General features: G+C 46.7%; 43 protein-coding genes, 1 rRNA gene and 1 pseudogene (1 of these 45 only partly in view). 21 read left to right on the forward strand and 24 right to left on the reverse strand.

Annotated features, from left to right (window positions below; translation table 11 throughout):
- The 8 genes from ACE3T3_RS08380 to ACE3T3_RS08415 all read right to left on the reverse strand — a co-directional run.
- Position 1: a 1-nt sliver of a hypothetical protein gene (locus tag ACE3T3_RS08380; RefSeq protein WP_374665882.1), read on the reverse strand. The gene continues 410 nt to the left of window position 1, outside the view; a 1-nt sliver of its 411-nt coding sequence is all that appears in the window; the start codon is cut by the window's left edge — 1 of its three bases falls inside, at position 1; its stop codon lies off the left edge, out of view.
- Positions 2–11: 10 nt separating this feature from the next.
- The gene (locus ACE3T3_RS08385) at positions 12–2288 is read right to left on the reverse strand and encodes a fimbria/pilus outer membrane usher protein (protein WP_374665884.1); all 2277 of its coding nucleotides are present in this window, start codon (positions 2286–2288) and stop codon (positions 12–14) included.
- Positions 2289–2334: 46 nt separating this feature from the next.
- Positions 2335–3039: a molecular chaperone gene (locus tag ACE3T3_RS08390; RefSeq protein WP_374665886.1), complete on the reverse strand. Its 705-nt coding sequence runs from the start codon at positions 3037–3039 to the stop codon at positions 2335–2337.
- A 116-nt stretch (positions 3040–3155) separates the two neighbouring features.
- Complete coding sequence (locus ACE3T3_RS08395) at positions 3156–3683, reverse strand: hypothetical protein (protein WP_374665888.1); 528 nt, start codon at positions 3681–3683, stop codon at positions 3156–3158.
- Positions 3684–4654: 971 nt separating this feature from the next.
- Positions 4655–5482: a hypothetical protein gene (locus tag ACE3T3_RS08400; protein ID WP_374665890.1), complete on the reverse strand. Its 828-nt coding sequence runs from the start codon at positions 5480–5482 to the stop codon at positions 4655–4657.
- 559 nt (positions 5483–6041) lie between these two features.
- A complete protein-coding gene (gene ilvC / locus ACE3T3_RS08405) occupies positions 6042–7058 on the reverse strand; it encodes a ketol-acid reductoisomerase (protein WP_374665892.1) in 1017 nt (338 codons plus the stop codon).
- 111 nt (positions 7059–7169) lie between these two features.
- The gene (gene ilvN / locus ACE3T3_RS08410) at positions 7170–7661 is read right to left on the reverse strand and encodes an acetolactate synthase small subunit (RefSeq protein WP_005016393.1); all 492 of its coding nucleotides are present in this window, start codon (positions 7659–7661) and stop codon (positions 7170–7172) included.
- Complete coding sequence (locus ACE3T3_RS08415) at positions 7658–9385, reverse strand: acetolactate synthase 3 large subunit (protein WP_374665894.1); 1728 nt, start codon at positions 9383–9385, stop codon at positions 7658–7660. Before ACE3T3_RS08415 ends, ilvN begins: the two co-directional genes overlap by 4 nt.
- 700 nt (positions 9386–10085) lie before the next feature.
- Here ACE3T3_RS08415 and ACE3T3_RS08420 point away from each other — a divergent pair.
- From ACE3T3_RS08420 to holA, 4 genes are all read left to right on the forward strand, one after another.
- The gene (locus ACE3T3_RS08420) at positions 10086–10421 is read left to right on the forward strand and encodes a DUF4124 domain-containing protein (protein WP_374665896.1); all 336 of its coding nucleotides are present in this window, start codon (positions 10086–10088) and stop codon (positions 10419–10421) included.
- A gap of 155 nt (positions 10422–10576) precedes the next feature.
- Positions 10577–13198, forward strand: coding sequence for a leucine--tRNA ligase (leuS, locus tag ACE3T3_RS08425; RefSeq protein WP_374665898.1), 2622 nt, complete (start codon positions 10577–10579; stop codon positions 13196–13198).
- A gap of 223 nt (positions 13199–13421) precedes the next feature.
- Positions 13422–13982: a hypothetical protein gene (locus ACE3T3_RS08430; protein WP_374665900.1), complete on the forward strand. Its 561-nt coding sequence runs from the start codon at positions 13422–13424 to the stop codon at positions 13980–13982.
- A gap of 14 nt (positions 13983–13996) precedes the next feature.
- Positions 13997–14995 (forward strand): DNA polymerase III subunit delta, encoded by a 999-nt coding sequence (gene holA / locus ACE3T3_RS08435; protein WP_374665902.1) that lies wholly within the window; start codon positions 13997–13999, stop codon positions 14993–14995.
- Here holA and ACE3T3_RS08440 read toward each other — a convergent pair.
- On the reverse strand, positions 14992–15441 hold the full coding sequence (locus ACE3T3_RS08440; protein ID WP_374665904.1) for a bacteriohemerythrin: 450 nt from the start codon (positions 15439–15441) through the stop codon (positions 14992–14994). The genes holA and ACE3T3_RS08440 overlap by 4 nt on opposite strands.
- Before the next feature lie 443 nt (positions 15442–15884).
- On the opposite strand from ACE3T3_RS08440, the gene ACE3T3_RS08445 reads away from it, so the two are divergent.
- The 4 genes from ACE3T3_RS08445 to ACE3T3_RS08460 all read left to right on the forward strand — a co-directional run bounded on the left by ACE3T3_RS08445 (position 15885) and on the right by ACE3T3_RS08460 (position 21824).
- Entirely contained in the window at positions 15885–17219 is a 1335-nt protein-coding gene (locus ACE3T3_RS08445; RefSeq protein WP_374665906.1) for a MacA family efflux pump subunit, read from the forward strand.
- A 2-nt stretch (positions 17220–17221) separates the two neighbouring features.
- Entirely contained in the window at positions 17222–19201 is a 1980-nt protein-coding gene (locus ACE3T3_RS08450) for a MacB family efflux pump subunit (RefSeq protein ID WP_374665908.1), read from the forward strand.
- 10 nt (positions 19202–19211) lie between these two features.
- Positions 19212–20615 carry an efflux transporter outer membrane subunit gene (locus tag ACE3T3_RS08455; RefSeq protein ID WP_374665910.1) on the forward strand — a complete coding sequence of 468 codons (1404 nt, stop codon included), beginning with the start codon at positions 19212–19214 and terminating at the stop codon, positions 20613–20615.
- Between the two features lie 429 nt (positions 20616–21044).
- A complete protein-coding gene (locus ACE3T3_RS08460; protein ID WP_374665912.1) occupies positions 21045–21824 on the forward strand; it encodes a TorF family putative porin in 780 nt (259 codons plus the stop codon).
- Between the two features lie 344 nt (positions 21825–22168).
- Here ACE3T3_RS08460 and ACE3T3_RS08465 read toward each other — a convergent pair whose 3' ends face one another.
- The 7 genes and pseudogenes from ACE3T3_RS08465 to ACE3T3_RS08495 form a co-directional block, all read right to left on the reverse strand.
- The gene (locus ACE3T3_RS08465) at positions 22169–23584 is read right to left on the reverse strand and encodes a glutamine synthetase family protein (protein WP_374665914.1); all 1416 of its coding nucleotides are present in this window, start codon (positions 23582–23584) and stop codon (positions 22169–22171) included.
- Between the two features lie 194 nt (positions 23585–23778).
- Positions 23779–24492, reverse strand: coding sequence for a response regulator (locus ACE3T3_RS08470; protein ID WP_374665916.1), 714 nt, complete (start codon positions 24490–24492; stop codon positions 23779–23781).
- 27 nt (positions 24493–24519) lie between these two features.
- Entirely contained in the window at positions 24520–27168 is a 2649-nt protein-coding gene (locus ACE3T3_RS08475) for an ATP-binding protein (protein ID WP_374665918.1), read from the reverse strand.
- 167 nt (positions 27169–27335) lie between these two features.
- A complete protein-coding gene (gene kdpC / locus ACE3T3_RS08480; RefSeq protein ID WP_374665920.1) occupies positions 27336–27938 on the reverse strand; it encodes a potassium-transporting ATPase subunit KdpC in 603 nt (200 codons plus the stop codon).
- An 18-nt stretch (positions 27939–27956) separates the two neighbouring features.
- Positions 27957–29999: a potassium-transporting ATPase subunit KdpB gene (gene kdpB, locus ACE3T3_RS08485; protein WP_374665922.1), complete on the reverse strand. Its 2043-nt coding sequence runs from the start codon at positions 29997–29999 to the stop codon at positions 27957–27959.
- Positions 30000–30010: 11 nt separating this feature from the next.
- The gene (gene kdpA, locus ACE3T3_RS08490) at positions 30011–31735 is read right to left on the reverse strand and encodes a potassium-transporting ATPase subunit KdpA (protein ID WP_374665924.1); all 1725 of its coding nucleotides are present in this window, start codon (positions 31733–31735) and stop codon (positions 30011–30013) included.
- A gap of 386 nt (positions 31736–32121) precedes the next feature.
- Positions 32122–32490: pseudogene (locus ACE3T3_RS08495) on the reverse strand (integrase); the annotation flags it as partial.
- Positions 32491–32600: 110 nt separating this feature from the next.
- Between ACE3T3_RS08495 and dusA the strand changes: the two are divergent.
- On the forward strand, positions 32601–33623 hold the full coding sequence (dusA, locus tag ACE3T3_RS08500) for a tRNA dihydrouridine(20/20a) synthase DusA (protein ID WP_374665926.1): 1023 nt from the start codon (positions 32601–32603) through the stop codon (positions 33621–33623).
- A gap of 87 nt (positions 33624–33710) precedes the next feature.
- On the opposite strand, the gene ACE3T3_RS08505 is transcribed toward dusA, so the two are convergent.
- A complete protein-coding gene (locus tag ACE3T3_RS08505) occupies positions 33711–34088 on the reverse strand; it encodes a cytochrome b562 (RefSeq protein WP_374665928.1) in 378 nt (125 codons plus the stop codon).
- A gap of 194 nt (positions 34089–34282) precedes the next feature.
- The gene (gene coaBC / locus ACE3T3_RS08510; RefSeq protein WP_374665930.1) at positions 34283–35557 is read right to left on the reverse strand and encodes a bifunctional phosphopantothenoylcysteine decarboxylase/phosphopantothenate--cysteine ligase CoaBC; all 1275 of its coding nucleotides are present in this window, start codon (positions 35555–35557) and stop codon (positions 34283–34285) included.
- A 112-nt stretch (positions 35558–35669) separates the two neighbouring features.
- Between coaBC and radC the strand changes: the two genes are divergently transcribed.
- The 3 genes from radC to ACE3T3_RS08525 all read left to right on the forward strand — a co-directional run bounded on the left by radC (position 35670) and on the right by ACE3T3_RS08525 (position 38475).
- Entirely contained in the window at positions 35670–36371 is a 702-nt protein-coding gene (radC, locus tag ACE3T3_RS08515) for a DNA repair protein RadC (RefSeq protein WP_374665932.1), read from the forward strand.
- Positions 36372–36437: 66 nt separating this feature from the next.
- Positions 36438–37349: a bestrophin family protein gene (locus ACE3T3_RS08520; RefSeq protein ID WP_374665934.1), complete on the forward strand. Its 912-nt coding sequence runs from the start codon at positions 36438–36440 to the stop codon at positions 37347–37349.
- Positions 37350–37431: 82 nt separating this feature from the next.
- On the forward strand, positions 37432–38475 hold the full coding sequence (locus ACE3T3_RS08525; protein WP_374665936.1) for a hypothetical protein: 1044 nt from the start codon (positions 37432–37434) through the stop codon (positions 38473–38475).
- Between the two features lie 30 nt (positions 38476–38505).
- Here the strand turns inward: ACE3T3_RS08525 and ACE3T3_RS08530 are convergent, their stop codons facing one another.
- The gene (locus tag ACE3T3_RS08530; RefSeq protein WP_374665964.1) at positions 38506–39357 is read right to left on the reverse strand and encodes a PHP domain-containing protein; all 852 of its coding nucleotides are present in this window, start codon (positions 39355–39357) and stop codon (positions 38506–38508) included.
- A gap of 46 nt (positions 39358–39403) precedes the next feature.
- Here ACE3T3_RS08530 and ACE3T3_RS08535 point away from each other — a divergent pair, with 46 nt between their 5' ends.
- From ACE3T3_RS08535 to mnmC, 4 genes are read left to right on the forward strand one after another with little or no spacing between them, the layout of a single operon-like run.
- A complete protein-coding gene (locus ACE3T3_RS08535; RefSeq protein ID WP_374665938.1) occupies positions 39404–40015 on the forward strand; it encodes a septation protein IspZ in 612 nt (203 codons plus the stop codon).
- A gap of 28 nt (positions 40016–40043) precedes the next feature.
- Complete coding sequence (locus tag ACE3T3_RS08540) at positions 40044–40346, forward strand: YciI family protein (RefSeq protein WP_374665940.1); 303 nt, start codon at positions 40044–40046, stop codon at positions 40344–40346.
- Between the two features lie 5 nt (positions 40347–40351).
- On the forward strand, positions 40352–40855 hold the full coding sequence (locus tag ACE3T3_RS08545) for a hypothetical protein (protein WP_374665942.1): 504 nt from the start codon (positions 40352–40354) through the stop codon (positions 40853–40855).
- Between the two features lie 58 nt (positions 40856–40913).
- On the forward strand, positions 40914–42860 hold the full coding sequence (gene mnmC, locus ACE3T3_RS08550) for an FAD-dependent 5-carboxymethylaminomethyl-2-thiouridine(34) oxidoreductase MnmC (RefSeq protein WP_374665944.1): 1947 nt from the start codon (positions 40914–40916) through the stop codon (positions 42858–42860).
- 28 nt (positions 42861–42888) lie between these two features.
- On the opposite strand, the gene ACE3T3_RS08555 is transcribed toward mnmC, so the two are convergent.
- Complete coding sequence (locus ACE3T3_RS08555) at positions 42889–43203, reverse strand: rhodanese-like domain-containing protein (RefSeq protein WP_374665946.1); 315 nt, start codon at positions 43201–43203, stop codon at positions 42889–42891.
- Positions 43204–43294: 91 nt separating this feature from the next.
- On the opposite strand from ACE3T3_RS08555, the gene ACE3T3_RS08560 reads away from it, so the two are divergent.
- Both ACE3T3_RS08560 and ACE3T3_RS08565 read left to right on the forward strand, forming a co-directional pair.
- Positions 43295–43783, forward strand: coding sequence for a YajQ family cyclic di-GMP-binding protein (locus ACE3T3_RS08560; RefSeq protein ID WP_374665948.1), 489 nt, complete (start codon positions 43295–43297; stop codon positions 43781–43783).
- Between the two features lie 31 nt (positions 43784–43814).
- Positions 43815–44324, forward strand: a complete 510-nt coding sequence (locus tag ACE3T3_RS08565) for a DUF4442 domain-containing protein (protein ID WP_374665950.1) — start codon at positions 43815–43817, stop codon at positions 44322–44324.
- Positions 44325–44418: 94 nt separating this feature from the next.
- Here ACE3T3_RS08565 and ACE3T3_RS08570 read toward each other — a convergent pair whose 3' ends face one another.
- The 3 genes from ACE3T3_RS08570 to ACE3T3_RS08580 form a co-directional block, all read right to left on the reverse strand.
- Positions 44419–44784: an acyl-CoA thioesterase gene (locus ACE3T3_RS08570; protein ID WP_374665966.1), complete on the reverse strand. Its 366-nt coding sequence runs from the start codon at positions 44782–44784 to the stop codon at positions 44419–44421.
- A 72-nt stretch (positions 44785–44856) separates the two neighbouring features.
- Positions 44857–45288, reverse strand: coding sequence for a thioredoxin TrxC (gene trxC / locus ACE3T3_RS08575; RefSeq protein ID WP_374665952.1), 432 nt, complete (start codon positions 45286–45288; stop codon positions 44857–44859).
- Positions 45289–46191: an alpha/beta hydrolase gene (locus tag ACE3T3_RS08580; protein ID WP_374665954.1), complete on the reverse strand. Its 903-nt coding sequence runs from the start codon at positions 46189–46191 to the stop codon at positions 45289–45291.
- Between the two features lie 121 nt (positions 46192–46312).
- On the opposite strand from ACE3T3_RS08580, the gene ACE3T3_RS08585 reads away from it, so the two are divergent.
- The 3 genes from ACE3T3_RS08585 (at position 46313) to ACE3T3_RS08595 (ending at position 48740) form a co-directional block, all read left to right on the forward strand.
- Positions 46313–46648, forward strand: coding sequence for a TIGR01244 family sulfur transferase (locus tag ACE3T3_RS08585; protein ID WP_374665955.1), 336 nt, complete (start codon positions 46313–46315; stop codon positions 46646–46648).
- Positions 46641–47063: a beta-lactamase hydrolase domain-containing protein gene (locus ACE3T3_RS08590; protein WP_374665957.1), complete on the forward strand. Its 423-nt coding sequence runs from the start codon at positions 46641–46643 to the stop codon at positions 47061–47063. The genes ACE3T3_RS08585 and ACE3T3_RS08590 overlap by 8 nt, the downstream gene beginning before the upstream one ends.
- 306 nt (positions 47064–47369) lie before the next feature.
- The gene (locus ACE3T3_RS08595; protein ID WP_374665959.1) at positions 47370–48740 is read left to right on the forward strand and encodes a dihydrolipoyl dehydrogenase; all 1371 of its coding nucleotides are present in this window, start codon (positions 47370–47372) and stop codon (positions 48738–48740) included.
- A 253-nt stretch (positions 48741–48993) separates the two neighbouring features.
- Here the strand turns inward: ACE3T3_RS08595 and rrf are convergent.
- Positions 48994–49108: ribosomal RNA gene (gene rrf, locus ACE3T3_RS08600) — 5S ribosomal RNA — on the reverse strand.
- Positions 49109–49358: the final 250 nt, after the last annotated feature.

The raw sequence follows: 49358 nt of genomic DNA on the forward strand, positions 1-49358 counted from the left end.
TCACGTACTCCTTACTTGCAGACAATACGCATCGGCTGAGAACCCAGGGCAGCATCTTTTGCATCTTTCTCAGTAAGATTCACATTAAATGTGCATGAAGTATTCTCACCATAGAGCACTGTCATTTTATGAGCTCCCACAGTCATGCCATATACTGTAACCGAGCCATCCGAGGTAATTGGATACACATCACCATTCGCCAAATGAAGCTCCGAGCCTGGTTTAAAATTCGCGCCGCTGGCATCTTGCGGCTGCAATGTCAGCATGAAAGTATGCTGAATTGGAAAATCTACAACATATCCACGCTGATTCAGTGCTGTTAATGGCTTGGTGGAGCTGTCAAATTTTTCTTCGATAGGCAGCTGATTTTCATCAAAACCAATATCGTATTTAATATAAGGAACAATATCGTGCACAAAGGCATAGCCTTTTTTATCGGTTTTTTCGACATGATTCAGTGCGCTTAATACATCCACACCTGAATAATTGCCAACTTTGACCAGCGCGAAAGCATTATTAATGGATTTTGTAAAATTCATTTGACCATTCAAGAAGGCGATAGCGCCGCTATAACCGACAGTTGATTCACTTTCATGCTCATACTGATAATGCTGCAGGCTAAGGTCACCCGCACGCGTTTTAGCCGTCACATCTAAAGTGGCAATATTTTCATCCTGACGGCGGTTAGCGCCAATGGCGTAATCCAATCCGACCTGACTGCCGCTGTCATGCACATACTGCAAACTGCCATTTTTATCGTTTGAGCTATAATTCAAATAAACCTTATTGCGGGTATCAAAATTATAGGTCATGCTTAAAATTCCGCCGCTATCTTCAATATCGCCAAAGCGCTTGAAATAACTTAGGCCGAAAGAAAACTGATTCCCGAACATCCGGTTGAAACCCACATTGAAAATTTTGTCGTTAGTAAAGGGAGATCCACTGTTCTCATAATATTTTTGCTCGGCATAGCTCATATTGATATTTTGAAAAACAGGCACGTTACTGAAAGCGATATAGGCAAAATTTTCGAATTCAGGCACTGCATTGTTCTGCAGCGGGTCATCACCTACATAACGGAAACCCTCTTCTGAATATTTAGAACTGATTCCCAAAGATATGTTGAGAAAATCTTTGCTTAAAGACAGGCCATATAAAAATTTCGAGCCGTCATCAGAATTGGAATTCTGAACAAGGGTGTCTAAAAGCACAAAATACGGCAAGCCTTGCGTCCAGGTAATCCCAGTATTTTGAAGATCCTTGGTATAGGAGATATTGGTTCCTAAAGAGGTTGTATCACGCAGCCCTTTGCGGTAATAAATATTGGTTAAAAAATCACGATAATCATCACTGGAAGTATAATAATTATAGCGAAGCTTACCCAATGAAATGCTGTACTCGCTGAGCCCCTTGCGCAGCAGTTTATTATTCACAAGAATTGGCAAGGTTTTAATGCTTCGATTGCCCAGCACATCTTCAACGACCATTTGCGCATTACCGGTATAGTTGATTTGTGAACCAGTCTGCAGCACATAATCCCCCGGGCTGACTTTTTGATTATAAATCTTCACTCCATTCATATAGAGTTCTACAGTTGAGGGCAGCCGCGCTGTACCTTGTATTTGCGGCGTGTTCCAATAAACAAAACCCGGCCGTTCTAAATAATTTGTTCCCCAGTTCACTCCGGCAAAACGCAATGAATTGAAAAATGGATTGGAAACGGTTGTGGTATCACCAAAAGTGAATCGGGTTAATTTATCTGGGAAATCGATATCCAGGCTTGTGCCTAAGCGTACGGTTTTTTCATCCATTGCTTCGCTGTTGTACAGCATGGAATTTTTAAAGAACCAATAGTTTTTAAAAATCCCGACATCGACTAAACCATCGTATCCATCTGAAAAAAGAGTATGGTTGTAGTGCACTTCATAATTAATAAAGCCGCCTAAGCTGGCCTTTTCCGGGCGGTCAAACTCATAGTCGCCTATGCGGCTGACTAAAAAATACTGGCTGGGAATGCTCAGCTTAATAGACTGACTTTCATCATCAAATGCCGCTTTCATCTGATCGGTGGAAACCAAACAGAAATCACCGGCTCCATCAAGTTTGGTCAAACGGGCTCCATCAACTTTGCGTTCAGTCAATAAAGCGCACTCTATATAATAATTCGCATTGTGTTTAATCAGTGTTGCATCAACGTTTTGATTCAGCTCATTTATCCATAAGTTGGCGATAATTTTTTCATCTGGCGGCTCATTGGCGTATACATTGACAACCAGGAAAAAATTCATAATGACTATTATTTTTCTATTTATAGTCATAGCGTTTCTCCCGTTATTAGTTAGATAATTTCATTTCAACCGCTTTTTTTGACTTATTTGTTTCAAGCATCACACTGTATTTTTCTGCATGATTCAGATTGATATCTTTCAAATCATAGATTAATTTATTTTTTGGCAAGGCATATGCCATCGTGTCATTATTGTAAATTACTTTTTTCTGGTCATTCAAAACCTTTAAATTCGTCACTTGCACATGCGAATTTGCAAGATTGTTTAACACCAGTTTATTACTTTGCACATCAAATTTGACATTCAGATCATCTTGCTTGCCGACAAAAAGCGGCAAATTGAAATTGACAAGAAATTTAACCGCCAGCTGGTTGTTTACGGGCGTAATCTCATCCACAATGATCCGCCATGACTGTTCGCCCGCACCATTAAGCGCTGCTGTAGAAGCCTGGGGAAAACCTATACGTATTGCTTGCCGCTTATTCGGCTGCAAAATAAAATTTTTAGGGTTAACAATAAGGCTATTGTCTGGCTCCAGAACATTTGCACCCTGGCTATCCTGCGTCCATTTAAAGACCTTAACTTCAAAGACCCGTTTTTCAGTTTCATCCACGGATTCTAAAGTTAAAGTGGTAGATTTCAGTTTATTGGGGTTATCGATAAACAGCTGAACCGGTGAGACCGAGACTCCTGCCGATGCTTTGGCTGCCAGCATTAGAGTTGTCATAAAAACAAATAATTTTTTTTTCATGATTGTGCCCTTTTATTCGCCCTTTTATTATTTAGAAATCTGACTCATTGCTGGCAACAAGTCAGATTATTTATTTTTTTATTTAATTAAATAATGCTTTTTCTGCATTCAGCATCTTAGTAATAAACACGGATTTTATAAGTATCCGTATAATCACCCGAAGCTGCTGTTGCAGGTACAACTGCTTTGGTACGCGCTGTCACAGTGAAATTATCCACTGACATGCCTGCATAGTTGTTGTTGCCCCAACCTGGAGCAGCCGGACCTGCACTGCCTGATGTTCTCGCAGTTGTAATAACTGTATCAATTTTATCACTGCCATTCTTCACAAACGTATTGTTGCTGGTATTGGCATTTGCTGTACTTAAATTCAAAATATAATGCGTATTTGTAGTTACGCTATAGCTTGAAGTCACATTGGTTGCATCTGTTTTTAACACCAGATCTTTAGGATCAGAAATGGTGCAGGTTTTTTTCACCGTAAGTTTGATTGGAATATCTTTACTGCAGCCAACTTCAGTACAGCCTTTCCAGCGGTCATTGTCGTTATCACGGCCGCCTTTAGCCGCATCATCGGCGAAAACGCTAGCTGAGCATGCACCTAATACCAATGCTGCCAAGGCAGCTTGTGTCATTTTATTCATGATGGATTCTCCATTAATTTATTATCTAGCCACCACTTTTTCGAATTGGATTGTTTAGCAAATATTTTAATTAATCTAATCAATCTTCATTTCTCCCAAGGGCATACTCATTGTTCAATAAAATTTCCAAAAAACAATTTATGTGACATCTTTCACGCAAAACGTGACTTACATCACTTTTTTTAAAAATATTGATGTACAAAACCACGCTTTATTAAAATGTTATGCCCCAAGCGCTGTATTCCGGCCATTCCCAGCTGACGAAAAAAAATGAATTAAAATAGCGATTGACTATTTTTTAAACAAAAAAATAAGGGGAATTTTATTTATAATTTTTCACAAACCACTTACATTAAATTACACTAAACAATGAAATTTCTTCATTTTCGAAGACAAGCTTTCTCTTTTAATGTGATATTTCACTTATTTGTTAAAATAAAAACTATCAACTTTTTGGATTTAATAAGTTTAATAAATGCAGATACCCAAAAAAAGGGATTGCTTATTAATAAAAAAATGCTCTTAAATGATAAAAAAATACACAATATGTCACAATTTTACAGATATTATCGTGTTATTTCACAACTCATCAAAAACAAACAGCTGCAAAAAAACCGAAATCCTCTTTCATTCTTATTCGAATCATTAAATTTATTTTATGAGAAAATTATCTTATCAAAGCTTTTAGTTTGCTTTTAGCGCTTATTATTTTTAAACCTGTTATCAATTTTCAGAACAAAACCAGATTTATCCTGATAAATAAAAAACTGTCCGAGACAGTAATGCGGAGAATTCACTCTGCAGTTCCTTCAATCAATTCTTTAAAGACAGTATGTTCAGGTAAAACTTATAAAATACTGAACTAAAATGCTCTTTTCACTTGATTGCCATATAAAAAAGCAGGCCTATATCAAATACAGGCCTGCTTCTATAGAGATTAAACTGTAAAAATACGATAAATAGCGCCAGCACTATTCTGCAATTTTATTCAGCAGACCATTGGTCACTTGATATCGCTGACCATTGCCGAAATCAATTTGCTGACGATCTCCATGCAGCGCAGGAAATCCTGTAATGTTTTCTAATTGCGATGAGCGCTGAAACAGCTTGGTTTTAGGATTGTACATCCAATAAATAAAACGCTTATCTTCAACTTTTCGATTGGCGGACACATCTGCCAGCACGACATCATAATAGCCGTCAAAATTAATGTCTAAAAAGCCGATACTGCCGGCATAAGCTGTAAAGCCGCTCAAGCTTTGCATCACCATATTATTGCTTTTATTCACAATATCCACGCGTTTTAGCGCTTTGCCATAAGGCTGGCCCTCACCCTCGGCGCCATAGAATTTAAAGACAATCACCGGCTTGTCCACTGCTTTAAAAGCCGGCTCAAAATGGATTGCAGCCTTGTCATCAGAATCCGAAGAAAGTAATTCTGCTGTCATCAGACCGGTATTCGCATCCAGTTTTCCGCTTAATTCATATGTCGCAGCCGCCCCATCCATACTGTCTACACTGACTGATTTAAGCTTTAGCTGATCGCCCTTTTGGCTGCCTTTAAAAGCGATGCTCTTGTTCTCAGCCAAATCTTTCAGTACGCCATGCGGATTCCAAATGCCTGCATACAAATCCAAAAAATAGCGCCCGTCTGTAGAGCGCAGCATCCGCTGCATAGAAACGCGGACACTGCCAATAGACTTCAACTGGGTATTTTCTGCAGGCACAGGTGGGCTTTCAGCAAAGCTGATGGTCGAAAATGTGAATACCGCCAAACAAAGAAGAGTTTTTTTAATCATTGTGAAGCTACACTCATAAAATGATATGAATAACCAATAATGTATCACAACAAAATTACAGCAGATTCAAACTCTATTGATGATTTTTGCTGCTTAACATGACTGAAGCAAAATCCTCCTGATATTTCATCCTGATGACAGATATCCACCGCATATTCAACACTGCAGCATGCCTGCAGGCACCTATCTCAACACTCAAGAATTCCAGCATATCGGCTACTTTTAAAATTAAAGAAATTAATGCCCACGATGCGGTGCGTTATTCACGGCGTAAAAAGGCATTAAAACCACAAAGCCCTAAGTGATCCGCAAAACAAGAACTGGAAACCTAAAAGAACCGCTCAAATAAGCGGGTTTCCACAGCAAATCAATGGTTTTAAAAATGAGTTTTTCTCTTTATCCACGATTTTTTTTGCTTGAATTCAAAGTACAAAAAAAGAAAAGTACTGCTTTCCTTGCTTTGAGGCACAAAATTGAACTGAATAAGTAAACTTTGTTTTTACATGGCATAAAAAAGCCCCTGTTAAAAACAAGGGCTTTTTGACTCAGAAATTAGAACTTAGTTCTTTTCTTTGTCTACGATTTTGTTTGCTTGAATCCAAGGCATCATCGCGCGCAATTTACCGCCAGTCACTTCAATGCCGTGAGCAGCGTTTTGACGGCGGCGAGCTGTCATAGATGGATAGTTCAACGCACCTTCTTGGATGAACATTTTCGCATATTCACCAGATTGGATACGTTTAAGTGCATTGCGCATCGCTTCACGAGACTGTTCGTTGATTACTTCAACGCCAGTTACGTATTCGCCATATTCAGCATTGTTCGATACTGAGTAGTTCATGTCCGCGATACCGCCTTCGAACATCAAGTCAACGATCAATTTAAGTTCGTGCAAGCATTCAAAGTAAGCCATTTCTGGCGCATAACCAGCTTCAACCAGAGTTTCGAAGCCCATTTTAACCAATTCAACAGCACCGCCGCAAAGAACTGCTTGCTCACCGAATAAGTCAGTTTCAGTTTCTTCACGGAATGAAGTTTCGATGATGCCTGTACGGCCGCCGCCTACGCCAGAAGCATAAGAAAGCGCGACGTTGCGTGCATTGCCAGAAGCATCTTGGTGAATCGCGATTAAGTCAGGCACACCTGAACCGCGTTGGAATTCAGAACGTACAGTGTGGCCTGGCGCTTTAGGCGCAACCATGATCACGTCTAAGTCAGCACGCGGTACAACTTGGTTGTAAAGAACAGAGAAACCGTGAGCAAATGCTAAAGTCGCGCCTTCTTTGATGTTTGGCTCGATTACGTCGCGGTAAAGCTGAGATTGAAACTCATCTGGAGTCAAAATCATTACAAGGTCAGCTTGAGATACAGCAGCAGGCACTTCTGAAACTTTAAGACCAGAATTTTCAGCTTTTTTCCAAGAAGCAGAACCAGCGCGCAGGCCAACAGTTACGTCAACGCCTGAATCTTTAAGGTTAAGCGCATGCGCGTGGCCTTGTGAACCGTAGCCGATGATCGCTACTTTTTTGCCTTGGATGATCGATAAGTCTGTGTCTTTGTCATAAAAAATTTGCATTGCTGTCTCCGCTAAAATGCTTTGTTTCTTTTCTGCTTCATCCTGTGCGCAATAATCATGGCACTTCCTGAAGCCCTCTCCTTGCAGGAGAGGAGTATAGGGTTAAATTTATTAAATTGTTAAAACTTTTTCGCCGCGCGCGATACCGGATACACCAGAACGCACAACTTCAAGAATGGTATTTTCAGCCAAAGCATCAATAAAGCCATCAATCTTTTCCGTTGTACCGGCAATCTGAATGGTATAAGTAGTCGGTGTAACATCCACAACCTGCGCACGGAAAATATCCGCTGTGCGCTTGATTTCAGCACGCGCTGCGCCCAAAGCTTTCACTTTGATCAGCATCAGCTCACGCTCAATATGCGCGCCTTCAGATAAATCCACAACTTTCACAACTTCCACCAGCTTGTTCAGCTGCTTGGTAATTTGCTCAATTTTGTGGTCATCGCCATACGTTGTCAGTGTCAGACGCGACAAAGTCGGGTCTTCAGTCGGCGCCACGTTCAACGTTTCAATGTTGTAGCCGCGCTGAGAAAACAGGCCAACCAAACGGGAAAGCGCGCCAGCTTCGTTCTCTACGAGTACAGAGATAATGTGTCTCATTGTGTGCGCTCCCCTTTGCCTAACCACATATCCTTCATAGACTGGCCCGCAATCAGCATTGGATATACATGCTCTGAACGGTCAACCATGACGTTAATAAATACGCATTTGTCATTGATCGCCATCGCTTCAGCCAGCTTGGATTCAAGCTCATCCGCATGGTCAATTTGAATGCCGACGTGTCCGTAAGCTTCCATCAGTTTTGCAAAGTCAGGCAGTGACTCAACATACGAGCTGGAATGGCGGCCTTCGTAGTTCATATCCTGCCATTGTTTTACCATGCCCAGCGCGCGGTTGTTCAGGCACAGGATTTTGACATTCAAGCCATATTGCTTGCAGGTCGACAATTCTTGGATACACATCTGAATCGATGCTTCACCGGTAATGCATACCACTTGCTGATCCGGGAATGCAAGCTTGGCTGCCATTGCATACGGCAAGCCCACGCCCATCGTGCCCAAACCGCCTGAGTTGATCCATTGACGCGGACGGGTATATTTGTAGTACAGCGCGCCAAACATTTGGTGCTGACCTACGTCCGAAGTAATGATCGCTTGGCTGTTGGTAATTTTATCCAAAGCGGCAACCACTTGCTGCGGCTTCATTGTGCCGTCAGTTGGCGCAACAATTTTCAAGCCGTGCGCATCGCGCCATGCATTGATTTGCTTCCACCAATCCGCAATTGCTTCTGGATTTGGCTTAGACACATTCATTTGTTTCAGCTGTGCCAGCATTTCCTGCAATACAGGTTCTACTGCACCCACAATTGGAATGTGCGCCATAATGGTTTTTGAAATGGCTGCAGGGTCAATGTCAATATGAATAACTTTGGCATTTGGACAGAATTTCGCAGGATTGTTAGTTACGCGGTCATCAAAACGCGCGCCAATCGCTAAAATTACGTCGGCATTCGCCATGGTCATATTGGCTTCGTAAGTGCCGTGCATCCCCAGCATGCCCACAAATTGCGGATCATTGCCCGGGAAAGCACCTAAACCCATCAGCGTATTGGTTACTGGGTAACCCAGCAAATGCGCAAGCTCTGTCAATAATTCTGATGCATTGCCCTGAACCACGCCGCCGCCCGAATAGATGATTGGACGTTTTGCGTTGATCAGTTCATCAATCGCTTTACGGATTTGGCCTGAGTGACCGCGGTGAGGCGGCTGGTAAGAACGCATCTTCACTTTTTCAGGATATTCGTAAGCGAATTTTTCTGCAGGATTGGTCGCATCCTTTGGAATATCAACTACCACAGGGCCTGGACGGCCTGATGCTGCAATATAGAATGCTTTTTTGATGATTGCAGGAATTTCACTGGCGTGGCGCACTTGGAAGCTGTGTTTCACGATTGGACGTGAAATGCCGACCATGTCTGTTTCCTGGAATGCATCTTCGCCAATCAGATGCGACGCAACTTGGCCAGACAAAATCACCATTGGGATTGAGTCCATATAAGCTGTTGCGATAGGAGTAACAGTATTGGTTGCGCCTGGACCTGAAGTGACCAGCACTACACCCGTTTTACCTGTCGCACGCGAGTAGGCATCCGCCATATGGCCAGCCGCTTGTTCGTGACGCACAAGGTAATGGTTAATTTTGTCTTGTTGAAATAGCGCATCGTAAATATGCAGTACTGCGCCGCCTGGGTATCCAAAAACATGTTCAACGCCTTCGTCCGCCAATGCGCGAACAAGCATTTCACCACCAGATAAAAGTTCCAACGTGATTCACCCTAATCTTTTTTCACGCACAAATGGAGGGCACTTGGCGTGGTTAATTCATTAACTGCGTGCTCTGTTATAGCACACAAATTTCATAGTTTTCATAGCAATAAGAAAAAAATCTGACCTGCTTGCTGTTTGAGCAATATGGGGTCTAAAACATGTTGGGATAAACATATTTTGTTGGCTTTGTTCAACTTCTCGGCTAGAGAAGATGTCCATTGCTAAAATGCACTTAATTCGAAGGGTGATCGATCTAAGACATATAAAACTAAAGACAGCATTTTTGTGGTTTCGACCACTAAAGTCAAGTTTAAAAATTAGCTTTTTCCTGTTTATTTACAGACCGTCTAATTTTTAAGCTTTGGATATTCTGCCCTTGCCGCCTTGGGCTTTGAACTTGCTGGGAAAAAACCTTAAGACATAAAATTATTTTATATATTAGATAAGTAAATTTAATTAATAATTCCTCCCTGAACTACTTGCGGCGTATTTTCAGCACCGCCATTGACTGGATAGAGTAATTCAGCTGCTTCAAAATACATCAAATCCATTCTATTTTGCCCAGCAGATGGAGCCTGATTCCGCACATCGCCTCAGCACTAAAAATAAATAGCGTCCGCAAGAAAAAAAGCGCAAAATTTCAGCCTGAATGCAGTTGCAAAACTGCTTTTTAGAGACAATTCAGGAAAAACTGATCATGAAAATATCAGCCGCTAAATTGGGGAGCGCCTTTGCAGCGCTAGCGCTATTTTTCAGTGCGCAAAACAGCTTCGCGCAAAACTTTTATAAATGGGTCGATGCCAAAGGTTCAACCCACTACACCGCCACACCGCCGCCAAATACTGCCAAGAAAAAAGGCAAAGTAGCAACGTACGGCTGGAAAAATTCATCGGCTGCGCCTGCCGCCGCTGCGGAAAACAACGCCAGCCCTGCAGCTGAAAACACCGCTAAAGAGACGGAAAAAGCAGCTCCAGAACCTGCTGTGCAAGAAAACAAATCTGCCCATCCCTCCCAAACACCAGCAGCCAGATAGTTGCAGCATCTCATCAAAGAATGATCTCTTTTCATTCTTTTCAGCCTTCAACGCTGAATTAAATAAAAGCGCGGCGCAAAATTCACTATAGGTGTATTTTGCGCTATGCTGTACCACAAACTTTTTTCAACCGTTATTATTTTAAATTTACGTTTATGACTACTCACATTGACCCAGAATATCAAGCCAGTGCGATTGAACCGACAGTCCAGCAGGATTGGGAAACTCGCAAAGCCTTTAAAGTTGCCGACCAAATAGAGGGGCCGCGCCGCTATATCCTCTCAATGTTCCCTTATCCAAGCGGCAAACTGCATATGGGTCATGTGCGTAACTACACCATTGGCGATGTGATCAGCCGTTTCCACCGTTTAAAAGGCGAAACCGTATTGCAGCCGATGGGCTGGGATGCTTTCGGCCTGCCGGCTGAAAACGCGGCCATTGCGCATCAAGTCGCTCCGGCAAAATGGACGTTCGAAAATATCGCCTACATGCGTGACCAATTGAAAAAATTGGGCCTGTCTGTCGATTGGGACCGTGAATTTGCCACTTGCACCCCTGAATACTACCGCTGGGAACAATGGCTATTCGTTCAGCTGTATAAGAAAGGCCTGATCTACCGCAAGCTTTCTACCGTGAACTGGGATCCTGTCGATCAAACCGTTTTGGCGAATGAACAGGTTGAAAACGGCCGCGGCTGGCGTTCAGGCGCATTGGTTGAAAAACGTGATATTCCAATGTACTACTTCCGCATTACCGACTATGCGCAAGAGTTGCTGGACGATTTAGAAACATTAAAAGACGGCTGGCCGCAGCAAGTGCTGACCATGCAGCGCAACTGGATTGGCCGCTCACAAGGGATGGACATTACTTTCCCTTCAGCCAATCCTGACGTATATGCAGACGGCTTAACCGTATTTACGACACGCGCCGACACTTTAATGGGTGTGACTTATGTTGCGGTTGCAGCAGAACATCCGATGGCGTTAAAAGCGGCTGAATCAACCCCTGAGTTGAAAGCATTTATTGAAGAATGCCGCATGGGTTCTGTTGCCGAAGCGGATTTGGCCACTGCAGAGAAAAAAGGCATGGCGACTGGCCTGTCTGTGAAGCATCCGGTGACTGGCGAAGAAGTGCCTGTTTGGATTGCCAACTACGTGCTGATGTCTTACGGTTCAGGTGCGGTGATGGCAGTGCCTTCACACGATGAACGTGACTTCGAATTTGCCAATAAATACGGCTTGACCATTAAGCAAGTGATTGATGCTAAAGGCGCAGACGATAGCGATTTTGATGCAAGCCAATGGCAGGAATGGTACGGCTCAAAAGACGGCAAATTGGTCAACTCCGGCGAATTTGACGGCTTGGATTTGCAAGGCGCTTATGATGCGTTCCTTGCCAAATTGGAACCAACTGGTTTAGCCAGCTCTAAAGTTCAATTCCGTTTACGTGACTGGGGCGTATCCCGCCAGCGTTACTGGGGCTGTCCAATCCCAATGATCAACTGTGAAAAATGCGGCCAAGTGCCGGTTCCAGAAGATCAATTGCCAGTGGTATTGCCGACCGATGTGGTTCCAGACGGTTCAGGCAACCCGCTGAACAAGATGCCAGAGTTCTATCAAACCACGTGCCCATGCTGCGGCGGCGAAGCGCGCCGTGAAACCGATACGCTGGATACCTTCGTAGAATCATCTTGGTACTATGCACGCTATGCATCTCCAGACTTTACTGGCGGCATGGTGAAACCTGAAGCGGGTCAAACTTGGCTGCCTGTAAACCAATACATTGGCGGTGTAGAACACGCGATTCTGCATTTACTGTATGCGCGTTTCTTCCACAAATTGATGCGTGATGAAGGCGTCGTTCAAGGCAATGAACCATTCACCAACTTGCTGACCCAAGGCATGGTGCTGGCAGATACCTATTACCGTGAATCTGAGTCTGGCAAGAAAACTTGGTTCAACCCTGCTGACATCGATCTTGAGCGCGACGAAAAAGGCCGCATTACTTCTGCCAAATACCAAGGTGATGGACAGGAAGTGACTGTGGGCGGTCAAGAAAAAATGTCGAAGTCGAAAAACAACGGTATCGACCCGCAATCGATTATTGACCAATACGGCGCAGATACTGCACGTGTGTTCATGATGTTTGCTGCGCCGCCAGATCAATCACTTGAATGGTCAGATGCCGGTGTTGAAGGTTCGAACCGTTTCTTGAAACGCGTTTGGCGCTTGACTGCAGGCTTCCTTGAAAAAGGCAATGCTGCATCAGCGATTGACACAGCAAAACTGTCTGCTGAAGCGCAAGACTTGCGCCGCAAAACCCATGAAACCATCCAAAAAGTGGGTGATGACATTGAGCGCCGCCATGCATTCAATACCGCGATTGCCGCATTGATGGAGCTGCTGAATGCCAACAACAAGTTTGAAGCGAAAGATGACAATGACGTGGCGGTTGCGCGTGAATCAATCATCACCCTTCTGACACTGTTAGCTCCATTCGCGCCGCATTTAAGCCAGACTTTATTGGCTAAATTCGGGATTGAGCTGACTGATGCCCTCTTCCCGCAAGTGGATGAATCTGCTCTGACACGCAATACGCAAACCATTGTGGTGCAAGTCAACGGCAAGCTGCGCGGCAAATTGGAAGTGTCTGTCGATGCCTCTAAGGATGAGATTCTTGCACAAGCCAAAGCATTGCCTGAAGTGCAGCAATTCTTGACTGGCCCAACCAAGAAAGAAATTGTCGTGCCGAATAAATTAGTGAATTTGGTGGTTTAATGCCTTTAAGCCTCCCTTTTATAAAGGGAGGTTTGGAGGGATTTTATTAAAAATCTCCCCTAACCCCTCTTTACGAAAGAGGGGAATTAAAAGGAATAAACAATTCCCAAACAAAGCCCGTTGCCAGTCAGCGGGCTTTGACTTTACAATCCCATGCATTGAACACAACAATATTCATCTCAGGCCATCGAAAGCCTAGAGAACATTTATCAGAGGATACCGCATGCATTTGGTTCATCGCGCTGCTGCAATCGTATTAACCTTGGGCCTAGGTGCAGGATTGACAGGCTGCGGCTTCCATTTAAAAGGCACCAATCCGAATGTTGCGCCTGTGACTTATGCCAACATGAAACTGGCTTTGCCGAAAGATACCGAAGAACTTGAAGAAAAACTGAATATCTATTTAGGCGCAGCTGGCATCAAAGTCGGCAATGACGCTCAAGCCTATACCCTGCGCATTCTCGACTATACGCCGCGCCGCATGGAGCTGAACGGCAAGCTGGTGGAAACCCTGCTGCGCCTGAACGTGACGTTCCGCATTGAAGATGCGCAAGGCAACCCAGTGACTGAGCCGCGCACCGTTATGGCGACCCGCACTTATCAATATGATGTGGCGACAGTCAACACCGATGATCAGGAACAGGTCTTCTTGAATAAAGTGATTATTGATGATGTCGCGCAGCAGATTGCCCGTCAGATTTCATCCAACCGCCTGCCGCCTGCCATTCAGCGCACGGCTGCACCTCAAGCGGAAGCGCCTGCATCTGAAGCTGCTGCTGAATAAACTGAATCAATAGAATGAAGCTCGATTACCTGCAAGCACTGAAACGTGTAGATGAAGCCCGCGGCGTTTGGGTATTGCATGGCCAAGAACCGCTGCTGGAACAAAATCTGGTGGATGCTTTTCGCGCCAGCTGGCAAAAGCAGGACATCGAGCGGCAGCGCTATGACATCAGCAGCGTCAGTGAATGGAAAAATGTCTTCCATGCGCTGAACAGCCTATCACTGTTTTCCAGCCAGCTGGCGATTGAAGTGCACGGCAACATCAAGCCGGATGCCAATGGATTGAAAGAGCTGAAAAGCTACCTGCAGCACAATGAGCAGAACCTGCTGCTGATCGTGATGCCGAAGCAGGATGCCAGCAGCTTAAAAACCGCTTTTTTTCAGGTTATTGATGCCAATGGCGTCAATGTCGCCTTAACGGCCAATTACCCGAAAGACCGCCAGCAGATTTTAGCAGCCGAAGCGCAGAAACTGGGCATTAAACTGGCCAATGATGCGTGGCAATGGCTGGAGCAGCACCATGAACACAACCTGCTGGCGGCCAAGAACAGCCTGATGCGGGTCAGTGACACCTTTTCAGATGTAGACATCATCCAGATTGACCATCTGTATTCCTGCCTGCAGGATCAGTCGCGCTACACCACATATGATATGATTGACGCCTTGCTGCAAGGCAATTTGGCGCAGTCTGTGAAGATTTTCCAGTATTTAATTGCTTCCGGTGAACCGATGTCGCTGATGCTGTGGAGCATCAGCAAAGAAATGCGCCTGCTGATGCAGCTGTTTGAACAGCCGCAGAATGCACTGCAGCTGGGAATCTGGAAAAATAAAGTCGGCCTTTATCAGCAAGCTTTGCGCCGCTTGAATGCAAACAGCTTTTTGCTGTGGCCTGCCCTGCTGCTGCGGATTGATGCCGCAATTAAAGGCTTAGGCGATGAAAATCCAGAACATCTGGTGCTGCAGGCCATTGCGCAAATGTGCGGTAAAAGCTTATTTTCAGCGGCAACAGCTTAACTGAAGAAACGGGCAAACCAGCTTTTACCTTTTTTCTGCTCCTGCGCACGCAAATAATGCAGCATATTGTCACGGACAGAATCCACGTAATCTTGGTCATCGTGCTGAATATGGTTAATTAGCCATTTCGACAATAAGCGGTACAAATCCTGTTCCACAGAAATGCCTTGTTCAAATTTGGCCCGATATTCATTCAGACGTTTGACAAAATGCTCATGAATCCCGCGATGTGACGGCAGATATTGATAATGCACCTGCGCTAATAAGTTCTCTTCGAAGCTGAAGTGTGATTGCGTATAATCAATCAGATCATCCAGGACTTCTTGAATTTTATCGCGTTCGCCGCTCGCACGAATAGTTTCCAGCGCATTGATATAATCTAATATTTGGCGATGCTGATTATCGATGACATCAATGCCAATATTGTAGTCTTCATTCCATTCCATTTAGAATCCCCTGTCCTATTTTCATCTTAAATTGTGCCGCGCCTTCATGGCGCCTTCACTTTTTTATTAAACCCATAAAAAAATTATGGTTTTCGATCTTAGCTATTTTTTTTGTATAAATCTAGAGCAAAACCGCAGACTTATTAAATAAATTCATCAAAACTTCAAAATGCATGATTTCCAATATAAATCAACAAACTATATAAACAAAAAATCAAACAGGCAGTATATTCACTGCTTTTTAGCAGAGGATGCTCTCATTTAAGATTGAATCTGCCCGGCACAGCATGAAATGCGCTTCCTCCTCGGCTGGCATTCCAGAGCAGCATATCGGCAACTCCTTAAAGAAGAATAATTATCATTTATTATTGTATAAAAAATTCACGATTTATCCGCATTTAGAATTTATAATCGCTAAACTCCATTCTTGATGCGCGACGATAATGCCAAAAATAAAACCAACGAAGATTTTGATTGCAGTGGTCTGCACGCTGGCGATTGCATTGACCGCTTGGTATTTTTTCAAACCGAAGCAAGAGCAGCCGCAGTATATTACCGCTGAAGTTTCCCGCGGCAATTTAGAAAACTCCGTATTAGCCACAGGGGTGCTGGAAGCGACGAAAATGGTCAGCGTCGGCGCGCAGGTCTCCGGTCAGGTCAAAAAAATGTATGTGCAGCTGGGCGACTCTGTAAAGCAAGGCCAGCTGATTGCGCAAATTGATTCTGTCCGTCAGCAAAATGATCTGAAAACCGCTGAAGCCAGCATCAAGAATCAGCAGGCGCAGCTGGCGGTTAAAAATGCCAATTTAGCCAAAGTTGAAGCTGAATATCACCGCCAAAAAGCCATGTATGCGCAAGATGCCACTTCACGCGCTGAATTGGAATCAGCCTTGGCCAGCTTTAAAACAGCGCAGGCGGATATTGACGCCATCAATGCGCAGATTGAACAGTCTCGCCTCACCTTAGCCACCGCAAAAGAAGATTTAGGCTATACCCAAATTGTCGCCCCAATGGACGGCACCATCGTAGCGATCGTGACGGAAGAAGGTCAAACCGTAAACGCCAACCAAAGCGCGCCCACCATTGTGAAGCTGGCGAAACTGGACACCATGACCATCAAAGCTGAAATTTCTGAAGCTGATGTCATGAAAGTCGAAAAAGGCCAGCGCGTCTATTTCACTACGCTCGGCGACAGCGAAACCAAACACTATGCCGAGCTGCGTCAAGTTGAGCCGGCACCATCGTCAATCAACAATGAAACCAGCAATAATTCGACCTCATCCAGCAGCACAGCGGTGTATTACAATGCCTTGTTTGATGTGCCGAATGAAGACGGCAAACTGCGCATCGATATGACCGCTCAGGTCTACATCATTTTGGATGAGGCGCAGAATACGCTGACCATTCCAGCTGCGGCGATTCAAACCTCGAACCGTCCAGAGCGTAAAAATAAAACGGATGCCAGCGGCAGCGAAGGCACAGCAAGCCAGGCGGCAAGCAGGGGTCCGGCCAAAGCCAGCCGTCCAAAACGCTTAGAACTGTCTGATGCCGAAAAATCATTAATCAAGCAAGGCAAAGCCTCTATGGCGATGGTCCGCGTCATTCAGCCAGACGGCACAGCCAAACCGCAGCCGGTGCTGATCGGCCTGAATAACCGTGTCACTGCGCAAGTGCTGAAAGGCCTGAAGCAAGGTGATCAAGTGGTGATTGCTGACGGTTCCGACACCAGCAATAACGCTGCAAAACGCAGCAACCGCGGCGGCCCAATGAGAATATAAGCATGAGTCAACATCAGCAGCCTCTGCTCGAGGTCAAAGATCTGACACGTGAATTCCCTGCAGGCGAAAGCACGGTTCAGATTTTAAAAGGGGTCAATCTGTCGATTTACCCCGGAGAATTGGTAGCCATTGTCGGCCAGTCCGGCTCAGGCAAGTCCACTTTAATGAATATTCTCGGCTGCCTTGATCAGCCCTCCAGCGGCAGCTATAAAGTCAAAGGCCGGGAAACCCGCGAATTAGAAGCCGACGAACTGGCGCAGCTGCGCCGTGAATATTTTGGCTTTATTTTCCAGCGCTATCATTTGCTTGGCGACTTAAATGCCGCCGGCAACGTCGAAGTTCCGGCCATCTATGCCGGTGTGGATGCATCTGAACGTCAGCAGCGCGCTAAAGCGCTGCTGACTGATCTGGGATTGGGCGAAAAAACCCAAAACCGCCCCAGCCAGCTGTCGGGCGGCCAGCAGCAGCGGGTCTCGATTGCCCGTGCGCTGATGAATGGCGGCGATGTGATTTTAGCCGATGAGCCGACAGGCGCCTTGGACAAAAACAGCGGCATTGAAGTGATGCGCATCTTGCGTGAACTGAATGCCAAAGGCCATACCATTATTTTGGTCACGCACGATCATAATGTCGCAAAAAATGCGTCGCGGATTATTGAAATCAGCGACGGCAACATTATTTCTGACCGGGAAAATGTGCCTGAAATAGATGGTGAAGTCCTGCAAAAACAGGAGCTGGAACCTGCTGTTCAAAAACATACGCCCGCTTGGCGCTCTGCTGTCGACCGTTTAAGCGAAGCTTTCCGCATGGCGCTGCTGGCCATGAATGCGCACCGCATGCGCACCTTTCTGACCATGCTGGGCATCATCATCGGTATCGCCTCTGTCGTTTCTGTGGTGGCGCTGGGCAACGGTTCGCAAAAGCAGATTCTGGAAAATATCAGCAGCCTCGGCACCAATACCATTACGGTCTATCAAGGACGCGGTTTCGGCGACAATTCCAAAACTGCGCAATATAAAACCTTGGTGCCCGCAGACAGCCTTGCCCTCTCCGAACAGCCTTATGTCGATGGCGTCAGCCCGACGGTCAGCAGCAATGTCACAGCGCGCTTCAAAGATACCGAAGCCTCTGCAACGGTCAACGGTGTCAGCGAAGACTTCTTTTACGTCAGGGGGATGAATTTCGCCGCTGGGCAGCCCTTTGACAAAGAAAGTGTGACTGAACAAGCTCAAGATGTGGTGATTGATAACAACACCAAAAACACCTTCTTTGCTGATGGCACCAACCCTGTCGGCCAAGTGATTCTATTGGGCAGTGTGCCGAGTCGTATCATTGGTGTAATTGAAGAACAAAAAAGCATGATGGGTAATTCAGACAGTCTGAATGTGTATTTGCCCTACTCCACCGTAATGAGTCGAATGCTCGGTCAATCCAATGTACGAAGCATTATTGTCCGTATTAAAGATGAATATCCAAGTGCCGCAGCTGAAAACGCGATTTTGAATCTGCTGGTGCAGCGTCATGGCGCACAGGATGTCTTTACCCAAAACTCCGACAGCATCCGTGAAACCATTCAGCAAACCACGCAGACCATGACCTTGCTGGTTTCTGCGATTGCAGTCATTTCCTTGGTCGTCGGCGGGATTGGCGTGATGAATATCATGCTGGTTTCGGTGACTGAACGCACTCAGGAAATCGGGGTGCGCATGGCGGTGGGCGCACGGCAAAGCGATATCCTGCAGCAGTTCCTGATTGAAGCGGTGCTGGTGTGCATCTTAGGCGGCATCTTGGGCGTGCTGCTGTCTTTAGGCATTGGACAGATTATCAGCCATTTTGCCGGAGACACCTTCCAAATGGCCTATTCAACCACATCGATAGTGGCCGCCTTTGTCTGCTCCAGCATGATCGGCATCGTTTTCGGCTTTATTCCGGCCCGCAATGCCGCGCAGCTGAATCCTGTTGATGCCCTGTCTCGAGAATAAGGAAATAAAGATGCAAATGAATTTTACGAAGCTTGCAAGCGCCTTGGTTCTCAGCAGCAGCTTGGTGGGCTGTGCAGCCATGGTGCGCACGCCATACGAACAGCCCGCAGTGAATATGCCCAGCAGCTTTCAAAACAGCAAAGCGGCCAATCAAAAGATTCATGCCGATGCTTATGCCGATCAATGGTGGACGCTGTTTAATGATGCGCAGCTGAACCTGCTGATCAGCCAAGTTCTGGCTGCAAATTCAGACTTGGCGGTTGCCGGCATTAATCTGCGCCAAGCCCGCCTGCAGGCAGGCCTGGCGCAAGACCAGCAAGGCCCGCGCGTCAGTTCCAGCGCGTCGGCGGGACACAGTATTGATTTAAACTCCGGCGATGATTCATCAAAAAGCGTGTCATTGAGTGCAGGCGTCAGCTATGAGCTGGATTTGTTCGGCAAGCTGTCCAGTCAAACCGAAGCGGCAAAATGGGAAGCGCAAGCCACTGCGCAGGATTTGCAAGCCACAGCGCAAAGCCTGATTGCTACGGCAGCCAATCTATATTGGCAGCTGGGTTATTTAAATGAGCGCTACAGCGTGGCACAGCAGAATCTGGCCAGCACGCAAAAAACCTATGACTTGGTCAAAGTGCAGTATAAAGCGGGCGCAGTGTCCGGTTTAGACCTGACGTCTGCCGAGCAGTCTGTGCAAAGCCAGAAAGCGGCCTTGAGCCAAATTGAGCAGCAGAAAGTTGAAACCCGCACCGCCTTGGCTGTGCTACTGCACGAGCCGGTGCAGCAGCTGAATATTGCTGAGCCGCAGCGCCTGCCGCGCATTGCCATGCCGGTTATTGCAGCGGGCCTGCCTGCAGACCTGCTGTCACGGCGTCCAGATTTGCAGGCCAGCGAACTGCGCCTGCGCAAAACTTTAGCCAATAAAGATGCCGCCAAAGCCAGCTATTATCCCTCCATCAGCCTTACAGGATCCTTAGGCTCTTCCAGCACCTCTTTAACGCAATTGCTGCAGAATCCAGCCTTGGCGCTGGGTGCAAGCTTAAGCCTGCCGTTTTTGCAATATAACGACATGAAAAAAGATTTGGCGATCAGTGATCTGGATTATGAAAAAGCCATTATTCAATACCGCCAAACCTTGTATCAGGCTTTTGCCGATGTTGAAAATGCGCTGTCCAACCGGACGGAATTAGACCGGCAGGTTGCGCTGGAAGAGCGCAATGTGCAGCTGGCGGAAAAGACGGAACGCTTGACTGAAGTGCGTTACCGCAATGGCGCGATTGCATTGAAAAACCTGCTTGATGCGCAAAAAACCACACGTGACGCACGGCTGTCTTTAGTGCAAACCAAGCAAAGCCAATACAATGCTTATGTCACTTTGATGCAGGCTTTAGGCGGCAGTCCAATTAAGCTGCAGCCTTGATCCTCCGCTGGAAATAAAAAAGCCCTAATGGGGCTTTTTTATTTGTCTTGCAGACTGCTTTCCCAATAAGATTCACCCATGATCACTATTAGGCAAACCGGCTTAGACATCCGCTCTTATTCGCTAATCCATGTTGTTCAGCTATTCTTGCGGCGCATTTTTATTTGCAGTTTTTAATCAGAAACTTAGCTGCGGGCTTCGTAAATCGCTATCCATGCTGAATCACCTCTCCCTGAGCAATCTTCTTCATCTCGCCGCAAGCGGTCATCCCTTTAATGCGGTCCGATCAGCCCGCCGGCTTTTTATTTATTCAAAATACAAGGCTTATTTTTATGCTGATTTTACGCAAAATTTACGACAATTTTATTATATATCAATAAATTAAAACCTAACATACATCACTTCACTGACTATTGATTCAAAGATGCTATGAAAAATCTGCACCATCTATTGTTTTGCCTGATACCGCTTACCTCAAGTTATGCCATCGCTTCAGAGCATGCCGCACCCGCCGATTTAAGCTTTTCCGGCAATGTGTCGCTGACCAGCGACTACCGCTGGCGCGGCCAAACGCAAACCCAGAATGATCCAGCCTTGCAGGGAAACTTTGTTTTAAGCCATGCTTCCGGCTTTTATCTTGCTGCATTTGCATCGAATGTTAATTTTGATGACGAAGCGCATTTGGAACTGGATCCTCAAATCGGCTATACAGCGCCAATCACGCTAGGCTCAATTCAGCCTGCAGTCGATCTTGGCATGCTGCGCTACAATTACATCGGCAACCGCGATTTAAATTATAATGAATATTATTTCAAAATAATTTTCAATACGTTGCTGCTTCAAAACGACAGCTTTACCCCAAGCATAAGCTATACCGATCACTATGGCGGAAAAGCCGCCAGTGACAGCATAGGGAAAGATATCTCTAACTGGTACTTTAATCTCTTGTATGCCGCCCCGATTGCCCAAACGAATTTTGGCGCAAATGCCAGCCTAGGCTACTCCAAAGCAAATCAGGAGATTTATGGTACTGAGGCGGAAGACCATTTTTTTGATTGGAAAATAGGCGCAACTTACCGCTATGCGCCGCTGGGAATCAATGCCGAATTAGCAGCGGTTGGCAGCAATTTAAAAACCGAAGGCCTGACAGATGAAAATAAAAAAGGAGTAAAAACGGCCGCTGTATTTACGCTGAGCAAATCTTTTTAAAAGCCCCTCTTTTTTAAAATTCATTTTTTAATTTTTTATCTTCTTAAAAACTTAAAGGCCAATAGTATCAATAACACTATTGGCCTTTTTATTTTATTTTCATGATTTAAATCAAAGCTCGATCTCATGCTGATTAAAAGAATTTTTTTTAACCGCGCGGATTATTTTTTTCATAGTTTTGATGCATGATTATTAATGATCTGTTCAGCAGATCCGCATTAAAACGTCTGCATCTATTTTCTGCACACAACATTTTAAATGCGAAATTTTAAATGCAACGCTTCATTGCGCTGCCGATTTTCGGCATGCTCTGCAGAAATATCGTGTTATACATTGTTATGCAGCTAAATATCCCAATGCTGTTCCATCAAAGTGATTTGGCTATACATCTGCTGATGCTCCGCATGTTTCACCGCACACCATAATTCCATAAATCTTTTGCCGAGATGTTTTTGCAAAACCGCATTCCGGTGAAAAAGCGCTAAAGCATCCAGCTGATTTGTACTTAAAAAGAGCGGCTGATCTTTGGCTTTGATGTGAGCGGCTTGCTGCGGAATTTCCAGATTCTGTGTCAACCCATGCAGCGTGCCGATCAGGATCAGGGCTGCAGTTAAATAGGGATTGCAATCCGCACCTGCAACACGGTATTCCAAGCGCTGATTTTCACGGTCAGCACAGGGTATGCGGATGGCTGTATTGCGGTTATTCACGCCCCAATTGGCTTCTAAAGGCACATGGTTTCCAGCTTTAAACCGGCGGAATGAGTTTACATTCGGGGCAAGCACGGCCATGGACGGTGGCAGCAAGACAATCAGCCCGCTGATCGCCTTTAATAATTGCCGTGACGGTAAAGGATTCTGCTTCGTGCTGAAAATATTCTGCTGATCTTGATTTAACAGACTCATGTGAAAGTGCATGCCGCTGCCCGCTTTATGCAGATCCGGCTTGGCCAAAAAGCTTGCATGCAGCCCATATTTTACGGCGACTTGCTTAATAGTGCGCTTTAACATCATGATCTGATCGCAGAGCTTCAGAATATCGCCGCTATGCTGGACATTAATTTCATATTGCCCGGAAGATGATTCCGAGACCCAACCGGTAATCTGAATCCCCTGCAACAGGGCAATCCGTTCAATTTCATCGAGAACGTCTTGATATTTATCTTGCGCATTGACATCAAAGCATTGATTTAAATAGCTCTGATCGGAGCCTGCTGCCTCATTGCTGTCCAATAAATAAAATTCCAGTTCTGCGGCCATGCAGGGATAAAAGTTTTGATCATGCAGCGCTCTTAAACTTTTTTTTAAAATATTGCGTGGTTCAACTTGGCAATCCTGATAATCATCATCTTTCATGCTCAGGAATAACTGCGCATTGGACTCTAGATTGAAAGCGCAGGGCTGCAGGCTTCCCAATACCGGCTTGCATAAATAATCTGGCTCGCCGATCGATTTTCCTAAACCCGATTCTTCAATCACTTCGCCATCCAGACTCATGGCATAAATAGACAGCGGGAAATAACTGCCTTGCGCAATATTTTTTAGACCGGCAATATCTATGCGCTTGCCGCGGACATGGCCATTCAGATCGTGCAGGCAAATCTCAACATGACGGGTATTGGGATAGCGCTGCAAATAATTTTCGATTTCTTCTAAAAATAGAATATCGTCAATATTGCAGCCTTGCCGCGCAGATGGCATGGATTCTGGAACGGTTTCTTCGTCAGCGATATTATGTCCAGCCATGAGTAAATGACTCATTATTTTGTCCTGTTAAATATTGACAAAGATCAAAATAAAACAAGTTCCGCCGGATGTAACGTAAATAAACCGTAAAGAATAAGCATTCAATTTTATTGTTTTTTAAATCATCCAAATTATAAATAAATCAACTTAAAATAATTTAAAGCACGAAAATTAAAATGTTTTATATAAAATACATAACCTATTTAATATTAATAAACATTCAAAAACCTTAAACCAACACCCGGCTCAGTAATAATATATTTAGGCTGTACAGCATTATCATTCAGCTTCACTCTTAATTTAGCCACCAGTATCCGCAAATAATGCGTATCTTCCTGATGCGTTGGCCCCCACAGCTCTTTCAATATTTGCGGCTGGGTAATCAATTGGCCTTTATTTTTCGCTAATAAACTCAGCAGCTGATATTCTTTGCGTGTTAAAGAAAGCAATTGCTGATTCAAAAAAACCTGCCGCTTGGAAAAATCTATTTTTAATGCGCCATCATCAAAAATAACAGCCTCAACAGCGCTATGCTGATGCTGCCTCAGCAGTACGCGCAGGCGAGCCATAAGCTCCTGTATGCTGAATGGCTTGGTCACATAATCATTTGCGCCGGCATCCAGCAGCTTCACTTTTTCTTCTTCATTTGAACGCACGGACAGCACCATCACGGGAACGTGCGACCATGCGCGCAGCTCAGATAAAACCTCATAACCGTCCAAATCCGGCAAACCCAAATCAAGGATCACTAAATCTGCACCTTGCAAGGCCAAGAGCTCCAAGCCTTTTTGGCCATTTTCAGCCAAAAGCGTTTTATAGCCCTGCGCCCTGAGTGCAATATCCAAGAATTTTCGGATCTGATTTTCATCATCAATGATCAAGACATTGGTCATGGAACTGGCTGATTCATTCTGTTCTGGCATTTTTCCCCCTGAAATCCGCTAGATGCTTTAAGCAATTTGCTGAATAGGAAGCTGTATGCGGATACATGTTCCTTGATTGTTCTTGCCTGATGATGCCATGATTTTCCCCATATGCGCACCCACAATCGCTTTCACAATCGTCAGGCCCAGGCCTGTGCCATATTGCCCACGGTCACCGCGCTGCATGGTATAAAACATGTCAAAAATGCGTTCCCGCTCATCCTCTGGGATGCCCTGCCCCTGATCAGTAATGGCAATTTCGATCTCATTTTCATTCAGCTGCTGCACATCAATCATCACGGCTTTATGCTCCGGTGAAAATTTCGCGGCATTTTCCAGCACATTAAAAATGGCCTGTTCAATCAAGGCGGCATGTACAAATAGGCTCAAAGATTCTTGCGGCGCATGCACTTCAACCAATGCGTCTGGCATATAACGGTTTAAACGGCGCACAGCTGAACCGATCAGTTCATCGACCCCAATCCAGTCCCGCTTCAGGCTTAAGCCTTCATGGCCTAAACGAGTCATATCCAGTAGGTTTTGAATATAGCGGTCTAAACGCTCTCCCTCTAAATGAATGGCTTCTAATAAATCATTTTGATCTTTTTCATCCATGGAATGGCGGTAAGTGCTCAAGGTGTCCGCGGCGCCAATCATCGACGCCAAAGGCGAACGTAAATCGTGCGATACGGAAGATAAAAGCGCTGAACGCAATTTTTCCGTTTCAGAATTCACATTGGCTATTTCCAGAGCCTTGGTGAGCTGGGTACGGGAAATCGCCTGCGCAAGATACTCCACCATGAGTTCAGCGAGCTGTTTTTGCTCCGTATTAATCACCGTTTGCACATCTTTCAGTTTCAATCCCACCACGCCTAAACATTGCTTGGAAGCCAATAAGGGTAAAAACCACCACTCATTTTCCGTCAAGGTTTGGGTAAAACGGCCAGATGGCTGATGGTTTTTAAATGTCCAATCGGCCGAAATTTTTTCTTTATCACTGATGATATGGGATGACGTTTGAATTGCTGCAGCATCTGGAAAATACAGCCAGACATCTGCATTGAGATTTTTACTTAGGCTATGCTCAGCAATTTCCTGTATTTGCACCAAATCTAATGCCGTGGACAGCTTCTGCCCCAAATCCTGCATAATGCTGTTATAGCTGTTCGCCGTTCTAAGCGCGGTCACCTGTTCTTTCAAGCGTGACGCCAATCGGCTCGAAATTAAAGCCGCACCCAAAAAGGCAACCACGGTGACAACCCCCTGATGTGCAGAAATCTGAAATGTAAACTGTGGGGAAATAAAGAAAAAATTATAGGCTAAAAAGAACAGGATGGCGGAAAAAGCCGCAGCCAGCATCCGGGTTTTTGATGCCACAAAAACCACAGCGGTAATAAAAATCACCGAAAGGTCTTCAATTCCTAAATACTTTTCTCCTAAACTGGCAATCACAATGCTGATAACCGTGGTGGCCAGCACATACTGTATTTCCCTCAGCGACAGGAATGCCCTTTGAGTGAAAACGGACTGATGCTTGTTCTCTGCAATAATCGGTACAATACTGAGTTCAAAACTGGGCTGATATTGCAGCAATTGATCAATTAAATTGGGCCTTAAATTCAGCGAAAACTTTTGCGGAGCCGCTTGCGCTAAAACCAAGGTTGAAATACCGCGGTCCATCACATAATCAAATAACGTTTTTGCATGCTGCTGGCCGTGAAGAACTTCGGTCATGCCGCCCATTTGACGCGTTAAGTTTAAAGCCCGTTCTATTTCACGGCTTTGCGAGTTTTCCTGTTTATTCGAGATTTGCGTATCATGAGAAAAGGCGACGACCGTCCAATTCGCCGCACGATGCTCGGCAATACGGCATCCAGTCCGAACCAAAGCTTCAGAATGCCCTTTGCCATCAACCATAATCAAGACATGATTTTTTAAGGGAATCTGAGCAAGCCCCTGAATCGCAAAATTTTCGCGGACATCATTATCCACATAGTTGGCCACGGTCTGCATCGCCAGTTCACGCAGGGCCGTTAAATTTGAACTGTTGAAAAACCGCTGCAAGGCCTGTTCCGCCTGCTCAGGCACATACACTTTGCCTTGATTTAAGCGCTCCAGCAGCTCATTCACAGGCAAGTCAATCAAGCGGATATCACGAATCCGTTCAAATACCCGGTCTGGCACGGTTTCAGTGACACGAATCCCGGTAATTTGATACACCACATCATTCAAACTTTCCAAATGCTGAATGTTCATGGTGGTAAAAACATCAATACCGGCATCCAATAATTCGTTGATGTCTTGCCAGCGTTTCTCATGGCGGCTGCCGGGCATATTGGTGTGGGCAAATTCATCCACCAAAACAATACTGGGCTTTTTTTCCAAAACGGCATCCAGATTCATTTCCTCCAGATGCTGCCCTTGATATTCAATCGTCTTACGCGGAATAACCACTAAACCGGCAATTAAATTTTCAGTTTCTTTACGGCCATGCGTTTCGACATAGCCAATGACGATATTGATGCCCTGCAGCGCCAGCTCATGCGCGCGAACCAGCATGGCAAAGGTTTTCCCCACACCCGGAGCTGCGCCTAAAAAAATCGTCAGCCGCCCAGACTGATAACGCTGGGTATGCTGCAACAAAACATCGGCTTTGTTGGTTCGTTGATCAGTCATAGAAGTAATCTTTATGTATTGCTTTAAAATATGTTTTTAAAATTCATTTTAATGCCGCCGTTGGGCAGAGGTATAGGACATCCTCCTCGCCCAACAATCGTATATAACTTAATGCAGATTATTCAATAGTGTTCAATCACTGTATTTTAATCATCAAGCCATTCATATCATTTTCCGCCCCGATCCAAAGCCAAATTCAATTCAAGCACATTGACACGCGCCTGTCCTAAAATCCCCAAAGTCGGCTGCACCGTATGTTCCTGAATCAATTTTTCGACCTCTTGCTCAGGCATATGCCGTGCATGGGCAATGCGCTTCATTTGAATCATCGCAGATTGCACGCTAATTTCAGGGTCGATGCCGCTGCCTGAAGCCGTGACCAGATCCGCAGGGATTTTAGATTTTTCAATCTGTTCCTGCGCTGAAATTTGATTCAGCCGCGCCGCTATGACTTTCTGCAGTTCAGGATTGGTTCTCGCCATGTTGCTTCCGGCCATCGCCATGGGATCATAATTCGCGACAGATGGGCGCGGATGGAAATATTGAACTTGGGCAAAGGGCTGCGCCACTAAGCGTGAACCGATCACTTGGTTATTTTCGACAATCAAGCTGCCGCTGGCTTGTTCAGGAAAGAGCATTTGTCCTAAGCCGGTTGCAGCAGCACTGTATACAAAGCCGCATAAGCCTAGAGCCATGATTGTTAATCCAAACGAAGCGCGCAGTTTCTCCCCCCATGATGAGTCCGCCAATTGATGATTTTGCATATTCATTTTGTCATCCTCAAAAAATTATAGGGCCAAGATTGGGCTGATCAGCAGATCAATCGCTTTAATAGCAATAAACGGCAGCAACACCCCGCCCACGCCATAAATCAGCATGTTGCGGCGCAACAATTGGGTGGATGTCGAGGGTTTGAACTTCACACCGCGCAGTGCAATCGGTATCAGCAGAGGTATGATGATCGCATTAAAGATCAGCGCAGACAGAATGGCGCTTTCAGAACTGCCCAATTGCATGACATTCAACACATGCATTTGCGGAATTGCCGCCACGAACAATGCTGGCAAAATGGCAAAATATTTCGATACATCATTCGCCAAGGAAAATGTGGTTAATGCGCCGCGGGTAATCAGCTGCTGTTTGCCAATTTCAACCACCGACAGCAACTTGGTCGGATCAGAGTCTAAATCCACCATATTGCCGGCTTCTTTCGCCGCTTGCGTTCCCGAGTTCATGGCCAAGCCGATGTCTGCTTGCGCCAACGCCGGCGCATCATTGGTGCCGTCACCGACCATCGCCACCAAATGTCCTTTGTTTTGCTCGGTTCGAATGCATGTGAGTTTATCTTCAGGTTTTGCTTCAGCGATATAGTCATCCACACCGGCTTCGGCCGCGATGGCCGCTGCTGTCAGCAGATTATCTCCAGTCACCATCACGGTTTTAATGCCCATTTCACGCAAACGCGCAAATTTTTCTTTAATGCCTTGCTTAATCACATCGGACAGTTCAATCACCCCCAGCAGATGATGGTCTTTAGCCACCACCAGCGGCGTTGCCCCTTTTGAAGCGACCTGTTCTACACGTGCTTTCAGTTCGGCATGATTTTCAAGATTTTGCGAAGCGAATTTAAGAATGGCATCCATCGCGCCTTTACGTACTTGATGACCATCCGCCAAGTTCAGCCCTGAAATGCGTGTTGACGCATTAAAAGCGATAAATTCTGCCTGTTCAGGCTCGGCTACTCTTTCACCCTGCTCTTTGGCCAACGCCACCACCGATTTACCTTCAGGGGTTGGATCGGCCAAAGAAGTCAGTACCGCCGCTTGGCGAAGTTCCGACTCCGTCACTCCTGTTAAGGGATAAAAAGCGGTCGCCTGACGGTCACCATAGGTAATGGTTCCGGTTTTATCGAGCAGCAAGACATCGACATCGCCTGCAACTTCAACCGCCTTGCCTGATTTGGCAATCACATTGGCTTTGAGCGCTCTGTTCATTCCTGCAATCCCAATCGCAGGCAACAAACCGCCAATGGTGGTTGGAATTAAGCAGACCAATAGCGCTACCAATAAAATCGGACTGATTTCAATCTGCAGGAAATGTCCAATCAACGGCAGGCTGACCACAACGATAATAAAAGTCACGGTCATCACGGTCAGTAAAATACCCAAGGCGATTTCATTCGGTGTTTTTTGACGGTTTGAGCCTTCGACCAAAGCAATCATTCGGTCGAGAAAGCTATTTCCCGCTTCTGCCGTTACTTGCACGATGATGCGGTCGGTTAAGACTTTGGTTCCGCCAATTACCCCAGATTTATCCGTGCCGGCTTCACGCAGTACCGGCGCAGATTCACCTGTTACCGCAGCTTCATTGATCGTGGCAAAACCCTGAATGATCTCACCATCTGCAGGAATCAATTCCCCTGCACGCACTTCAATCAAGTCATGCATTTTCAATTCAGCCGCTGAAATCTGCACCCCGTCCACATCATCTTGAGAATGGATACGGCGCGCCGTCAGATTCTGACGCGCTTGGCGCAGGGATGACGCTTGTCCGCGGCCTTTGGCTTCGGCAACCGCTTCAGCATAATTGGCAAAGAGAACCGTCACAAATAAAATCAGCGTCACCAATAAGCCGAAAACCAGACTGGCTTGGCCCAAAATTGTACTGATCAGGGTAATCAGCGTGCCAAGCCAAACGATAGCCATCACTGGATTTTTAATCACATGCTGCGGCAGCAGTTTAATAAAGGCATTTTTCCATGCTTCAGCTTGAAATAGGGTTGAAGCAATGGTGTTTTGCTGTGTTTGAACAGTGTGTTTTGAATGATTCATTGTACTCACCCTTAACCTTGAACCAATAACAGATGATCAGCGATTGGCCCCAAGACCAGGACTGGCATAAATTGCAATAAGGTCAACATCACGACGATGGCGATTAACGTCAGTGCGAATGTTGGCGTTTCAACTTTTAAACTGCCGCTGCTTTCAGGCGCTTGGCGTTTGGCGGCTAAACGTGCAGCGATGATTAAAGGAATAATCAAGGTCGGGAAACGGCCGAGCAATAAAGCGATACTGCACGTAACATTCCACCACACGGTATTGTCTGCCAGCCCCTCAAAGCCTGAGCCGTTGTTGGCAAATGCAGAGACATATTCGTACAGCACTTGAGAAATGCCGTGGTATTGCGGATTGCTGTTGCCCGTCAATTCAGGGAAAAATACGGTTATTGCGGTTAAGCCAAGAATGACGATGGGTTGAATCAAAATCACCACCGCGAGCAGCTTGATTTCACCGGCTTCAATTTTGCGGCCAAATAATTCTGGGGTACGGCCGGTCATTAAGCCGGCAATAAAGACCGCTAAAAATAAATAAATAATGAATTGCTGCAAACCGCAGCCAATCCCGCCCCAAATGGCATTGATCAGCATATTGGACAATTGCACCATGCCTGTGAGCGGCGAAGATGAGTCGTGCATCATATCCACTGAGCCGTTATTGACTTGGGTGGTGAGCGCTGACCACAAGGCAGATGATGCCTCGCCAAAACGCACTTCCTTGCCTTCCATGGCGGAAAGCAGTGTCGACGTCGATGAAAGGCTTTCCGACCAGATGGCGCTGGCCGCAGAAATGATTGACATCAGCAGCATTGAAGCAAAGACAAAGCCTGCGAATTTGGCGCGTTTGGTGAAAAAGCCCAGCATAAAAATCACCGAAACAGGAATCAGTAAAATCGCAAGCATTTCCAAAAAGTTAGATAATGGAGTCGGATTTTCCAAAGGCACACTGCTGTTCGGGCCATACCAGCCGCCGCCATTGCTGCCCAATTGCTTAATCGCCACCATGGGTGCAACAGGGCCTAACGGTATTTTTTGCGTTGTTAATTCCGAAGTTTTGTCAATGACTTGAACTTCTGGGCCGCCTTGAAAAGTCGATGGCACGCCTTGACTGGTGAGCAATAATGACCAAACCATGCATAAAGGAATCAGAAAGCGGAACGTCGGGCGAATCACATCGGCCCAATAGTTGCCGACATTAATTTGCTGCACTTTATGCTTAAAGCTGGTCTGTTGATCAGTTTCAGCAAGCACATTGGATTGTTTATAGAACAATGCCCGAACTGTGGCCACCACCATCGCCAGCCCCATCATCGGCGTGATGATCTGTAAGCCGACAATGCCGACCATTTGCGATAAATAAGACAGTTGCGCCTGTCCTGAATAGTGCTGCTGGTTGGTATTGGTCAGAAACGAAATCATGGTATGCAGCGCCAAATCCCATGACATATTCGGTGCATGGTTTGGATTCAGCGGCAGATTGGCTTGAACCATGAATAAAACCCAAGTCACCAAACCGATCACCGCACAGCTCATGACAAAACTGAGCGAATAGGTTTTGACATTCATCCCCTGTTTGGGATTGGTTCCTAAAACCGCGTAAATGGGCTTTTCAATCCAATTGAATAGCGGATCAATTTTCATCTCGCGGTTGCGCATGACCGCTGCGAGGTATTTGCCCAAGGGATAAGCCAAAACAATGACGATGGCTAAAAGCAAAGCAAACTCTAACATGACATTTCACTCCTCTGTTTCAGAGCTGAAAGCGGTTTGCGGCTATTGAAATAACGTTCATTTTGATTGTTTTGTACAACGCATTTTTTTGGATGCTGTACCTGCTGATGCGCTTGAATGACCGCACTCATCTTTTCCATCCTAAACACTGGGATATTCCACGATCCAGTATGAAAAATAAGGCCGTAAAGTCTCTATCCACAACTTGGGAGGCCGCGTAAAAAAAGCGTAAAAATTTCGCTTTGCTCATTGATCAACGGAGGAAACAGCTTAAAAATGATGGCGGTTTTTATTCTTCTGCCGCTGGATTTATGGATATTCTTTCATGACTTAAAGCCTTATTTTCAGGCTCTCATCCCAGGTGAGCAATTTCTCCCCTTTCTTCAAGCAGCGCGCCCGGCCAAATGTACTGATTTTATTTTTGTGGTAATATTGCGCGCGATTGGCGGCTCCTTGATTAAATTAAGAGCAGAGAATAGCGTTTCGTCCTTCCGTATCCGCTCCCAGTTTCATCCAAATATTGATCTACGGCATCTGATCAAGTCAGATCCATCCGCTTTTCTTTGCCAAGCAAAATATCTGGATTTTCTTGAATTGCGGCGTCTCTTTCCTGAAGCCAATTGCTTTGAATGAAATTTTTTATCTTCAAAGCCAACAGGACAATCCTTGCGGTAGATACGAATAGCGGCACAGCAGCGGATCTTGCCATCTGCGCTTTTCCCTGCAGGACTTGCCCGATTATTTACGCCATACACCGTTTCGGCTATCAAAACTGGTGTAAATGCAAACTGATTAACCCGCCTCAATACAGGCGCGCACAGATTCCCGCAGACTGCGGAATACAGATGAAAGGTATGATTTTTTAATGACTGACTGCAAAACCATTGAAAACACTCAATCTCCGCGAATCAGTGTAGCGCCGATGATGGATTGGACCACAAAGGATTACCGTTTTTTTGCCCGTCTGTTCAACCCCAATGCCATTCTCTACACAGAAATGGTCACCACTGGCGCGATTATTCATGGCGATGCCAAACGCCATTTAGATTTCAATCAAGAAGAACACCCGATTGTTTTGCAGCTGGGCGGCTCAAATCCTCAAGATTTAGCGCTCTGTACTAAAATGGCGCAAGACTGGGGCTATGACGAAGTCAACTTAAACGTCGGCTGCCCAAGTGACCGCGTGCAGAACAATAAAATCGGCGCCTGCCTCATGGCGGAGCCGGATCTTGTCGCCGAATGCATTGCCGAAATGCGCAATGCCGTGGATATTCCTGTGACAGTGAAACACCGCATCGGCATTGATGACATGCACTCTTATGAAGAAATGCTGCATTTTGTCGATACGGTAGCGAAAACCGGCTGTGACAATTTTATTGTGCATGCGCGCATTGCCCTGCTCAAAGGCTTATCGCCGAAAGAAAACCGCGATATCCCGCCGCTGCGCTATGAAGATGTTTACCGCCTGAAACAGGATCGTCCGAACCTGCTGATTGAAATCAATGGCGGCGTGAAAACCTTGGCGGAAACGCAAGCACATTTAAAACATGTGGATGGCGTGATGATTGGCCGCGAAGCCTATCACAATCCTTACCTGCTGGCAGAATTGGGGCAATTGTGGCATTTGGAAGCGCCAAACCGTTTTGACATTCTCGATCAAATGCTGCCGTACATTGCGCAGCGCTTGGCCGAGGGCGCGCCGCTGTCCATTATTACCCGCCATATTTTAGGCCTGTTCCAAAACTTGCCGGGCGCACGCAAATGGCGTCAAGCGCTGAGCGGCGGCAATGCCAAAACCTTGAAAGATCTGGAAAATGCAATCTTCAATATGAAAGAAGCCATGCAGCGCGCCGAAGAAGAGGCGCAGGCTTATCAAGCTTCGCTCTAAATCAGCCCAATATTAAAAAGCCAGCGCATCCGCGCTGGCTTTTTTTGCAATGAATGCTGCCCACGCATTCAAGCTTGGGCATGCAATTTAATGCTTCTTATAGATAGAATGGCCTTGGTCTTTAATGGCCGCAATTTTTTTGCCTTCCGCTTTGGCTTGTTCCAATTGACCCGCCTGCACCAATGCGCGGGTTTTATCAATTTCCGCAGCCAGCTGATCAAAGAGAACATCTGAACTTGGCACTTTTGCATCTTTGGTTTTCAGTTTTGTCTGTTTGGCATCGACCGCAGCAGCCTTCATCTGATCCAGCGCCAGCAGTGCATCTTTTTGATTTTCCGCTTGATTAAAGGCTTTAAAGTTTTTTCCAAGCGCCTTCATATTATGTTCCAGCGTATTTGCAAAACTGAAACTGCTGAAGGATAAAGCGCTGCAAAAAAGCGCGGTGGCTAAAGTTTTCTTGATCATCTCGGTATCCTTATATAGATCGGTCAAAACTGCGGCTAAATCTTTTCGGTATTTGCTGATGCGGCTGTGATCTTTTCATCCTGCAGCTGCACCGATGTTATTTTAATCAATATTGTGTTGATGCATAGCAAAAAATGCAGCGATTACGCTGCATTTTTGATAAAGAAACAAAAGACTGAAACGACTGAAATGGATCAATCCAAATCTTCATCTTCCGGCACATGATGCAGCGCGTCATGAATGGCTTCCACCAGCTGCTGCGCAATGTCCTGCTTCGATGCTTTTTCCAAATCCCGCTGCGGCAGATGATACTGATCGGCAAAGAAGACAATCATCGCATTTTCATCCGAAGCAAAGCCAATGTCCGGACGCGATACGTCATTGCAGGCAATCATATCGAGCTTTTTCGCCACCAATTTGCCCGCTGCATATTCTTCAACATTGTGGGTTTCTGCGGCGAAACCGACCATAAAGGGCCGTTTTTGCTGCTGCGCAATCGTCGCCACAATATCCGGGTTTTTCACCAAGGCGACATTCAGCTCATCGCCCGCTTTCTTAATTTTGTGTTCCGCCACTTCGGCCACGCGGTAATCCGCAACCGCAGCTGTGGCAATAAAGATGTCGCAGCCTTTGTCCAGCAAATCCATGCTGTGCTGCAGCATCTGCATCGCGGACTGCACATTGATGCGGCGCACACCGTTTGGCGTATCCAAACTGACGGGGCCGGCAATTAAGGTCACCTTCGCGCCAGCCGCATAGCAGGCTGCCGCCAAGGCAAAGCCCATCTTGCCAGTGCTGTGATTGGAAATATAGCGGACGGGATCTATCGCTTCACGGGTTGGCCCTGCCGTAATCACCACATGCTTGCCAGCCAGCAGACCAAATTTTTCTGCAATGGCGCGCTGCGCGCGGTGGAAATATTCCGTGACTTGACGCGCTAAATCTTCCGGTTCCGGCATGCGGCCTAAACCGACATCGCCGCAGGCTTGCGCACCGGCATCCGGCATGATCACATGCACGCCGTCTTCAATCAGGGTGTTCAAATTGCGCTGTGTGGCTTTGGCGGCCCACATCTGCTGGTTCATGGCAGGCGCAACCCATACCGGCGCTTTGGTGGCCAAATATAAGGTCGAGAGCAAGTCGTCCGCCAGACCGGCGGCAAATTTAGCCAAAGTATCGCAAGTGGCCGGCGCCACCAGCACCAAATCCGCCCAGCGCGCCAGTTCGATATGCCCCATGCCGGCTTCGGCTTCCGGGTCTAATAATGCGGTGTGCACAGGATTGCCTGACAGCGCCTGAAAGGTCAGCGGTGTAATAAAGGCTTGCGCGCCTTCGGTCATCACCACGCGTACGTCAAAACCTGCATCTTTTAAACGGCGGACTAAAATCGCGCTTTTATAGGCAGCAATGCCGCCCGAAACAGCCACAATAATATTTTTATTTGGAATTACACTTAAATCAAAACTCACGAACAGGCTACCTATCTGTTGCAGTGGCGCTCACAATAGCATTAAATATGGCCTGACCCAAGATTCAGCTTGGAAAAACCCAGCCTACTGATAATAAAAAAGTCTAAGAATAATGAGTTTTTCGATCAAACATTGGCCGGAACAGGAACGGCCGCGTGAACGCCTGCTGCGCCAAGGCGCGCAAAGTTTATCCGATGCCGAGCTGCTCGCCATCTTTTTAAGATCCGGTTCGCAGCAGCATTCCGCGGTCGAACTCGCCCGCCTGCTGATTCAGCATTTTGGCAGCCTCGGCCCGATCTTAGATGCCAGGCTCGAGGATCTCAGCCAGTTTCACGGCATCGGCGCCAGCAAATACGCGCAGCTGATGGCCGTCAAAGAGCTGGGAAAACGCTATATTGCCCATCAATTCAGCCAAACCGCCGTGCAGCTGGACAACTCGGCTCAGCTGATCAATTTTTTACGCTTCGAATTTTTACAGGAAAACCAAGAAGTCTTTGGCGCGCTCTGCCTCGATGCGCATTTAAGAAAAATAAACTTTAAAAAACTGTTCTTTGGCTCAATCAACAGCTGCCAAATTTCCATCAATCAGCTGCTGCGCCATGCCATTTCCCAGCATGCCAGCGCCTTAGTGATCGCGCATAACCATCCTTTCGGCAAAGCCGAACCCTCTCCTCCCGATCTGGAACTGACCCAGCAGATTCATCAAGCCTGCCGCCTGCTGGAAATCCGCCTCATCGACCACTGCATCATCTCGGCAGAAGGCTATTTTTCCTTTGCCGAGCATGGCCTGATCTGCCCGCAAAATTCTACATAATTCATGTATTGACAAAGGCCGGAGCGCATATGAAGATCTGTCCAAATTAATAATGAATCTGATTCCATGATTGTGCGTGACCAACCCAGTGTATTTAAGCTGCTGTTCTCTTGGCGGGGCACCATTCTGCCAAAAGTGCTCCCGCCATTAGGGATTGTCATGCTGCTGTCGGCCATTATTGGCGGGCTGTCCTACATCAATATTTTCCATTTTCCAGAATTGCCTTTGGTCGGCTTCACCCTGATCGGCGTTGTCCTGTCTATTTTCCTCGGCTTTAAAAACTCAGCCTGTTATGACCGCTGGTGGGAAGCGCGCCGCCTTTGGGGAATTTTAATCGCCAATGCGCGCCATTTTGACCGCGACTGCCGCATGCTCAGCCAAGGCCGCCGTGAACGGGTCATTCAGCATGTCATTGTTTTCGCCAATGTGCTGCGTGACCGCCTGCGCCATCAAACCGCCAATCCGACTGAGCTAGTGAAGACCAGCGGCATGAGCCAGCAGGCGCTGAGCCAGCTGTACCAGCAGGCCAATGCGCCGCAGTACACGCTGAGCTTGATTCAATGGGAACTGATGCAGGCGCTGAAAGACGGGGAAATTTCTGACATTATTTATGTGCAGATGAATGAGCACGTGATGGAACTGAGCATTGTGCTGACAGGATGCGACCGGATTGCCACCACGCCCCTGCCTTTTGCCTATTCGGTGCTGCTGAACCGCACCGTGTATTTTTTCTGTTTTATGCTGCCGTTCAGCTTAGGCTCCACGCTGGGTTTGGCTACCCCGCTGCTGGTCGGAATTTTAGCCTATACTTTTTTGGGGCTGGATGCTCTAAGTTCTGAAATTGAAGAGCCTTTTGGCACGCAAAGCAATGACTTGCCGCTGGATGCCATGGTGCGCACCATCGAAATTGAGCTGCTGGGCACCTTAGGCAAACCGACTCCGCCGCCTATTCAAGCGCTGGATAATAATCTATTATAAATTTAAACTAAACAATTGAATCTGCGGCCTAAAGGTGGCAGATTCAATCAGACCATCATTCAGCATAACAATAAAAAAGATCATGAAAATAAAACAACGGATTTTCCGCTACGCGGCGCAGCCCATTGTTCGGCCTTGGCTGTGCCTGTTCTGGATCGCTTTGCTGAGCCTGCTGGCCTTTCTGCTGCTCGCGCTGCTGGCCGCGCAAAACATTTTTTTTGCAACGCTGGCCGCCCTTTGGCCATTTTTAGCCCTCATCAGCCCTGTGCTGGTCTTAACGGCGCTGTATCATCAGGGCCAGCTGCTGCGGTTTCCGTTTTTCATTCAGCAATGCCTCATTGAACCCAAGCTCCGGCAGGATTTAGCCGAATGCGCACTGCGCTGCAGCGATGGCGTGATTTTAGATTACCGCGAACAAAAAAAGTATTTCGGCCTGCTGCAGCAGACCGCCTTGCTGATTCAGACCCATGCCGACCAACCCGCGCAGTGGTTCACTGCAGATCTCAAGCATCTGTTCAGCCCTGAAGCGTTTCTGCATATCAGCGTCCGGCCCAGCCCCGCGCTGATTGAGCAAAAAGTTCTGATCTATTATCTGGCGCGTTCACATGCCATTGTGCAGCTGCATGCAGCAGATGATTTAAGCAATTTTGAAGAGTTTAAGCATCATCTTCCTACCCCCTTCACGGGGAAACTTGAGCTGGTGCGCATTCCCAGCCGCTTAATGCTGGATTTGATGTTTATGCGCCAAATTGATGCTGAACGGAAGCAAGGCAAACGCTTTTATACCCTGAAACTGGCGGCAAGCTATGGAAAAAGCTATCAGATTCAATCTAATGCCAAGCACTTTGATCAGCTGGAACTGGCGCTTTCCAGCTTAATTGATTTTGTCGCCTATCGCAAATTCAAGCACAATGCGCAGCTGATGCACGCGGTGATTTCTAAATCACAGCCTTTTTTTTACCGCAGCCTGGTCTTGGTTCTGCTGCTGATCGGACTCATCGGTTTTGCGGCATTCAAGCAAAATACCTGGTTTATCCTGCTCTGCGCGGGCATGGTCTATATCACGTGGGGGCATTTGCAGCGCTTGCGCCATTCCCCTTTTATTGAAACAGATACCCTGAAATAATGCGGCGCCTTGCCGTTCAACCCATTTCAATCAGCGGAAACTGTCCCAGATTCCCGCCTGTCCTTCTTTGACCCGCGGAATATTGCCGAGCTTAATCCACGGCATATTGTCGCCATGAAAGTCACTGCCAACGGAAACTTTCAAGCCATGTTCCGCAATCATGCGGTCAACCATTTGCCGCGTGCCTAAAGGCTCAATCGCAGGCGGCAGCTCTACCGCATCCCCGCCAAACTGAGCAAAAATCTCAATCAGATAGCGGATATTGGTCGCAGACAAATCATAGCGGGTCGGATGCGCCAGCACCGCAAAGCCGCCGCTGGCATGTATCACCTGAATGGTTTCTTGCAACCCCAAGCCGTCAAATTTCACATAGGCTTTTTTGCCTTCTTTGATGTATTTGTCAAAGGCCTGCTGCGCGCGGCTAACATAGCCTTTTTCCACCAAGGTTTTGGCAATATGCGTGCGGGTTACCCGGTCAGGAATATGATCCACTTTTGCGGTCACATCGGCATAAATATCTTCGCCGATGAGCGGGATCAGCAAATCGCAAATCTGCTTGGCGCGCACGGCGCGGATCTGCTTCTGCTGTTCCAGCAAAGCCTGCAAGGGCGCAGGATGCTGCATATTCAGCGCCACAATATGCACGCTGTAATTCTTTTTGGTGGCCGGACGCGACCATTGGCTGGAAATTTCCACGCCGGAAATCAGCCGGATGCCTAAATCGCTGGCCATGCCTTCAGCCTCAGTTAAGCCGTCCATCGTATCGTGATCAGTCAGCGCAAGGGTATGAATGCCGATTTCACGGGCTGCGCGCACCAGCTGTTCTGGAGACAAAGTTCCATCAGAAATATTGCTGTGTGTATGTAAATCTACGCCTTGCATCACTTATACTATGTCATTTATTTGATCAGATACCAGATACTCTAACATGAAAGCACTTTTAGACTTTGTGCCACTCATTATTTTCTTCTATTTATATAAAACCGTTGATCCTAAAGATACCCAGCACCCTTTGCTGCAGCTGGTCGGTTCCGCAGGCGGTGTGGATAATAATAATATTTTGGCAGCAACCACCGGTTTAATGCTTTCAATGTTAATTGTATACGGCGCGCTGTTTTTCATTCAAAAATTCCGCCTGGACAAGCAGCAGTGGATTGTGCTGTTCATGACCGTGATTTTCGGCGGCATCACCTTAATGCTGAGCGATGACTTTTATATCCGCTTAAAAGCCGTCTTGCTGAATCTGGTCTTTGCAGGCGCGTTCATATTATCGCCATGGTTCGGCAAAGACAGAAAGCCGCTGATTGAGCGCCTCTTCGGCCCAGTGCTGGAACTCAGCGCCAACGGCTGGAGAAAACTCAACTATGCCTGGGCGGCAATGTTTGTCGTGATGTCCGGCCTGCATGTCTTTTTTGCTTATTTATATGCAGGCGGAAAATATTGGGGCGAATTCACTGCATTTGGTGACATGATCGTGATGTTTTCCTTTATCATTATTCAGTTTATTGTATTGCGTAAATACTTTAAGACATCAGAATAAAACATCCGGTCAAAAATCAGGAAAAGTTATGCCATTATTCGTCGTCACCTGTACCGATCATGAAGGTACAGTAGAAAAGCGCCTTGCCGTTCGTCCTCAGCATATTGAACGCCTGCAAAAATTAGCGGATGAAGGCCGTCTGATTGTTGCCGGCGCCATGCCGAAAGACCCTGCCAATCCGCAAGCCGGTTTTCACGGCAGCACCATTATCGTCGATTTTGACTCCCGTGAAGTGCTGGATGCCTGGCTGCAAGATGAACCATTCCTCAAAGAAGGTGTTTACGCTCAAATTGACGTTAAACCTTTCAACAAAGCCTTTCCTCAAGGATAAGTGACATGCGCGCCGTTGTTTCCAGCTTGCTGGGCCTATCGATTTTCTGTACTTCTGCATGGGCGGTTGAAATTGCTCCTGCTCCCGCTGTAGCCCCTGCTGCGCAAGCAACGACTGCAACACCGCCGCCGCAGACGCTGCCGGCCAATAAGCCCAAAATCCTGCCTGTTTCGGCAGCCGCGAATCCCAATGCCTTGCCTGCAGAAGACAAGCCGTTGACCGCTGAACAATTGGCAAAAAACAAAGTCTTGCAGGACGCCAAAATTAAAGCACTGGTCAAAGATCAGCACTCGCGCCTGCAGCAGCTGGAAAAAGCCAATTTAGAAGCTTTGGCGCAAAATCAGGAACTGCAGCTGAAAAATGACAATTTAGGTGTACAGGTGCAGGTGCTGCAAAGCGAACGCAGCGCGCAGATGTTCCTGTATGGAGCAGCGACCATTGCTGTCGGTGTCTTGCTGGGTTTCCTGATTGCCAGCTATGTATATACGAAACGCCGCCGCCAGTGGTAATGCGGTATTTTGCATTTCCCGTCCCGATTTAATCTGTCAACAATTAAAAGGCTAAGCTGTGGCTGATGCAATTCAAACGGCCGAACTCGACTGGCATACTGTCGATGGCATCGATGTTCCTGTTTCCAAGCAATTTGGCGATGTGTATTTTTCCAAAGACAATGGCCTGCTGGAAACCCGCCATGTGTTTTTAAACGGCAATGATCTGCCGGAACGCCTGGCGCAGCTGCAGGATTTTGAATACTTCAGCGTCGGTGAAACCGGCTTTGGCACTGGATTGAATATCTTGGCGCTTTGGCAGCTTTGGCAGCAGGTGCGTCCGGACAATCACAGCCGCCTGCATGCCATTTCTGTTGAAAAATTTCCGCTGTCTAAAGCCGATCTGATCCGCGCGCTGAATGCATGGCCTGAACTGCAGCCGTTGGCGCAGCAGCTGATTGCGCAATATCCGCTGCCGATTGCCGGCTGCCACCGCCTGTCTTTTCCAGATGAGCGCTTTTCGATTGATTTATGGCTGGGCGATGCGCATGACGCCTTTCCGGCCATGGCGCGCACGCAGCAAGTCCATGCCTGGTTCCTGGACGGCTTTGCGCCGTCCTGCAACCCGGACATGTGGGAAGAAAAAGTGCTGAGCAATATTGTCCGCCTTTCAGGCTGGGGCAGCACGTTTTCATCGTTCAGTGTCGCCGGCGTGCTCAAGCGCGGCTTGAAGCAGCATGGCATCACGATCTCACGCCCGCGCGGCTTTGGCCATAAGCGTGAAATGCTGAAAGGCATTTGGCTGCCGCCAGCCCCAGATCTTGATGCGGCTGCGCCGGCAGATCCAGCGGCCCCTCAAAAAAAAACTGCACTTGAGGCATGGCCCGCATTTCAACAGCGCCATATTGCCATTATCGGCGCAGGAATCGCCGGTTTAAGCTGCGCATGGGCCTTAGCGCAGCGCGGCCATCAGATCACGCTCTTCGATCGAACTGCGCCTTTGGCAGGCGGTTCAGGCAATCCGCTGGCGCTGCTGAATCCCAAGCTTTGCCCGATTGAGCAAAGCGCCGAACATTTAATGACGCTGACCTGGCAGTATGCCCTGCAGCACTATGCAAAATTTAAGGCTTTCCGCCCGATTCAAGTGCATCAGCTGGCATTAAAAAAAGCCGATGAGCTCTTGGACTTAGCGGCGCAATATCCCGCCGGTGTTTTAGAAGCGAAAGCCGCTGCAGAAAGCCCGCTAGCGACTGCATATGCAGGCATCAATTTGCTGCAGGCTGGCGCAGTCTATCCGCAGCAATTGCGCGATCACATGCTGCAGCATCCGCTGATTCAATTTCAGCAGGCTGAAGTCACTCAAATTCAGCAATCGGCGCCCATTCAGCTGTATCAGCATCAACAGCTTCTGGGCGCATATGATCAGGTGATTGTCTGCGCGGCGCGTCACAGCGCGCAGCTGTTTGCGCATTATCCGCTATTGAAGCCGATCCGCGGGCAAGTCAGCTGGGTCAAAAATGCAGAGCAAGCCTTGCCGATGCAGCAAGCGTACAGTTATGGCGGCTATTGCATGCAGCTGGACGCTGAACATTTGATTCTAGGCGCATCGTTCTGCCCGAATCGAGAGGATGATGCGGTACTGCAGGAAGACCATGTGCATAACTATGATCTTATCCACAGCGCCTTTCCAAGCTATGCGCAGTCTTTAGCTGCGCCGGACACCTGGCAAGGCCGCGCTTCAGTGCGCGCGCAAACGCAGGATTATTTTCCGCTGCTGGGCAAAATGCAGGAAGATCAGGAAATCTACACCTTTGCCGGACTAGGCTCTAAAGGATTTCTGTATGCGCCGCTGTGCAGCGAGGTGCTGGCTGCGCAGATGCTGGGGGAAGCCAGCCCTATTCCGGCAGGACTTTTGAAAAAGCTCAGTGCACAGCGTTTTCAAAAGAGAGTGAAAGCGAAGAAGCCGTATTTTAAACCGGCGCCATCTGAATCGGCTTCAAACGATCAAATACGCCATTCCACATAATAAAAAAGCGCCTTACGGCGCTTTTTCCTCAGTTGCCTTGTTCCAAAGGCAAACCTGCATCACGGGCCGCGCGCGTGCCGCCCATCAAAACCACATAATCGCGTGAGCTGTCAAAACCCTCAAGTTTTTCAGCTGCACGAGGCGCTTTACTGCCACCGCCGCATAAAATATAAATTGGCTGATCCGACTCCACCCGAGCTAAGCTGTCTGCCGACAAGCCGTCAATAGGCTGATTCACTGCCCCTTTAACATGGCTTTCAGTAAAAGCTTTGTTGTCACGAACATCCCAGATAATCGCATTTTCTGGGAACTCAAATGTTGTAATTTCTTGCTTACGGATCATTGTACACTCCTTTGATGTAAACAACACTTGGCAAATGAAGAAAACATCCCTAGCATCTCAGATATTCTTTCCATTTGTAAAGGTCTAATCCATGCCATCTTTTGATATCGTTTCAGAATTAGAAGTTTTTGAAGTAAATCATGCAGTTCAGAATACGCAAAAAGAAATTGCGACCCGTTTTGACTTCCGCGGCCAAGACGTGTCTATTGAACTGAATGAGAAAGCCAAAGAAATCAAAATCTCGACTGAAAGTGATTTCCAATGCGAGCAAGTATACAGCATGCTGGAAGGACATTTCTTTAAGCGTAAAGTCGATATTCAAGCGCTGGATCCGCAAAAAATGACCGCTTCAGGCAAAAATATTCTTCAAGTGATTAAACTGAAAGATGGCCTTGACTCAGATACTGCGAAAAAAATTAATAAAGCCATTAAAGAAAGCGGCATTAAAGTGCAATCTTCTATTCAGGGCGACAAAATCCGTGTCACTGACAAGAAACGCGATACCTTGCAGCAAGTGATGGCATTCTTAAAAGAACAGCAATTTGGCGTACCTTTACAGTTCAACAACTTTAAAGATTAAGGCAGGTCATCCCTGCCAAGCAGAGGGGCAAATGGCGCAGCGCAACCGCTTATCCAAACTGGTGCAAACCACGTCAAAATTTCCGCAGGGCATCCGCACTGCGCTATGGTCTAAGGCTTTCGGGCGCATTGTGCCAATGGTCGGCACAGCGAAAATCCGCTACCTTGACGTCAGCGCGTCGCAAGTGGAAGTGACGCTCGCCAATCATAAAGCCATGCAGAACCATATTGGCCAGCTGCATGCCTGCGCGATGGCGCTGCTGGCCGAAACAGCGACCGGTTTTGTCACCGCAATGAATGTGCCGGACAGCGCGATTGTGCTGATTAAAAGCATGAAAGCCGACTTTAAGCGGCCGAGCAAAGGCGCGATGAAAGCCATCGCGACGCTCAGTGAAGAACAGCAGCAGCTCATGCAAAGCACAGATAAAGGTGAAACTTTAGTCAGCGTGATCATTACCGATGAATCCGGTGAAGAGCCGGTTAAATGCGAGATGCTGTGGGCTTGGGTCGCGAAGTCTCATTTGAAAAAAGCCAAGGCCTAAATTCAGCCAGAACGGGCGGCATAGCGGTGATCTCATCAGGCTCTGCTGCCAAATAAAAAAGCCAGTCATATGACTGGCTTTTTTATACTGAAAATTATGCGCTTTTGGCTGCAAATTTTTCTTTGGCTTCATCTGGGATAGAACGCTTATTGCCTTTGACATCTACTGCAACAAAAGTGAAGACCCCTTCAGTTACACGGATTGGATCGCGTGAACTGTCGTGGCTGTCCCAAACTTCGATCTGCATTTGAATTGAGGTATTGCCGACTTTTAAAATCTTGGTATAGCAGCTGATGACATCACCCACTTTCACCGGAACCAAAAATGTCATTTGGTTGATGGAAATCGTCGCACAGCGCCCTTTGCTGAAACGTTCAGCGTGAATGGCTCCCGCCAAGTCCATCTGTGACACAATCCATCCGCCAAAGACATCGCCGCTCCAGTTGGTATCGGCCGGCATTGCGATGGTTTGAAGGGAAAGCGTTCCCTCCGGTTTTACATTAGAATCTGACACTTTAACTCCAAGCCCTGTTCATTTTTGGGCAGTTAATTGCTGATCCAGCCACTGCTGCAGTTCACTAGATCTCAACGCACCGCTTATTCTAGCAATTTCATGGGTTTTATTCATCAGAACCAATGTCGGGATGCTGCGGACATTAAAAGCGCTGCTTAATCTTGGGTTGGCTTCGGTATCAATCTTGGCAAAGACAACATTCGGATAATTCTTGGCGGCCCTTGCAAAATGCGGCGCCATCATTTTGCAAGGGCCGCACCAGTCCGCCCATAAATCAATCAAAATAGGCAAATCACTGTGGGTGATATAATTGCTGAAATTCTGTTCATTCAATTCCACAGGCGCAAGCGGAATCAAATTTTGATGGCATTGCCCGCACGCGGGGCTTGCTGCAAGTTTATCTTCGGGTACGCGGTTCTTAGCGCCGCAATTCGGGCAAACGACAATCATTTAGCCATCTCCAATATGCTTATTTAAAAAGTCTAATTGAACAGCAACTGCTTTTTCAAACCATTTTCCATGATAAATATCAAAATGGCGCATTTCCCACTCATAATAATCAGCATAAGGCGCAATATTGGTGGCAGCTTCTCTGCTGGTTTCTAAAGGGACAATGCTGTCCTGCTGCGAAGCGATATATAAAACCGGCACCGCGATGCGTCTGAGATTTTGAATTGGCCGGTAGCGGATTAAATTAAAAAACATCCGTGCAGGAATTTCGCCGCTCCAGTAATAGTCTGGATGCAAAATGGATTGATAGCCGTCATAAGCATCGGCCGTCGCAACAAAGCAAAGCGTGTTTTCACGTTGAGACACTACAGGCAGTGTTTTTGGCAGCATGCCGACTTTTGCGCCCATGTAGTCCTGACTGGAAATTTTCAGCGCCTTCGGCAGCAGCTGCAGCGGATACTGTTTCGCGCTTTCGGCGCCATCAACAAAAGGATTCAGCGCAATGACCGCCTGTATATTTTTATTTTCTGAAGCAATGTCCAGCACATAGCCGGCGCTGAGTGAAATGCCCCACAGCACTATTTTCCGGTTATCAATAGATTTGCGCTGAGATACATGCTGCAGCATCGTGCGCCAGTCCTCCAGCTGCGCCTGAATGGAAACCAGCTCGCGGGGACGCCCTGTGCTGCCGCCCCAGTAGCGGTAATCAAACAGCACGACTGCATAGCCTGCCTGTGCAAAACGCTTTGCAAACTGAACCAGCTTAAACTGGCGCAAGCAGGCTAAGCCATGCGCCATAATGATCACACCCGATTGATCTGCAGACTTGGGCCGGTAAAAATCCGCGGCAATCACCTCTTGCCCGCTTTTCACATACAGCGGTTCGACCGTATAAGCATGCATAATGCCTCCAGGCATTTTTATGGTTGTAATCGTTTATAAAAATTTCAATACATCAAGCTCATACTAATGCTTAATGCTATCATAAAGAATAATTCTATTATCTCAATTATGGAGTGACACTATGAGCGAAATTGTCGGCTTTGCAGGTCAAATTGGCTCGGAACATGTAGCCCAAGTGGTTGAAAAAGGCTTCAAATCCATTATCAATAACCGCCCTGATATGGAAGGCGGCCCTGAGCAGCCAACCAGTGCGCAAATCGAAGAAGCGGCCCGCGCTGCAGGTTTGGACTATGTGCATCAGCCCGTTGTTGCCGGCCAGATTACTGAAGTGGATGTGCGTACTTTTGCCAATCACTTTAATGAATTGCCAAAACCGGTACTCATGTTCTGCCGCACAGGCAACCGCTCAAACAACCTGTATCAGCTGGCAAAACAAATGGATCTTCTGGATGATTAAGCCGCTCCTGAGAAGCGTATTGTTCAGTGCAGCCCTGCTGTGTTCAGTTCCTGCGATGGCTGAAAATGACAGCACTGCGCTGAACAATAGGCTCAGCGTAGCAGGTCAAATGACCCTGGATAAATTCAGCACGCTGTTAAAACAGCATCATTTTAAATCCGTGATTGTCAACCGCCCGGACCAAGAGCCAGGCAATACCGTCACCGTCAATGAACTGCGCAATATTGCGGAAAAATCGCAAGTCAGCGTGATTTACCAGCCGGTGGCCAGCGGTAAAATTTCTCAAACAGACATTATTGAATTTGCCAAATATTATCAAGAACTGCCTAAACCCATCCTGATGGTTTGCAAGAGCGGTTCACGCTCTGCAGCCTTATTTCATCAGGCAAAAGCTCAAGGTCTCTTGAATGAATAAATTGATTATCGTTTTAATCTGCACGCTGACCCTATGCGGATGCAGTTCCATCAATGTCCGGCCAACGGTCGGAGTGAGTGTCGGGACTTCGATTTAATCAAAGCCCGCTGCAAATAAAACAGCGCCGAAACGCTGTTTTATTTTGCCCTATTCTTTGACAAATACATTAAAAGCCACATACTTTATATTGTTAAATAGCCATAAATAATTGCTTAAGTGATTAATGCACTGACCAAATTGGTTGATGGCTGAAAATCAGCGCCTCAACTTATAAATGTAAAATTAGACTTAGAAAAGGTGAATTGAATGTATGACATCATCATTATTGGCGCAGGAACTGCAGGAATCTCCGCATATAAAGAAGCGGTCAAACATACTCAAAATATCCTGATCATCAATGATGGCCCATGGGACACCACCTGCGCCCGTGTTGGATGCATGCCGAGCAAAATCCTGATTTCTTCTGCAAACCGCATGCACGAAATGCGCCAGCTCGATGGCTTAGGCTTAACTGTGCAAACTCAGATTGATACATCCCAAGTAATGCCGCATGTTCAGCAGCTCCGTAACCGTTTTACCCGGGCAACCTTAAAAGATGTGGACTCGTGGAACGTTGAACATAAACTTTCGGGCCGCGCTGAATTCATTGATGCCAATACCGTTCAAGTCAACAATCAAACCTATCAGGCAAAAAACTTTATTCTCGCGGTAGGAACAACACCGAATATCGATGAAAAACTCAAAGAAAAACTCGGTGACCGGCTCATTTCTACCGATGAAATCTTTGAACTGGAAAAACTGCCCGAGTCATTGGCCGTGATCGGAAGCGGCGTTATTGCGGTCGAACTGGCTCAGGCAATGCACCGCCTAGGGGTAACAACGCATATTTTTGCGCGCAGCCGGAAAATAGGCAATCTCAGCAGCCCTGCTTTGCAGCAACTTGCGCAGGACGAATTATCAAAAGAGCTGAATATTCATTTTGAGGTATTGCCAAACGAATATAGCAAAACAGAAAACGGCATAGCGCTCAGTTACGAACAGGATGGTCAAGAGCATCATTTAAACGTGGATTATGTTCTGAGCGCCACAGGACGAAAAACCTTGTTAAATACGCTTCATTTAGAGCAGATTGATTCATCATTCAATAATCTCAAAAATCTGCCAATCGATCCAAAAACCAAACAGCTTTCAGACTATCCTATTTTTATCGTTGGAGATGCATACACCCACACCCCTATTCAGCATGAAGCTGCGTACGAAGGAAAATATGCCGCCAAAAACATTCTGGAAATTGGAAAAGCCACGGACCTTAAAACACTCGCGCCCTTAGGCATTGTTTTCAGTTCACCTGAAATGGCGACTGTCGGACAAAGCTATAAAATGCTTCTCGAAAAGAAAATTGAATTTGTCACTGGATATATTGATTACGCTAAACAAGGGCGCGCAATCGTCAATTCCAAGAATCAAGGCGCTGTCGAAGTTTATGTCGATATCAAAACACGCCGTATTTTAGGTTCTGAATTATTCTGCCATGAAGCTGAGCATTTAGCGCATTTGCTGGCATGGGCGCTGGATGAGTGCTTAACAATCGATGATTTGCTCGATAAGCCTTACTACCATCCAACGATTGAAGAAGGCCTTAGAACAGCTTTAAAGCATGCGAGAAGACAGCTGTAAATCAAGCCCCACCATTAAAGAAATATGATCTGCAGGGACTAGTGTAATACTCATATTCCCTGCAGATTAATTCCAGCCTATTCACTATATAAAAAGTAGTCTAGGTGTTCTTAAATGCACGCATTTACGGTGCTGCCAATTCTAAAACCGCTGTTTTTACAGCATAGAAAATCGGCTTATACCTTCTTTTATTTTTTCTATCGCGTATAAAAAATCCCCCTCAGCCATTAAGCGGAGGGGGATTCGAATAATGAGCTGGCGATGACTTACTCTCACATGGGTAACCCCACACTACCATCAGCGCTAAGAGGTTTCACTTCTGAGTTCGGGAAGGGATCAGGTGGTTCACTCTTGCTATTGTCGCCAGCACAACTGTTATGACTTTGCGTTTGGTCTTATCTTTTCAGTGCCGTTGCTTGGTCAAATGAGTTATTAACAGGTATATCTGAGTTCTTGCGAGTAGAACTAAGCAGTGCTTAATTATACTCTCATTTGTTCTTAAGCGATAACCAAATCAAGTTATTTTGCTTAATATCGAATCAATTGATGCTCACTTCTTTCGAAGTTCGTACAACAACTGTTTGGGTGTTGTATAGTCAAGCCTCACGAGCAATTAGT

This window comes from Acinetobacter sp. (assembly GCF_041919735.1).
Classification (GTDB): Bacteria; Pseudomonadota; Gammaproteobacteria; order Pseudomonadales; family Moraxellaceae; genus Acinetobacter.

Bases quoted from the DNA above. Each gene is read 5' to 3' on its own strand.
- ACE3T3_RS08385 (WP_374665884.1), bottom strand. From the start codon at position 2,288: ATGAATTTTTTCCTGGTTGTCAATGTATACGCCAATGAGCCGCCAGAT.
- ACE3T3_RS08390 (WP_374665886.1), bottom strand. From the start codon at position 3,039: ATGAAAAAAAAATTATTTGTTTTTATGACAACTCTAATGCTGGCAGCC.
- ACE3T3_RS08395 (WP_374665888.1), bottom strand. From the start codon at position 3,683: ATGAATAAAATGACACAAGCTGCCTTGGCAGCATTGGTATTAGGTGCA.
- ACE3T3_RS08400 (WP_374665890.1), bottom strand. From the start codon at position 5,482: ATGATTAAAAAAACTCTTCTTTGTTTGGCGGTATTCACATTTTCGACC.
- ilvC (WP_374665892.1), bottom strand. From the start codon at position 7,058: ATGCAAATTTTTTATGACAAAGACACAGACTTATCGATCATCCAAGGC.
- ilvN (WP_005016393.1), bottom strand. From the start codon at position 7,661: ATGAGACACATTATCTCTGTACTCGTAGAGAACGAAGCTGGCGCGCTT.
- ACE3T3_RS08420 (WP_374665896.1), top strand. From the start codon at position 10,086: ATGAAAATATCAGCCGCTAAATTGGGGAGCGCCTTTGCAGCGCTAGCG.
- leuS (WP_374665898.1), top strand. From the start codon at position 10,577: ATGACTACTCACATTGACCCAGAATATCAAGCCAGTGCGATTGAACCG.
- ACE3T3_RS08430 (WP_374665900.1), top strand. From the start codon at position 13,422: ATGCATTTGGTTCATCGCGCTGCTGCAATCGTATTAACCTTGGGCCTA.
- holA (WP_374665902.1), top strand. From the start codon at position 13,997: ATGAAGCTCGATTACCTGCAAGCACTGAAACGTGTAGATGAAGCCCGC.
- ACE3T3_RS08440 (WP_374665904.1), bottom strand. From the start codon at position 15,441: ATGGAATGGAATGAAGACTACAATATTGGCATTGATGTCATCGATAAT.
- ACE3T3_RS08445 (WP_374665906.1), top strand. From the start codon at position 15,885: ATGCCAAAAATAAAACCAACGAAGATTTTGATTGCAGTGGTCTGCACG.
- ACE3T3_RS08450 (WP_374665908.1), top strand. From the start codon at position 17,222: ATGAGTCAACATCAGCAGCCTCTGCTCGAGGTCAAAGATCTGACACGT.
- ACE3T3_RS08455 (WP_374665910.1), top strand. From the start codon at position 19,212: ATGCAAATGAATTTTACGAAGCTTGCAAGCGCCTTGGTTCTCAGCAGC.
- ACE3T3_RS08460 (WP_374665912.1), top strand. From the start codon at position 21,045: ATGAAAAATCTGCACCATCTATTGTTTTGCCTGATACCGCTTACCTCA.
- ACE3T3_RS08465 (WP_374665914.1), bottom strand. From the start codon at position 23,584: ATGAGTCATTTACTCATGGCTGGACATAATATCGCTGACGAAGAAACC.
- ACE3T3_RS08470 (WP_374665916.1), bottom strand. From the start codon at position 24,492: ATGCCAGAACAGAATGAATCAGCCAGTTCCATGACCAATGTCTTGATC.
- ACE3T3_RS08475 (WP_374665918.1), bottom strand. From the start codon at position 27,168: ATGACTGATCAACGAACCAACAAAGCCGATGTTTTGTTGCAGCATACC.
- kdpC (WP_374665920.1), bottom strand. From the start codon at position 27,938: ATGAATATGCAAAATCATCAATTGGCGGACTCATCATGGGGGGAGAAA.
- kdpB (WP_374665922.1), bottom strand. From the start codon at position 29,999: ATGAATCATTCAAAACACACTGTTCAAACACAGCAAAACACCATTGCT.
- kdpA (WP_374665924.1), bottom strand. From the start codon at position 31,735: ATGTTAGAGTTTGCTTTGCTTTTAGCCATCGTCATTGTTTTGGCTTAT.
- dusA (WP_374665926.1), top strand. From the start codon at position 32,601: ATGACTGACTGCAAAACCATTGAAAACACTCAATCTCCGCGAATCAGT.
- ACE3T3_RS08505 (WP_374665928.1), bottom strand. From the start codon at position 34,088: ATGATCAAGAAAACTTTAGCCACCGCGCTTTTTTGCAGCGCTTTATCC.
- radC (WP_374665932.1), top strand. From the start codon at position 35,670: ATGAGTTTTTCGATCAAACATTGGCCGGAACAGGAACGGCCGCGTGAA.
- ACE3T3_RS08520 (WP_374665934.1), top strand. From the start codon at position 36,438: ATGATTGTGCGTGACCAACCCAGTGTATTTAAGCTGCTGTTCTCTTGG.
- ACE3T3_RS08525 (WP_374665936.1), top strand. From the start codon at position 37,432: ATGAAAATAAAACAACGGATTTTCCGCTACGCGGCGCAGCCCATTGTT.
- ACE3T3_RS08530 (WP_374665964.1), bottom strand. From the start codon at position 39,357: ATGCAAGGCGTAGATTTACATACACACAGCAATATTTCTGATGGAACT.
- ACE3T3_RS08535 (WP_374665938.1), top strand. From the start codon at position 39,404: ATGAAAGCACTTTTAGACTTTGTGCCACTCATTATTTTCTTCTATTTA.
- ACE3T3_RS08540 (WP_374665940.1), top strand. From the start codon at position 40,044: ATGCCATTATTCGTCGTCACCTGTACCGATCATGAAGGTACAGTAGAA.
- ACE3T3_RS08545 (WP_374665942.1), top strand. From the start codon at position 40,352: ATGCGCGCCGTTGTTTCCAGCTTGCTGGGCCTATCGATTTTCTGTACT.
- ACE3T3_RS08555 (WP_374665946.1), bottom strand. From the start codon at position 43,203: ATGATCCGTAAGCAAGAAATTACAACATTTGAGTTCCCAGAAAATGCG.
- ACE3T3_RS08560 (WP_374665948.1), top strand. From the start codon at position 43,295: ATGCCATCTTTTGATATCGTTTCAGAATTAGAAGTTTTTGAAGTAAAT.
- ACE3T3_RS08565 (WP_374665950.1), top strand. From the start codon at position 43,815: ATGGCGCAGCGCAACCGCTTATCCAAACTGGTGCAAACCACGTCAAAA.
- ACE3T3_RS08570 (WP_374665966.1), bottom strand. From the start codon at position 44,784: ATGCCGGCCGATACCAACTGGAGCGGCGATGTCTTTGGCGGATGGATT.
- trxC (WP_374665952.1), bottom strand. From the start codon at position 45,288: ATGATTGTCGTTTGCCCGAATTGCGGCGCTAAGAACCGCGTACCCGAA.
- ACE3T3_RS08580 (WP_374665954.1), bottom strand. From the start codon at position 46,191: ATGCATGCTTATACGGTCGAACCGCTGTATGTGAAAAGCGGGCAAGAG.
- ACE3T3_RS08585 (WP_374665955.1), top strand. From the start codon at position 46,313: ATGAGCGAAATTGTCGGCTTTGCAGGTCAAATTGGCTCGGAACATGTA.
- ACE3T3_RS08590 (WP_374665957.1), top strand. From the start codon at position 46,641: ATGATTAAGCCGCTCCTGAGAAGCGTATTGTTCAGTGCAGCCCTGCTG.
- ACE3T3_RS08595 (WP_374665959.1), top strand. From the start codon at position 47,370: ATGTATGACATCATCATTATTGGCGCAGGAACTGCAGGAATCTCCGCA.